Here is a 56870-nt window from a genome sequence, read left to right on the forward strand (position 1 = left end):
ACGACAACCATGTCGAGCAGGTCACCGAGCAGCTCACCCGTGCGCCCTTCCCTGCGCCGAAGCTGCGGATCGCGCGGAAGCCCGATTCGATCTTCGACTACGAGTACGACGACTTCGTCGTGGAGGGCTACCAGCACCACCCCGCCATCCGCGCGGCCGTCGCCGTATGAGCCGAGCGGATGCCGCGACGCCCGCGATCGGCCTGATCTGGGCCGAGGCCGAGGGCGGTGTGATCGGGCGCGCCGGCGCCATGCCGTGGCACGTCCCTGAAGACTTCGCCCATTTCAGGGCGGTCACCCTCGGCGCGCCGGTCGTCATGGGCCGCAAGACCTGGGATTCGCTGTCGCCTCGGTTCCGCCCCCTGCCGGGCCGGCGCAACATCGTCGTCACGCGCCAGCGCGACTGGTCGGCCGACGGCGCCGAGGTCGCGAGCTCGGTCGACGGCGCGCTCGCCCTCGCCGCTGGTCGAGCCTCAGAGCGGGTCTGGGTCATCGGGGGCGCCCAGCTCTACGCGGAGACGATCGGGCGTGCCGATCGCCTCGAGGTCACCGAGCTCGATCTCGCGGTCGACGGCGACACCTTCGCGCCGACGCCGGGCGGTGAATGGCACATGACGGCTGTCGACCCGGGGTCGGGCTGGCACACCTCGAGCAGCGGCATCCGCTACCGCTTCCTCACCTATTCCCGAGCCTGACTCTGATCGGTGACCAGCACGGACGGTGCGGCCGCGGACACCTGAGTGCGGGCGTGGGGGCGCAACGTTCGGGCCGTGTGACTCCTGAGAACGAGGACACGTCCCGCGTGTCGAATGCCCGTCCTCGTTATCTGGAGGCATGGACAACCGAGCCACCCCAGGTCGTCCCTGTTTTCAGGAGTCGTTCGGGTTGTCTTCAGGAGTCGTCCTTGTTTTCAGGAAGCTGGGGGACAACACGTATTCACGCGGCGGGAGAACCACACCAGCCCCAGATCGTCCTTGCCATCAGGAGTCCGGCGAGATTTCAGAGACCCGGGAATGCGCCGTCGACCCCGTCGCGGGCTCTCCTCCACAGGGGGCGCGCGACACCGGATCCGGCCGCGACCGTTCGCACGCGGAGCCTGCGGGCGACGCCTCGGTCAAGCTCGGCTGATGAGATACGAACGGGAGACGGCCGCCCTCGGAGGGATCGCGAGAAGATCCGATCTGCGCCGAATGGGGCTCGACGACCAAACCGTTCGCATCTTCGTCGCCCACGGTGGGCTGCTTCGAGTGCGTCAGGCCTGGTATGCGCTGCCCGACACGCACGTGGACGCCGTGCGGGCGTGCGAGATCGGAGGGCGCCTCACCTGTGCGAGCGCTCTTCGCTTCCACGGCGAACTGGTCGCGGACGACGGCGTTCTGCACATCGAGATGCCCGCGAACGCGGTGTCGCGTGAGCCCGAGTGCGGGTGGGGGAGCGTAAGGCTTCATTGGCCGCGGCACCCGTCCACGGGGAATCGGGCCGTCGTCGACGCGGAGGCCGCGTGGCGTCAGTGGGAGCGGTGCGTGCTTGCGGGGCACCGCGGCATCCGCTCGACCCGATAGCCTTGAGCACGTGGCTCAGGACAACCCCTTCGGACAGGTGCTCGTCGCGCTCGTCACGCCGATGACGGCGGACGGCGAGGTCGATTGGCCGGGGGTCGAGAAGCACATCGACGACGTGATCTCCGCGGGTGCCGACGGCATCGTCGTTACGGGCACCACCGGCGAGACGTCGACGCTGACCGACTCCGAGAAGATCCGCCTCGTCGAGGTCGGCAGGGATGTCGCCGCGGGCCGCGCGAAGATCATCACGGGCGGTGGCTCGAACGAGACCGCGCACGCCATCGAGCTCTACAAGCACTCCGAGCAGGCCGGCGCCGACGGCATCATGATCGTCACGCCGTACTACAACAAGCCCACGCAGGCGGGCATCCTCACGCACTTCCGCATGGTGGCCGACGCCACCGACCTGCCGGTGATCCTCTACGACATCCCCGGCCGCACGGGCGTGCCCATCAAGTACGAGACGATCATCCGGCTCGCGAAGCACCCCAACATCCTCGCCATCAAGGACGCCAAGGGCGACTTCTCCGAGGTGAGCCGGGTGCTCAACCAGACCGACCTCATGTACTTCTCGGGCGACGACGCGAACGTGCTGCCGCACCTCTCGATCGGCGCGACGGGGCTCATCGGCGTGACCTCGAACATCGCTCCGGCGCCGTACCGCACGATCGTCGACGCCGTGAACCGCGGCGACCTCGCCACGGCCACCGCCGCCCACCGGCAGCTCGAGCCGCTCGTGCGCGCCGTCGGCACGCACGTGCCAGGCACCGTCGCAGTGAAGTACATCCTGCACGGCCTCGGGCGCATCTCGAGCCCGCGCGTGCGTCTGCCGCTCGTCGGCCCCGAGGAGTGGGAGGCCGCCCTCATCGAGGACGAGATCGACCTCGTCCAGGGCATCCCCGGCGTCGACTTCCACAACTTCCGCCCCGATCGCAACGCCGCCGCCGGCGGCGCCCTGCCGAAGATCGCCGGCACCACCCGCTGAACGCCGGCCGAGGCATCCGCCGGAACGGCCGCATGAACTGAACACCGCAACGTAAGGAGGGCCCATGCCCGACGTCGTCATCGATCCCGCACCGCTCGAACCCGGGACGCTGCGCGTCATCCCCATCGGCGGCCTCGGCGAGGTCGGCCGCAACATGACGAGCTACGAGATCGACGGCAAGATCCTCATCGTCGACTGCGGCGTCCTCTTCCCCGAGGAGCACCAGCCGGGCGTCGACCTGATCCTGCCCGACTTCGGGTTCCTCCGGGAGCGACTCGACGACATCGTGGGCGTCGTGCTCACCCACGGCCACGAGGACCACATCGGCTCGGTGCCGTACCTCCTGCGCCTGCGGGCCGACATCCCGCTCATCGGCTCCACGCTCACGCTCGCCCTCGTCGAGGCGAAGCTCAAGGAGCACCGCATCCAGCCCTACAGCCTTACCGTCAATGAGGGCCAGCGCGAGAAGATCGGCCCCTTCGACCTCGAGTTCATCGCGGTGAACCACTCGATCCCCGACGCGCTCGCCGTCGCGATCAAGACACGCGCCGGCACGGTGCTCGCGACCGGCGACTTCAAGATGGACCAGCTGCCGCTCGACGGCCGCCTCACCGACCTGCGCGAGTTCGCACGCCTGGGCGAGGAGGGAGTCGACCTGTTCATGGTCGACTCGACCAACGCGGATGTCCCGGGCTTCACGCCACTCGAACGGTCCATCGGCCCCGTGCTCGACGAGGTCATCGCGCGCTCGCCGCGTCGCGTGATCGTCGCGAGCTTCTCGAGCCACGTGCACCGCGTGCAGCAGGTGCTCGATGCGGCCGCCTTCAACGGTCGTCGTGTGGCGCTCCTCGGCCGCAGCATGGTGCGCAACATGACCATCGCCGCCGACCTCGGCTACCTGAAGGTGCCCGAGGGCGTGCTCGTCGACTACAAGAAGGCCGGCGACATCCCAGACGACGAGATCGTCTACATGTCGACCGGCTCGCAGGGCGAGCCGATGGCCGTGCTCTCGCGCATGGCCAACCGCGACCACCAGATCGAGATCGGCGAGGGCGACACCGTCATCCTCGCGTCGAGCCTCATCCCCGGCAATGAGAACGCCGTCTACCGCGTCATCGACGGCCTCACGAAGCTCGGCGCCAACGTCGTGCACAAGGGCAACGCGAAGGTGCACGTCTCGGGCCACGCGGCGGCGGGCGAGCTGCTCTACTGCTACAACATCCTGAAGCCGAAGAACGTGCTGCCGATCCACGGCGAGTACCGCCACCTCTTCGCCAACGCCCAGCTCGCGCGCGACACCGGCATCCCCGAGCAGAACACCTTCATCGGCGAGAACGGCACCGTCTACGACCTGCGCGACGGCCAGGTGCGAGTGGCGGGCCAGCTCGACCTCGGGTTCGTGTACGTCGACGGCGCGACGGTCGGCGAGATCACCGACGCCGACCTGAAGGACCGCCGCATCCTCGGTGAAGAGGGGTTCATCTCGGTGATCATCGTCGTCGACGCCTCGACCGGCCGCATCATCGTGGGTCCCGAGATCCACGCCCGCGGGTTCGCCGAGGACGACGCGGTCTTCGAGGAGGTCAAGCCGAAGATCTCGGCGGCCCTCCTCGAGGCGGCGCAGAACGGCGTCCGCGACCAGCATGCGCTGCAGCAGGCGGTGCGTCGCACGGTCGGCACGTGGGTGAACCGCCGCCTCCGCCGCCGCCCGATGCTCGTGCCGCTCGTCATCGAGGCGTGACGCGCTCAAACCGAAACACCGCGGTAACACGCCGGGCGTAGCATCCGCGAATGGTGGACTACACGATCCGCCCGGCCATCCCGAGCGACGGCGCCTTCCTCGCGGACATGGTGGTCGAGGCGGCGAACTGGCGGGCGGGAGTCAACCGGCCGCGGCCCACCGTGCTCGCCGACCCGGTCTACCGTGGTTACATCGCCGGGTGGCAGCGCCCCGCCGACGCGGGCGTCGTGGCCATCGACGGCGACGCGAAGCCCATCGGCGCGGCCTGGTACCGGCTCTTCGCCGCCGACGCGCCGGCGCGCGGGTTCGTCGCGACCGGGGTTCCCGAGCTCATCATCGGCGTGCGCCCGCTCTGGCGCGCACAGGGCGTCGGGCGTGCGCTCATGCGGGCCCTCACGGATGCCGCGCGCACGGCGGGATTCGCCCGCATCACGCTGAGCGTCGAGCACGACAACTTCGCGCACGCGCTCTACCGCTCCGAGGGGTTCTCGGTCGTGGAGACGGGCCGAGACCGCGACACCATGGTGCGCCTGCTCGGCTGAACCGGGCGCAGGCGGCGGCCGGCGGCATCCGTCGAGCACTTCGGCCGTCTCACGCAGGGATCCGCCGATCGCGGACACTCGCCGCGTCCTGTCGGCGAGGGCCGCCGGGGGGCCGTAACGTGGGGGGCATGGCTACGAGCACCAGGTCGAACGGGCGCGCCCCGCGCACGCCCGCGCGTGGTGCGAGTGCCAAGACGGCCCCCACGAAGAAGCTCCCCGCGGCCGCTGCCCGCGGCTCGCGCGCCACCAAGGCCAAGAACGCCGGGCCCGACCGCCCCGGCCCGCTCGTGCGCGCCTGGATGGGGCTCGCCCACGTCACGGGCGGCGCGGCGCGGGCGCTCGGCCCCGAGACGCTCGCGAAGGAGGAGCGCCGTGACGGCCTGCCCTTCTTCATCATCGTGCTCGCGGTCGTCGGGGCCGTCGTGGAGTGGTTCCTCATCAACGATCCCGTCGCCCAGACGCTCGACTCGTGGACGTTCGGCGGACTGACCGGCCGGGTCGCGTTCGCGCTGCCCGTGGTGATGCTCCTCTTCGCCGTGTGGCTCTTCCGCCATCCGAGCTCGGTGCACGACAACACGCGTATCGGCATCGGTGTGGGCCTCCTGCTCCTGACGGTCTCCGGCCTCTGCCACCTGTTCGGCGGCCAACCCGAGCCGCGCGAGGGCATGGCGGTGCTGGCGCGCGCCGGCGGCATCCTCGGATGGATGCTCGCACAGCCGCTGATCCTGCTCATCACCGACGTCGGCGCGGCAGTCGTCATCATCGTGCTGCTCGTGCTGTCGCTGCTCATCATCACGAAGACGCCGCCGACTCGCATCCCGGCGCGCTTCCGCGAACTCTACGCTTGGCTGTTCGGCGCGCCCGAGCCCGAGGAGCGGCCCGAGGGTGAGAAGAAGTCGCGGCGCAGGGGTGAGAGGACTGCACAGGCCGAGCTCGACGGCATCGACGCGCTCGACGACGAACCAGAGCGCACCGGACTCGTGCCGTGGTGGCGACGCAACGCGTCGAACCGCGAGGAGGACCCGGCGTTCGAGGCGAGCGGCGTCGACGGCATCACCGAGGTCTTCGGGCCGGGCTCGGCTGCGGGCAGCTTCGATTCGCCGATCGAGGGGGTCGGCGGCGCCGGCGCCTTCGGCACCGGGGTGATCGGCGACCTCGAGCGCGCCGAGTCCGCCCTGCAGGGGTTCACGGGCGACGTGCCGCGCGGCGGCACCGGCCTGCGCGGCGACGACGCCGGGGCGACGAACGTGCTCGCCGTGTTCGACGAACCCGCCGACGGCGAGCCAGGTGCCGCCGCATCCGGTGACGCCGGCCTCGGCGCCGGGCCTGCGGCATCCGTACCGGAGCGTCCCTACCACCTGCCCGCGGCGTCGACGCTCGCGGCCGGGGCGCCCGCGAAGGCGCGCTCGTCCGCCAATGACGACGTCGTGCGCCAGATCACCGGCGTGCTCGACCAGTTCCAGGTCGATGCGAAGGTCACGGGCTTCTCGCGCGGACCGACCGTCACGCAGTACGAGATCGAGCTCGGACCGGGCGTGAAGGTCGAGCGGGTCACCGCCCTGTCGAAGAACCTCTCCTACGCGGTCGCCTCGAACGAGGTGCGCATCCTCTCGCCGATCCCGGGCAAGAGCGCGATCGGCGTCGAGATCCCGAACGCCGACCGCGAGATCGTGACCCTCGGTGACGTGCTGCGCTCGGGCGCGGCGGCGAACGCGAAGCATCCGATGACTATCGGCGTCGGCAAGGACGTGGGCGGCGGCTACGTCGTGGCGAATCTGGCGAAGATGCCGCACCTGCTCGTCGCCGGGTCCACCGGCTCGGGAAAGTCGAGCTTCGTGAACTCGATGATCACGTCGCTGCTCATGCGCGCGAAGCCGGCGGACGTGCGCATGGTGCTCATCGACCCCAAGCGCGTCGAGCTCGCGCCGTACGCGGGCGTGCCGCACCTCATCACGCCGATCATCACGAACCCCAAGAAGGCCGCCGAGGCGCTCTCGTGGGTCGTGAAGGAGATGGACATGCGGTACGACGACCTCGCGTCGTTCGGGTTCCGCCACATCGACGACTTCAACAAGGCCGTGGTGAACGACGAGATCGTGCTCCCGGCGGGCAGCGAGCGCCGGCTCAAGCCGTACCCCTATCTCCTCGTTGTGGTCGACGAGCTCGCCGACCTCATGATGGTCGCCCCGCGCGACGTCGAGGACTCGATCGTGCGCATCACCCAGCTCGCGCGCGCTTCGGGCATCCACCTCGTGCTCGCGACCCAGCGGCCGTCGGTCGACGTGGTCACCGGCCTCATCAAGGCCAACGTCCCGAGCCGGCTCTCGTTCGCGGTCACGAGCGTGACCGACTCGCGCGTCATCCTCGACCAGCCAGGCGCCGACAAGCTCATCGGCCAGGGCGACGGCCTGTTCCTGCCCATGGGTGCGTCGAAGCCCATCCGCGTGCAGGGCGCGTGGGTGAGTGAGGCCGAGATCGAGAAGGTCGTCACGCACGTGACCCGGCAGGCGCGCCCCGAGTACCGGCAGGATGTCGCGGCCGCCGTCGAGCGGAAGGAGATCGACTCCGACATCGGCGACGACCTCGAGCTGCTGCTCGCGGCGGCCGAGCTCGTGGTGTCGACCCAGTTCGGCTCGACGTCGATGCTGCAGCGCAAGCTGCGCGTCGGATTCGCCAAGGCGGGTCGACTCATGGATCTCCTGGAGTCGCGAGAGATCGTCGGCCCGTCGGAGGGCTCGAAGGCCCGCGACGTGCTCGTCACGGCCGAGCAGCTGCCCGACGTGCTCGCCCGGCTCCGCGGCGAGGAGCCGGCAGGCGCGCCCGCGCCGCAGCCGCGGTCCGCGCAGGCGGACACCCACGCGGCCGAGGCGTACGGTGCGCCCGACGACCGGTATGACGACGATCCCGTCGCGCGCGCCACGGCGGCGCTTCCCGAAGTCGAGGGCGGCGACGACGAGGACGCGTGGGGCCTCACCGGCCGCGACTGAATCAGGGACCCGCGGCCATCGGTGAGTACCACGGTGCTGTCGGGCATCGCGCGCGGGCGGGCGGACGTTAGGCTGTCGAAATGACCTCCTCCGCCGGAAGGCGTGAGCGATCGGCGAACTGGAACCTGCCGAACGCCATCACCGTCGTCCGCATCCTCATGGCGCCGCTGGTCTTCTGGCTGCTCCTCGCCGACGCGGGAGCCGACGGCCCGATGCGGTGGTGGGCGGCGGTGATCTTCATCGTCGCGATCTCGACCGACTGGGTCGACGGGTGGCTCGCCCGCTCCCGCGGTCTGGTCACCGACCTCGGCAAGCTCCTCGACCCGATCGCCGACAAGCTCCTGACGAGCGGTGCGCTCGTCTGCCTGTCGATCCTCGACGAGCTGTGGTGGTGGGTCACGATCGTGATCGTGGTGCGCGAGGTGGGCATCACCGTGTGGCGGCTCGTCGAGCTGCGGCGCGGCAACGTGGTGCCCGCGTCATCCGGCGGCAAGCTCAAGACCCTCGCGCAGTCGATCGCGATCTCCCTCGCGCTCCTCCCGCTCTGGACGATCGTCGGCGACTGGATCTTCTGGCTCAACTGGGCGACGATGGCGGTCGCCCTCGTGCTCACGGTGTGGTCGGGGCTCCTGTACGTGCGCGAGGCCCGCCAGCTCGCGCGGGAGCGCCACAGCGGGGGCGACGCGACGGCATGAGCACGGGTGCCGGTGCCGAGGAGCGGATGCCGCAGCGGGGGGCCGGCTCGTCCGACCCGGCCGCGCGCCTGATCGCCGAGCTCACCCGGCGCGGCCTGCGCATCGCGGTCGCCGAGTCGCTGACGGGAGGACTCGTGGTGGCCGAGCTCACGCGGATCCCCGGTGCCTCGCTCGTGGTCAGTGGCGGTGTGGTCGCCTACGACACCGCCGTGAAGCAGTCCCTGCTCGGCGTCTCACCGGAGCTGGTCGCCCGTGAGGGAGTCGTGCATCCCGAGGTTGCGCGCCAGATGGCGGCGGGCGTTCGCCGTGTCCTCGCCGTCGACGGTCGACGGGCCGACATCGGCGTATCGACGACGGGCGTCGCCGGGCCGACCGAACAGGACGGCAAGGCGCCGGGCACCGTCTTCGTCGGCGTCGCGATCGGAGACGACATCGAGGCGGTTGCGCTCGAGTTGCACGGCGACCGCGGCGAGATCCGCGAGCAGACCGTGCGTCAGGCGCTCGATGCGGTGCTGCGGCGGCTCGGCGCGAACTGACGCCGCCCGGCATCGCCGTTCCGCGCGAGGGGTCATCGCCGCGGCGACGGCATCCGGTATCGATGCTCCGGGCGCCCGGCCGATCCGTACCGCGGCGCGACCTCGGCAGCGCCGGTCGCGACGAGGTGCTCGAGGTACCGGCGCGCGCTCACCCGGGACATGCCGAGCGACTCGGCAAGCTCGGCGGCCGAGACATCCACGTCGCACGCAGCGAGCCCGTCCGCGACGCGGGCGAGGCTCACGGTCGACAGGCCCTTGGGGAGCGTCGCCCGGCGCGTCGTGGCCGAGCCGAGCACCTGGTCGACGGCCCGCTGGTCGAGCGTCGCCGTCGGCGTCGCCCGGTCGGCGGCGATGCCGCGGCGCACCTCCCCGAGCCGCTCGCCCAGGCTCGCGCCCGAGAACGGCTTCACGAGGTAGTGGCGAACGCCGAGGAGTCGGGCGCGTCGCACCGTGTCGAGATCGCGCGCGGCGGTGACGGCGATGACCTCCACGTCGTCGCCTGCCGCGCGCAGGCGGCGCAGCACGTCGAGGCCGCCGAGGTCGGGCAGGTACACGTCGAGCAGGACGAGTTGCGGTCGGTGCAGCTCGATCGCCGTGAGCGCATCGGTGCCCGTGTGCGCCTCGGCGACGACGACGAAGCCGGGCTGTGCGTCGACGAACGCACGGTTCACGTGGGCGACCGCGAAGTCGTCGTCGACGATCACGACGCGGATGTCGCTCACCGCCGCGCCCCCGTCGCCTGGGCGTTCGCCGCAACGGCGGCGCCCTCGGCTCCGCCGCGGTGCCCTGACGCCACCCACGGCAGGCGCACGGTGAAGCGCGCGCCGCCGGCGGGGGAGTCGCCGACGGTCACGGAGCCGCCGAGGCGTGCGGCGACGCGCTGCACGATCGTGAGCCCGATGCCGCGCCTGGCCTTGCCCGGGGTGGCCGCCTTGCCGCTCACGTCTGGCGCGAAGATCGCCTCGCGGCGCCCCGCGGGCACGCCGGGGCCGTCGTCGTCCACGAGCACGACGACGACAGCGGGTTCCTCGTCATCGCGCACCGAGAGCGTGATCCGCCCGCCGAGGACGCAGGCCTCGATCGCGTTGTCGAGCAGGTTGCCGATCACCGTGAGCAGTTCGGTGCGTGGGACGTCGGCCGCCGCGGCATCGAGGTGCGAGCCGGAATCGAGCTCGAGGGAGATGCCGAGCTCCTGCGCGCGGCTCCGCTTCGCCAGCACGAGCGCGGCGGTCTCCACATCGGCGATCCCGTCGTGCTCGTCGAGCGCCGAGAGTGCGCCGCCGCTGCCGACCCGCTCGATGAACGCGATGGCCGCGTCGACGTGGCCCAGTTCGAGCAGGCCGCTCACCACGTGCAGCTTGTTCGAGAACTCGTGCGACTGCGCGCGGAGTCCCTCGGCGAGGCCCTGGGCGCCCTCGAGCTCGCGCAGCATCGCCTCGAGCTCGGTCCGGTCGCGCAGGATGGCGATGGACCCGACGTCGCGGCCGTCGACCCGCACCCGGTCGCCGTGCACGAGCAGCACCCGCTCGCCGGAGAGCACCGGGGTCTCGCGATCCTCGCCCGACGTGATGAATCGCGCGAGCTCGTCGTCGACCACGGAGTCCACCGGCGAGCCGAGCACCGTGCCGGCCTCGGGGATGTCGAGGAGGCGAGCGGCGGCGTCGTTCATCAGCACGATGCGTCCGCGGTCGTCGACCGCGATCAGGCCTTCGCGGATGCCGTGCAGCATCGCCTCCCGGGTCTCCAGCATCGCCCGGATCTCGTCGGGCTCCAGCCCGTAGATGCGGCGACGGATGACCCGGCCGATCCATGCCGACCCGACCACGCCGATCACGGCGGCGACGACGAGCGCGGCCAGCAGGCCGCTGAGGCCGCCCACGAAGTCGGCGCGGAGCTCGGACTCGAGGATGCCGACGGACACCTGCCCCATCACCTCGCCGTCGCCATCGAAGATCGGCACCTTCACCCGCCATGACTCGCCGAGCGTGCCCGTCTGGGTGCCGACGTAGATCTCGCCGGAGAGCGGGATGGCGGGGTCGGTCGACACCTTCTCCCCGATGCGATCGGGGTTGGGATGCGAGTACCGGATGCCGTGCTCGTTCGCGACGACGACGTACGTGACGTCCGACGCCCGTCGGATGACCTCCGCGACGGGCTGGATCGTCGCAGCGGGGTCGGCGTCGTCGAACGCCTCGGTGATCGCGGGGAGGCCGGCCACCGACTGGGCGACGGCGATCATGCGGTCCTGGTAGGCGTCGCGGAGCTGTTGCTCCTGCAGCCACATGGCGGTGACGCCGGTGCCGACGACGGTCGTGAGCACGATGGCGACCTGCAGCAGCAACAGCTGCATGCCTAGCGTCATCGACCGGCCCACCCGTCAAGTGTGCCTCACGGGCGGCCGGCGACCGCACTCCGGTGGCGTGACCAATACGACCGAATCGACCGAAACGACCAGTACGACCCTTACGACCGCAGCATTCCGCCCCGGCCGTCGCGCACCTAGCGTCGTCCGCACATCGATCGTCAGGCCCGCGGATGAACCCGGGCACTCAAGGAGGAGCATTGCGATCTCACAGCGCGCCGACCATGTCGGCCACCCCCACCCACCTTCGCCGCACGGTCGTGCGCGGCGCGATCGCGTCCGTCGGCGTCGTCGCGATGCTCGGCCTCGCGGCGTGCACCTCACCGGCCGGCGGTTCGGCCGGTGAGGAGACGGATGCCGCGGCATCCCTCGAATCCGTGAACCTGATCGCCCCCGCCGACCCCGGCGGCGGCTGGGACCAGACGGCCCGGGCGATGTCCCAGGTGCTCACCGACGAGGACCTCGTCGGCTCGGCGCCGGTCGAGAACATCGGCGGCGCCGGCGGCACGGTCGGGCTCGCGTCGCTCGCGAACGAGAAGGACCCGGCGACCCTCATGGTCACCGGGCTCGTCATGGTCGGTGCGGTCGAGACGAACGCCTCCGACGTGCGCATCGAGGACATGACCCCCATCGCGAAGCTCACGGAGGAGGCCCTCGTGCTCGTCGTGCCGGCGTCCTCGCCGTACGAGACGACGGAGGACCTCGTCGACGCGATCGTCGAGGAGGGTGCGGCGATCTCCGTCACCGGCGGGTCGGCGGGCGGCGCCGATCACATCCTCGCGGGCATGCTCCTCACCGAAGCGGGCGTCGACCCGGCCGACATCCCCTCGACGCTCAACTACATCCCGAACTCCGGCGGCGGTGAGGCCGTCACCATGCTGCTCGGCAACACCGTGCAGGCGGGCATCTCGGGGGTCGGCGAGTTCGTCGAGCAGATCGAGGCCGGCGAGCTCCGAGCGCTCGCGGTGTCCTCGCCCGAGCCGGTCGAGCTGCTTCCCGACACGCCGACCCTCATCGATGAGGGGTACGACGTGACGCTCACCAACTGGCGCGGCCTGCTCGCCCCGGCCGGCGTCTCGGACGCCGACATCGAGGCGCTGACCACGCTCGTCACCGAGATGCACGACTCCGAGGGCTGGACGGCGACGCTCGAGGAGAAGGGCTGGGCCGACGCCTTCCTCACGGGCGAGGACTTCCAGTCGTTCCTCGACGGCAGCATCGCCGAGGTGACGCAGACGCTCCAGACGATCGGCCTGGTCGCGTCATGACCGCCGCGGTCCCGGCTCCCCTCGACGCTGCGGCGTCGGGGGGAGCCCCCGCGCCGAGGTCCGCCCGGGCGCCGATCGGCGAGTACGTGTTCGCCGCGGCGTCCGCCGCTCTCGGCGCGTACACCGTCATCGGCGCCGGATTCATCCGCGTGCCGCCGGGCTCGGCGAGCGTGCTCGGCCCCCGCGTCTTCCCGTACGCGGTCGGAGTGCTGCTCCTCGTGGCATCCCTCGCCGTCATCGTGCAGATCGCCCGCGGGCATCGCGGCGTGCCCGACGAGGGCGAGGATGTCGACCCCGACGCCCCGACCGACTGGCTCGCCGTGGCGAAGCTCGTCGCCTTCTTCCTCTCCCAGCTCGTGCTGATCGACCTCGCGGGATGGCCGATCGCCGTCACCGTGCTCTTCGCCGGAGCAGCCTGGTCGCTTGGCGCGAAGCGCTGGTGGATCGCCGTGCTCGTCGGGCTCGGCCTGGGACTCGTGACGCAGCTCGTCTTCGGTGCCTGGCTCGGGCTCTCCCTGCCCGCCGGCCCCCTCCTGAATTGGATCCCGATCTTCAATGGATAGCCTCAACGCGCTGCTCGAGGGCTTCGCCACCGCGCTGCAGCCCCAGTACCTCCTCTACGCGCTGTTCGGCGTGTTCATCGGCACCGCGGTCGGCGTGCTGCCCGGCATCGGGCCGGCCATGACGGTCGCGCTGCTCCTGCCGCTCACCTACACGCTCGACCCGACGGGCGCGCTCATCGTGTTCGCCGGCATCTACTACGGCGGGATGTACGGGGGCTCCACCACGTCGATCCTCCTGAACACGCCGGGGGAGTCCTCCTCGATCGCCACGGCGCTGGAGGGCAACCGCATGGCGAAGGCCGGGCGCGGCGCCGCCGCGCTCGCGACGGCCGCGATCGGCTCCTTCGTCGCGGGTACCATCGCGACCGTCGCGCTCACGTTCCTCGCGCCGGGGATCGCGAAGCTGGCAGTGCAGCTCGGCCCCGCCGACTACTTCGCACTCATCGTCGTGGCCTTCCTCACGGTGGGAGCACTGCTGGGTTCAAGCGTGCCGCGCGGACTCGTCTCGCTCGGGCTGGGCCTCGTCCTCGGCCTCGTCGGCACCGAGGTGCTCTCGGGACAGCAGCGCTACACGTTCGGGATCCCGAGCCTCGCCGACGGCATCGACGTCGTCCTCATCGCCGTCGGCCTCTTCGCCATGGGCGAGGCCCTCTACGTCGCCTCCCGCCTCCGGCACGGGGTCGTGCGGGTCATCCCGGTGACCCGAGGACGGCACAACTGGCTGACCCGACGCGACTGGGCCCGGTCGTGGCGTCCATGGCTGCGGGGCACGGTCATCGGGTTCCCGATCGGCACGATCCCCGCGGGCGGGGCTGATGTCGCGACGTTCCTCTCGTATGCGACAGAGCGGAACCTCGCCAGGGGCGAAGCGAAGGCGGAGTTCGGCCGCGGCGCGATCGAGGGCGTCGCAGGACCCGAGGCGGCGAACAACGCGGCCGCCGCAGGCGTGCTCGTGCCGCTGCTCACCCTCGGACTGCCGACGACCGCGACCGCGGCGATCATCATCTCCGCGTTCCAGACCTACGGCATCAGGCCGGGCCCGCAGCTCTTCGAGACGCAGTCGGGGCTCGTCTGGGCCCTCATCGCGAGCCTGTACATCGGCAACGTCATGCTGCTCGTGCTGAACCTGCCGCTCGTGGGAATGTGGGTGAAGGTGCTCCGGATTCCGCGGCCGTACCTCTACGCGGGCATCCTCGCGTTCGCCGGGCTCGGCGCCTACGCACTGCACTTCAACGTGTTCGACACGCTCACCCTCCTCGTGATCGGCGTCGTGGGATTCCTGATGCGCCGATACGGGTATCCGGTCGCGCCCATGGTGGTGGGCGGCATCCTCGGTCCGATGGCGGAGGAGCAGCTCCGAAAGGCAATGGCGATCAGCCAGGGCAACCTCCTGTACCTCGTGCACAGTCCGTTCGCGATCATCGCGTACTCGACGCTCGCCCTGATCATCGGGCTCGGCATCTGGCTGAAGCGCCGCAAGGCGCGTCTCGAGGCGACGCCGACGCTCGTGCCGACCGGCGCGATCGCCGCCGTCGACCAGCGCGAGCACGAGGCATCCTGAGCCAGATCCGAATCGGTCGCGGCACGAGGAATAAGCTTCGTGAACACCCTGTTACAAGTGTCGAGTTCACACGGAAGCCACAGTGTGCGACGCTAGATTAGAGGCACGGGGAGTCGGTGTAGACTGACGCTCCCGTTTCCGACTCCGGCGGAGTCGCAGGCAGAGAGAAGGAGGTTCCGATGGTTCTGGTTCGACAAGAAATCGGCGATGTGCTGAGGGACTTCCGTCTGCAGAAGGGGCGCACGCTCCGGCAGGTCGCGTCGAAGGCGAGCGTCGCGCTCGGCTACCTGAGTGAGGTGGAGCGAGGCCAGAAGGAGGCCTCGTCCGAGATCCTCGCGTCGGTAGCCGACGCGCTCGACACGCCCATCTCCGTCATCATGCACGAGGTCGGCGACCGCATCGCGGTCCTCGAGGGCCTGGCCGTCGTTCCCGACAGCCTCCCCGACGAGCTCGTCGCGGAGTTCGATGCGGACATGATGGTCCGCTGATCACGCACGTTGCAACGCGTCGGCCGGTCTTCGGACCGGCCGATCGCATGTCCGGAGGCGATCGATGAGGAGATCCGGAGGCGATCGATGAAATTGAGCGAGTTCCAGATCGCGGTCGACGACGAGTTCGGCCCCGGGTACGCGAACGTCGTCATGAACGACCTGGCGCTTCCCGGATTGGGCAGCCGCACGGCGCGCGAGGCGCTCGCCGCCGGCGTGCCCCCGCGTGAGGTGTGGCTCGCGCTGTGCGAGGCGACGGATGTCCCGCCCGAGCGGCGCCACGGCGTGGGGCGTCGCGAGCCCGGCGGGCGCGGCTCCGGCCGCTGACCCGTCGTGGGCGCCTCGACAGTGCCCGAAGACGTGTTCGACACGCGGGCGTGTCTTCGAACATCCGTTCGGATGCTCGGCTAGGCTCGTCCTCGACAGCAGGAGGAACGACGCGTCCCTCCACATCCCGCCTCACGGGGCTACGGATGTCGGTGGGCGGCCATACGGTCGAAGCGTCGGAACACACCGCAAACGCCTTGTCGCGAGACGCCGCGGGTCACGGCCCGCAACGTGGAACGACAGCCTAGAGGCAGCCGCATCGAGCACGAGGGAGCCAGCACATGCCATCACCTGTAGACCGCGAGAAAGCACTCGAGACCGCACTCGCCCAGATCGACCGCCAGTTCGGCAAGGGTTCGGTCATGCGCCTCGGCAGCGAGGAGCGCGCTCCCGTCGAGGTCATCCCCACGGGATCCATCGCGCTCGATGTCGCCCTCGGCGTGGGCGGCCTTCCCCGCGGCCGCATCATCGAGATCTACGGTCCGGAGTCGTCCGGAAAGACCACGCTCACGCTGCACGCGATCGCAAACGCGCAGCGAGCCGGCGGCATCGCCGCGTTCGTCGACGCGGAGCACGCGCTCGATCCCGACTATGCCAAGAAGCTCGGCGTCGACATCGACTCCCTCCTCGTCTCCCAGCCCGACACCGGCGAGCAGGCGCTCGAGATCGCCGACATGCTCGTGCGCTCCGGCTCGATCGACCTCATCGTCATCGACTCGGTCGCGGCGCTCGTGCCGCGCGCCGAGATCGAGGGCGAGATGGGCGACTCGCACGTCGGCCTCCAGGCGCGTCTCATGTCGCAGGCGCTCCGCAAGCTCACGGGTGGCCTCAACCAGACGAACACCACGATGATCTTCATCAACCAGCTGCGCGAGAAGATCGGCGTGTTCTTCGGAAGCCCTGAAACCACCGCCGGCGGCAAGGCGCTGAAGTTCTACGCGTCGGTGCGGCTCGACATCCGGCGCATCGAGACCCTGAAGGACGGTGCCGAGGCGGTGGGCAACCGCACGAGGGTCAAGGTCGTGAAGAACAAGATGGCACCGCCCTTCAAGCAGGCCGAGTTCGACATCCTCTACGGCATCGGCATCTCACGTGAGGGCAGCCTGATCGATTACGGCGTCGACCAGGCCATCGTCAAGAAGTCGGGGGCCTGGTACACCTACGACGGCGACCAGCTCGGGCAGGGCAAGGAGAACGCCCGCAACTTCCTCCTGCAGAACCCCGACATCGCCGCCGACATCGAGAAGAAGATCCTCACGAAGCTCGGCATCGGCCAGGCGGCACCCGTGGCGCCTGCGGCGCCGTCGAACGTCGCGGCGATCGAGACGAAACTCGGGCGCAAGGGCGCCTGAATCAACCGCACGAGACCGGGGAGGGGAGTGAGATGAGCGACGCTTCGGAGCACCTCGCCCCGGTCTCGTACCTGCCGTGGGTGACGCCGGCGGAGTCGACCGCCGATCCGTCCGCTCCGGTCGGCCTGTCGAGTGCGCGTGCCGAGGCCGATGAGGCTGAGATCGAGGCCGAGGCTGAGATCGAGGCCGATGACGCCGAGGCCGAGGTCGACGCTCCTCGCGAAGATCGCATGCGTCGCGGCCGCTTCGGCGAGCGGAGCGGCGGCGGCGGTGGTCCGCGTCGTCGTGCCCGGTTCGCCGTCGCTGGCGACGATCCCCACGAGACGGGTTCCGAGCGCGACGACCGCATCGACCGACTGGTGGTGTCTCGGCTCCGGCGATCGGCGCTCTCGGTCGCCGAGGTTCGGTCGGTGCTCGCCGAGCACGGCCTCGACGAGGTCGAGATCGAGGAGTGGATCGAGCGCTACGAGCGGCTCGGCTACCTCGACGACACCCGTCTCGCTGAGCAGCTCGTGCACGTCAACGGTGCCCGCCGCGGGCGGGGGAGCGGTGCGATCCTGCATGAGCTCGCGCGCCGCGGCGTCGACGCCTCCGCCGCACACGCGGCGGTCGACGAGCTCGACCCCGAGGTCGAGCGCCGGAACGCCGTCGCCGTCGCCGAACGGCGGGCGCGTCAGCTCACCGGGCTGGACCGGCAGACGGCCGAGCGCCGCCTCTCGGCGTTCCTCCAACGACGCGGGTATCCGGGCGACGTGGTGCGCGAGGCGGTGACGGCGGCACTTGCCGCCGATGGCTCGTAAACTGGTGCGATCATGAGCACCCTTCGCGAGGCCTCGACTGCCGAGGCCATGGACTCGGCGCCGGCGCCCCGCACCTACGAAGTGCGCACGTTCGGCTGCCAGATGAACGTGCACGACTCCGAGCGGCTGAGCGGCTCGCTCGAGGCGGCGGGCTACGTGCCCGCCGACGGCGCGGAGCCCGACATCGTCGTCATCAACACCTGCGCCGTGCGCGAGAACGCCGACAACAAGCTCTACGGCAACCTCGGGCATCTCGCCAGCGTGAAGCGCCGCCACAAGGGCATGCAGATCGCGGTCGGCGGCTGCCTGGCCCAGAAGGACAAGAACGTCATCCTGGAGAAGGCGCCCTGGGTCGACGTCGTCTTCGGCACCCACAACATGGGCTCGCTGCCGAGCCTGCTCGAACGCGCACGGCACAACGACGAGGCCCAACTCGAGATCCTCGACGCACTCGAGGTCTTCCCCTCGACGCTGCCGACGAAGCGCGACTCCACGTACAGCGGCTGGGTCTCGATCTCCGTCGGCTGCAACAACACCTGCACGTTCTGCATCGTGCCCGCGCTCCGCGGCAAGGAGAAGGACCGCCGGCCCGGCGAGATCCTCGCCGAGATCCAGGCGCTCGTCGACGACGGCGCCGTCGAGGTCACCCTGCTCGGCCAGAACGTGAACTCCTACGGCGTCGAGTTCGGCGATCGGCAGGCGTTCGGCAAGCTGCTGCGCGCCGCCGGCCAGATCGACGGGCTCGAGCGCATCCGCTTCACGAGCCCGCACCCCGCCGCGTTCACTGACGACGTGATCGACGCCATGGCCGAGACGCCCGCGGTGATGCCGCAACTGCACATGCCGCTCCAGTCCGGCTCCGACCGCATCCTGAAGGCCATGCGCCGGTCGTACCGGTCCGAGAAGTTCCTCGGCATCCTCGACCGGGTGCGCGCCCGCATTCCGAACGCGGCGATCTCGACCGACATCATCGTCGGCTTCCCCGACGAGACCGAGGAGGACTTCCAGGAGACGCTCCGGGTCGTCGAGGCCGCGCGCTTCGCCTCCGCGTTCACCTTCCAGTACTCCATCCGCCCGGGCACGCCCGCGGCGACGATGGAGGCGCAGGTGCCGAAGGGCGTCGTGCAGGAACGCTACGAACGCCTGGCCGCCCTCCAGGAGCGCATCTCCTGGGAGGAGAACCAGCAGCTCGTCGGCCGCGCCGTCGAGGTGCTCGTCTCCACGGGCGAGGGCAAGAAGGACGCCGAGACCCACCGGATGAGCGGCCGCGCCGAAGACAGCCGCCTCGTGCACTTCGAGGTGCCCGCCGGCTCCGATCTTCCCCGCCCGGGTGACGTGGTCTCGGTGACCATCAGCCAAGCCGCACCGTTCCACCTGCTCGCCGATTCCGTCGACGACGCGCCGCTGCGCATCCGCCGCACGCGCGCGGGCGACGCCTGGGACCGGGCCGAGGTCGAGAGCTGCGCCGTCCCGGCCGACCCCGGGGCATCCGGCACCGGCAGGGTCTCGCTCGGCCTGCCGACACTGCGCGCCCGCGGCGCGGAACCGCTCGTCGCGCCCGGCGTCGGCACGATGCCGATCTACGACCCCACCGACGCCCAGCGTTGACGTGACCTTCATCGCGATCGTCGGCGCGACCGGCACGGGCAAGTCCGACTTCGCGCTCGACCTCGCCGAGGCGTTCGGCCGCACGGGGCGTGGCGCTGACGTCGTGAACGCCGACGCGATGCAGCTGTACCGAGGCATGGACATCGGTACGGCCAAGTTGCCGCAAGGTGCGCGACGCGGCGTTCCGCATCACCTCCTCGACGTGCTCGACGTCACCGAGGAGGCATCGGCCGCGGTGTACCAGCCAGCCGCCCGCGCCGCGATCGACGACATCATCGCGCGAGACGCCGTCGCGCTGCTCGTCGGCGGGTCGGGCCTGTACGTATCGTCGGTCATCCACGACTTCCGGTTCCCCGGCACGGATGCAGCGATCCGTGCACGGCTCGAGGCCGAACTCGCCGAACTGGGTCCAGGTCTCCTGCACGCGCGCCTGCGCTCCATCGATCCCGAGACGGCGGCGCGCGTGGACGCCCAGAACGGACGCCGCATCGTGCGGGCGCTCGAGGTGATCGAGGTGACCGGCACGCCGGCGGCAGCACGTCTGCCCGAAGTGCCGGTGCCGTGGCGCCCGCACCGGATCGTGCACCTGCGCAGCGATCGGGCGCGACTCGTCGACCGGCTCGATGCGCGCGTCGAGGGTATGTGGCGTACCGGGCTCGTCGACGAGGTGCGCGCACTCGTGCCGCGTGGCATCGAGCGCGGCGTGACGGCGCGCAGGGCGATCGGCTACGCCCAGGCGCTCGCCGAGTTGCACGGCCGGATGCCGCAGGCCGATGCGATCGCGGAGACCCAGCAGCTGACGCGCACGTACGCGCGCCGCCAGGTGAGCTGGTTCGCACGCTACCGCGAGGCCACGACGATCGACGCCGATGACGTCGCCGAGCGCGGCGCGGAGCTCGCCCGCCAGGCGGCCCTAGACTGAGCGAATGTCCTTCGATCTGCGATTCACCAAGGGGCAGGGCACCGGCAACGACTTCGTGCTCTTCAGCGACCCCGAAGGCGACACCGAGCTCACGCCCACGCAGATCGCGGCCGTCTGCGACCGCCGGTTCGGGGTCGGCGCCGACGGCGTCATCCGGGCCGTGCGCGCCCGCAACCTCGACGACGGTGCCGCCGCCCTCGCCGAGGATCCCGCCGCGGTGTGGTTCATGGACTACTGGAACGCCGACGGCACGGTCTCCGAGATGTGCGGCAACGGCATCCGCGTCTTCACGAGCTACCTCCTCGACCAGGGGCTCGCCGAGCTCCCGGCCGGCGGATCGATCGCCATCGGCACGCGCGCGGGCGTCCGAACGGTGAGCCGCACCGCCGGCGGCTTCCAGGCCGACCTCGGCACCTGGCGTCTCGCAGGCGGCGAGCCGCTCGTGCGCGCGAAGGACCTTCCCGTGGCGCGGCCCGGCCTCGGCATCGACGTCGGCAATCCGCACGTCGTGGTCGCGCTCGCCGACGATGCGGAGCTCGACGGCCTCGACCTCGCCTACCAGCCCATGCTCGACCCCGTGCCCGAGGCGGGCGCGAACATCGAGTTCGTCGTTCCGGCGGAGCCCCTCGTCGAGGACGGCGTCGGCCGCATCCGCATGCGCGTGCACGAGCGCGGCTCGGGCGAGACGCTCTCGTGTGGCACCGGCGCCGTCGCGTCGGCGCTCGCGGTGCGGTATTGGGCCGGCGAGGGTGCGCCGAACGACTGGCGGGTGCAGGTGCCGGGTGGCGTGCTCGGCGTGCGCATGTTCCAGGCCGACGACGGCGAACACGTCGCGCTCTCGGGGCCGGCCGAACTCGTGTTCGACGGGGTGCTGAGCCTCGCCTGAGGAGTCGGCCTCAATCCGCGTAGGACGTCGCCCGGCGTGCCGCGAGCACCCGGAATCCCTTCGAGTTCGCGGCCCGCTCGACGTCGAGGCCGAGGTCCGATGTCATCCATCGTTGCAACGATTCCGCGCCGAGGTGCTTCGCGACCACGAGCCATGCGACGGCGTCGTCGTCGAGGCGGGGCAGCCACCGCTCGAGCATCGCATGCAGCTCCTGCTTGCCGACGCGGATCGGCGGGTTCGACCAGATCGTGGCGAATCGCACGCGTTCGGGAACATCGTCGGGCAGCACGGCGTTCACATTGGTGACGCCGAGGCGAGCGCTGTTGCGTCGCACGAGGTCGAGGGCGCGCTCGTTGACGTCGACGGCCCAGACCGTGGCATCCGGCGACCGCAGCGCGAGGCTCAACGCGATGGGGCCCCATCCGGCGCCGAGGTCGAGCAGGTCGCCTGTCGCGGGTGGCTCGGGCACGACATCCAGCAGCACTCGGCTGCCCTGGTCGAGGTGTTCGGGGCTGAACACGCCCGCCGCCGTGATGAGATCGAGCTCGCGCCCGGCGAGGCGCACGCGGATGGTGCGGGTGCTGGAATCGCTCCGAGGTGAACGGGAGAAGTAGTGGTCGGAGCCCATGCAGGCAAGCTATCGCACGGGAACGGAAGTAAGGTTGACACGATGAACGAAGCCGAACAGCGCACCGCGGACGACGCCGTCGAGCGCGTGCTGCGCAGCGCGGAGAGCCGGGCGGGCGTGGCTCGCTTCGGCGCAGGCGACGCCTCGGCGATCCAGAGGGAATGGTCGGATGCCGCAGGCGGCGACTCGACCGACGGCGAGCAATACGACCGCGAGGAGCGTGCGGCGCTCCGACGCGTGAGCGGACTCTCCACCGAGCTCGAGGACGTCACCGAGGTCGAGTACCGGCAGCTGCGTCTCGAGAACGTGGTGCTCATCGGCGTGTATTCGCAGGGCGCGCAGGACGACGCCGAGAACTCGTTGCGCGAACTCGCGGCGCTCGCCGAGACCGCGGGAGCGCGCGTGCTCGACGGGCTCCTCCAGCGCCGGCCGAACCCCGACCCCAGCACCTACCTCGGCAGCGGCAAGGCCGAGGAGCTGCGGCACATCGTGGCCGCCCTCGGCGCCGACACCGTGATCGCCGACACCGAGCTCGCGCCGAGCCAGCGGCGTGCGCTCGAGGACGTCGTGAAGGTGAAGGTCATCGACCGCACGGCCGTGATCCTCGACATCTTCAGCCAGCACGCCAAGAGCCGCGAGGGCAAGGCGCAGGTCGAGCTCGCCCAGCTCGAATACCTGCTGCCGCGCCTGCGCGGTTGGGGCGAGTCGATGTCCCGCCAGGCCGGTGGCCAGGTGGGCGGGACTGGCGCTGGAATGGGCTCGCGCGGACCAGGTGAGACGAAGATCGAGCTCGACCGACGCCGCATCCACTCGCGCATGGCCAGGCTCCGCAAGCAGATCGCCGGCATGAAGCCCGCCCGCGAGGCGAAGCGGGCCAACCGTCGCCGTCACGCGGTGCCATCCGTCGCGATCGCCGGGTACACGAACGCGGGCAAGTCGAGCCTCCTGAATCGCATCACCGGTGCCGGCGTACTCGTGGAGAATGCCCTGTTCGCGACCCTCGACGCCACGGTGCGCCGCAACACCACGGCCGACGGCCGCGTGTACACGATCGCCGACACGGTCGGGTTCGTGCGCAACCTGCCGCACCAACTCGTCGAGGCATTCCGCTCGACGCTCGAAGAGGTCGGCGGCGCCGACCTGATCGTGCACGTCGTCGACGCCGCACACCCCGATCCCGCCGGCCAGATCGCCACCGTGCGCGACGTCATCGGCGAGGTGGGCGCCCGCGACATCCCCGAGCTCGTGGTGTTCAACAAGTCCGACCTGGTGTCACCCGAGGAGCGGCTCGTGCTTCGCGGCCTCGAGCCCAATGCCGTGTTCGCGTCGGCGCGCACGGGGGAGGGCGTGCCCGAGGTGCTCGCGGCGATCGGCCGGATGCTGCCCGACCCCGCCGTCGAGGTCGACCTGCTCGTGCCGTACGACCGTGGCGATGTCGTTTCGACGCTGCACGAGACCGGCCGGGTGCTCTCAGTCCGGTACGTCGAGGAAGGCACGCGCATCCGGGCGCTCGCCTCGCCCGAGCAGGCAGCGCAGCTCGCAGAGTTCGCCGCGGCATCCGTTCCCGCGTGACGAGTGCCGCGGCATCCGTTGCCGTCTGACGGTGCCGCGGCATCGGCGCGCTCGTGGCCGGTGCAGGGGGCGTGCCGAACGTCCCATCCAGGTCGTCACGCCGCGTCATAGTGACCACATCGGCGGGGTGAGGGCGTATCGTCGCTGGTGATCGTCGGTGCACGGCCGGATGCCGGGCACCTGGAGCGACCGCCGAGCCCGGCACCCGCCCGCGACACCCACCCGCCGATCCGGCCGGGGGAACGCGGCCTGCCGTGCTTCCACAGACCGGCATCGATCGCCACGCAGGAGCACCATGGCAGAGACCGGACAGGACGCCGGGGGCGCCGACTGTCGGCCCCGCCCGCCGGTGTCGTTCGAGTTGTTCCCGCCCAGGACGGATGCCGCGGCGCTCGCCCTCGGGCGAACGATCGACCGCCTGGCCGAGGCTCGTCCGGCCTTCATCTCGGTGACCTTCGGCGCCGGCGGCTCCTCGCGCGATCGGTCGCTCACGGTGCTCCGCTACATGCTCGAGCACACCGACGTCGAGCCGATGGCGCACCTCACGTGCGTGGGCTCGTCGCACGCCGAGGCGAACCGGCTCGTGCGGGAGTTCCTCGACGCGGGCATCACCAGCTTCCTCGCCCTCCGCGGCGACCCGCCTGCGGGCGCCGACCCCGACGCGGGCATCGGCGACCTCGACAGTGCGGCCGAGCTGGTGCAGCTCATCCACCGGGTGCAGGAGGAGCGGGAGCCGTTCGCGCAGGTGGGCATCCCCGGCCTGCCCGGGGTCACCCAGATCCGCGATCGGCCGCGCCCCGAGCGGGTCGCCGTGGCGGCGTTCCCCACGGGACACCCGCGCTCCAGGGGTCCAGCGCAGGACGTGGACACCCTCCTCGCCAAGGAGATCGCCGGCGCGAACCTCGCGATCACGCAGCTGTTCTGGCACGCCGACGACTACTTCGGCTTCGTGGAGCGCGCCCGCGCGGGCGGCGTGACCATCCCGATCCTGCCCGGCATCATGCCCGTGACGACGCCGGCGCGGCTCGCACGTGTCACCGAGCTCACCGGGGTCGAGCCGCCGGCCGAGCTCGCCATCGACCTCGAGATCGAGCCCGACCCCGAGGCGCAGACCGAGCTCGGCATCGTCTACGCCGCCCGCCTCGCCGCCGACGTGCTCGACGGCGGAGCACCCGGCCTCCACCTGTACACCTTCAACCGCCATGAAACCGTGCTCGACGTGCTCGACCGGCTCGGGATCGGCGCCAACGACCGACTCGTCAACGAGAGGAACACCACAGAACGATGACCGCACACGCCTTCCCCACCGGGACGATCCTCGGGTATCCGCGCATCGGACGCCGCCGCGAGCTGAAGCGCGCCGTCGAGGCCTTCTGGGCCGGCACGATCGACGCCGACGAGCTCGAGGCGCGCGCCGCCGAGCTCCGCGCAGCGACGCGCGAACGACTCGCGTCGCTCGGCCTCGGCCGCGACGACTCGTCCATCCCCGAGTCGTTCTCCTACTACGACCAGGTGCTCGACGCCGCGATCGCGATCGGCGCCGTGCCCGAGCGGTTCCGCCGTCTGCAGGACGAAGCGGGTCGCGTCGACCTCCGCGGGTACTTCACCATCGCCCGCGGCGAGGGCGATGACGCGCCGCTCGAGATGACGAAGTGGTTCGACTCGAACTACCACTACCTCGTGCCCGAGATCGGCCCCGACACCGACTTCTCGCTGCACGCCGAGCGCATCCTCGCCGAGCTCGACGAGGCGAAGGCGGCCGGGTTCCTCACGCGTCCCGTGATCGTGGGTCCGGTGACGTTCCTGCTCCTGGCGAAGGCCGCCGATGGCGCGCCCGAGGGCTTCCGCCCAATCGATCGCCTCGACGATCTCGTGCCGGTGTACGCCGAGCTCCTGTCCGAGCTCCAGGCGGCGGGCGCGGCCTGGGTCCAGCTCGACGAGCCGGCGCTCGTGAGCGAGAGCATCGACGAGCCGCGCGATCGCGTCATCGACGCGATCGGCGTCGCCTACGACGCGCTCGGCTCCGCCGAGCGGCGTCCGGCGATCTTCGTCGCCGCACCGTACGGTGCACTGGGCGACGCGCTCCCGGCGCTCGCCGCCGCCCCCGTGGAGGCGATCGGCCTCGACCTCGTGCGCGGCACGGTGCCCGAGCAGCTCGACCCGGCGACCGAGGAGTCGCTCGCGTCGAAGACGCTCGTGGCGGGCGTGATCGACGGCCACAACATCTGGCGCGGCGACCTCGTCCACGCCTTCGAGCGCGCGGACGCCCTCCGCTCGCTGTCCGGCGACGTGGCCGTGGCGACGTCGACCTCGCTCCTGCACGTCCCGCACGACGTCGACGACGAGACCGAGCTCGACGCCCGCCTGGTGAGCTGGCTCGCGTTCGCCGACCAGAAGGTCGGGCAGGTCGCGACCCTCGCCCGCGGCCTCGCCGAGGGACGCGACGCGATCCAGGGCGAGCTCGACGCGGCATCCGCTGCGCTCGCCGACCGTGCCGGAGCGCCCGGCGTTCGCGTGCCGGCGGTCCGCGACCGGCTCTCCGCCCTTGCGGATCGCGACTTCTCGCGCGCGGACTACGAGTCCCGTGTCGCGGCGCAGGAGTCGCTCGACCTGCCCGAGCTCCCGACCACCACGATCGGCTCCTTCCCCCAGACGGCGGACATCCGCCGCGCGCGCGCCCGGCTCGTGAAGGGGGAGCTCACGGATGCCGAGTACCGCGCGCTGATGCGCGAGGAGATCGCACGCGTCATCCGCCTGCAAGAGGAGCTCGGGCTCGATGTGCTGGTGCACGGCGAGCCCGAGCGCAACGACATGGTGCAGTACTTCGCCGAGCTGCTCGACGGGTTCGCGGTGACGCAGCACGGCTGGGTGCAGTCGTACGGCTCGCGATGCACGCGGCCGTCGATCCTGTGGGGCGACGTCTCGCGCCCCGCGCCCATGACGGTGGAGTGGTCGACGTACGCGCAGTCGCTGACCGAGAAGCCGGTGAAGGGCATGCTCACGGGTCCGGTCACGATCCTCGCGTGGTCGTTCGTGCGCGACGACCAGCCCCTCGGCGACACGGCTCGCCAGGTGGCGCTCGCCCTGCGCGACGAGATCGGCGACCTCGAGTCGAGCGGCATCCGGGTCATCCAGGTCGACGAGCCGGCACTGCGTGAGCTGCTGCCGCTGAAGCTCGCCGACCAGCCTGCCTACCTCGACTGGTCGGTCGGCTCGTTCCGCCTCGCGACGGGCGGAGCGGCCGCGGCGACCCAGGTGCACACGCACCTCTGCTATTCGGAGTTCGGCGTGGTGATCGACGCGATCCGCAACCTCGATGCGGATGTCACGTCGATCGAGGCCGCCCGCAGCCGTATGGAGGTGGTGGACGACATCTCCACGAGCGGCTTCGACCATGGCATCGGCCCGGGCGTCTACGACATCCACTCGCCGCGCGTGCCGAGTGCTGCCGAAGTTCAGGCGCTCCTGGAGCGTGCGGTCGCGGAGATCCCCGCCACGAAGCTGTGGGTGAACCCCGACTGCGGCCTGAAGACCCGAGGGTACGAGGAGACGGTCGCGTCCCTGGAGCACATCATCGAGGCGACCCGCGCGGTGCGCGCCGAGCTCGCCGAGCCGGTGCTCGCCGAGTAGTCCGAGTTCGAACGATCCGGCCGGATGTCGCGTGCCCCGCGGCATCCGGCCGTCATCGTGTCCTCCGTCGCACTCGGCGGACGCCCACGGCACATGGGGCGGCCGCACAGGTGGGTCGCGTACGGTCGGGGGATGCGACTCGCGGTTCAGGAATCCGGCACTGGCACGAAGACCGCCGTCCTCATCCACGGCATCATGTCGGATTCACGCGCCTGGCACCGCGTCACGGCGGAACTCGAGCAGCACGACTTCCGGGTGCTGGCGGTCGACCTCGCCGGGCACGGGCGAAGCCCCCGCGCGCGCAGCTACTCGCCGACGGCCTGGGCGAACGACGTGGTGGAGACCCTCGAGCCGCTGCTCGACGGTCCGCCCGACGTCGTGATGGGCCATTCGCTCGGGGGACTGGTGGCGAGCCTCATCGCGGACCGGATGGCGCCGCGTGCCGCCATCTACATCGACCCGGCCTTCTCCTTCCCGGCCGGGATCAAGGGCTGGGCCTTCAAGGCGTTCTTCGCGATCGCGCCGCGACCCAGGCGGTCGGCGCTCGTTCGGATGAACCCGAAGTGGAGCGCCCTCGACGTGGACATCGAGCTCGCGACGCTCCGCGACTGGGACAAGCGCACCATCCTCGGCTTCCTCGACACGAAGCCGCTGGTGCCGCCGATGCGGCTCGTCGCGCCGAGCCTCGTGGTGCTCGCCGAGAAGAGCCTCCTGATCACCGAGCGCGTGGCCGCGCAGATGCGCGGCCGGGGCATGACGGTGGAGACCGTCCAGGGCACCGGCCACACGGTCTTCCGCGACGACCACACCGGATTCATGGACACCGTCGTCGGGTGGCTCCGCGGCCTCGCCGCCACGCCCGCCGACCCGTCGAGTGCGCTCGCCGCCGCCTGAGCGGACCAGCCGGGCTCAGACGGCCCGCAGCACCGCCACGACCTTGCCGAGCACCTCGGCCTGGTCGCCGAGGATCGGCTCGAACGCGCTGTTGCGGGGGAGCAGCCACGTATGGCCGTCGCGCTGGCGGAAGACCTTCACGGTGGCCTCGCCGTCGAGCATGGCCGCGACGATCTCGCCGTTCTCGGCGGTGGGCTGGGAGCGCACCACGACCCAGTCGCCGTCGCAGATGGCCGCGTCGATCATCGAATCGCCGACGACCTTGAGGATGAAGAGTTCGCCCTTGCCGACGAGCTGGCGCGGGAGCGGGAACACCTCGTCGATCTGCTGCTCGGCGGTGATCGGGATGCCTGCGGCGATGCGGCCGACGAGCGGCACCATGGCCGCGTCGCCCACGGGGATCGGGTCGCCGGCCGAGGACGCCCGGTCGCCGGTGTCGGGGAGCTCGATGAGCACCTCGAGGGCGCGCGGCCGGTTCGGGTCGCGACGCAGGTAGCCCGCGAGCTCGAGCTGGTTCAGCTGATGGGTCACGCTCGACAGCGACGACAGCCCGACCGCGTCGCCGATCTCGCGCATGCTCGGCGGGTAGCCGCGGCTCGACACGGAGCGCTGGATGACCTCGAGGATGGCAACCTGTTTCGCGCTCAGGCTCCTGCGGCGGCGCCTCCTGCCGGACTCGCGCACGTCGTCGATGTCGGTGCTCAACGTCTCCGCCCCTCGTTGCGGCCTCGCGACCGGATGTCGGTGGTATCTGATCGACTGTCGTCGGACATTCGAAACTGTATCCGGCTGGCGTCGGTGCGGCAAACATTCGTTCGAGTGTGTCGTGGAATTCATGGCGAGATTCACGAGAACGCACGCTTGCAGGTTCGAACATTCGAAGATATATTCGGAACAGAGCTTCGCATCCGGCCCTCCCGGCCGAGGGCCGGATGCGACTCATCCAGGAGGTGTGAGATGAGCGCAGCGTTCCTATCGACCCGACTCGGCACTTCCGAGCGCGTGCGCGCACGCGAGACGCAGGTGCCGGCCACCCGGCTGCGACTGACCCGACGCGGGCGTGTCGTGCTCACTGCGCTCGCCTCGCTCCCGCTCGTCGTGTGGGCGCTCGTCGCGGTCCTCGGCTCGGGCGGCGCGGCCGCCGATGCCGGCTCGGTGGCGCCGGCGAGGTCCTTCGAGTACGTCACGATCTGGCGGGGCGATTCGCTGTGGGCGATCGCCGAGTCGCTGGCTCCCGAGGGCGACCCGCGCGTGCTCGTCGACGAGATCATCCGGCTCAACGGCCTCGACGACGCCGTCGTGGAGCCCGGTCAGCGGCTCGCGCTTCCGGTCGTTCCGTGACATCCGGCCGACCGGGTCGGCGCCTGCCCGTGGCTAGCATGGACAGGTGACGAGCCTCGACGACCTGCCCATCCGCGACGACCTCCGTGGTCGCACGCCGTACGGCGCCCCGCAGAGGTCCGTTCCGGTCGCCCTGAACGTCAATGAGAACACGCATCCCATCCCCGAAGACGTCGCGCACGACATCGTCGCCCGCGTGGCCGCGGCGATCCTCAGCCTGAACCGCTACCCCGACCGCGAGTTCACCGCACTCCGGCGCGCGCTGGCCGGCTACCTCGGGCACGGCCTCGACATCGACCGCATCTGGGCCGCGAACGGCTCGAACGAGGTGCTCCAGCACATCCTCCAGGCGTTCGGCGGCCCGGGCCGTACGGCACTCGGCTTCTCGCCCACCTACTCCATGTACGCGCTGCTCGCCTCGGGCACCGGCACCGCGTGGGTCACCGCGGGCCGTGGCGACGAGTTCGAGCTCACTCCCGAGATCGCGGTCGCCGCCGTGCGCGAGCACGACCCCGACGTCGTGCTGCTGTGCGCGCCGAACAACCCCACGGGCACGCCGGTCTCGCTCGAGACGATCACGGCGGTGGCGGATGCCGCACGAGGCATCGTCGTCGTCGACGAGGCGTACATCGAGTTCGCCGACCCCGGAACCCCGAGCGCCGTGACGCTGCTCGACGGGCGGCCGCGCCTCCTCGTGTCGCGCACGATGAGCAAGGCGTTCGCGTTCGCGGGCGCACGGGTCGGCTACCTCGCGGCGGATCCCGCGGTCATCGATGCCCTGCGCCTGGTGCGCCTCCCGTACCACCTCTCGGCGCTCACGCAGGCGGCGGCGCTCGGCGCCCTCGCCCACGCCGGGGAGATGCTCGCGATGGTCGACGAGATCCGAGCGCAGCGCGAGCGCATCTCGTCGGAGCTCGCCCGACTCGGCTTCCACCCCTATCGGAGCGGTGCGAACTTCGTGCTCTTCGGTGGCGTCGACGACCCGCACGGGGTGTTCGAGGCGCTGCTCGACCGCGGCATCCTGATCCGTGAGATCGGCCTGCCCGGATGCCTCAGGGTGACCGCAGGCACCGAGGCCGAGACGAGCGCGTTCCTGGAGGCCATGGCGGTGTTCGCGCCGGCCGCCGCCGAGACGCCCGCGACCCCCGAATAGGATGACGACATGACCACCTCCGGCGCCCTGCGCACCGCTCGCGTGCAGCGTGAGACGAGCGAGTCGAGCATCGACCTGTCGCTGAACCTCGACGGTTCTGGCGTCAGCGACATCGAGACCACGGTGCCGTTCTACGACCACCTGCTGACCGCGTTCGCGAAGCACTCGCTCACCGACCTCACGGTGCGGGCGCGCGGCGACATCGAGATCGACGTGCACCACACCGTGGAGGACGTCGGCATCGTGCTCGGCCAGGCGATCCGCGAGGCGCTCGGCGACAAGCGCGGCATCTCGCGCTACGGCGACGCGCTCGTGCCGCTCGACGAGGCGCTCGCGCAGGCCGTGGTCGACATCTCCGGGCGGCCGTTCCTCGTGCACACCGGGGAGCCTGCCGGGTTCGAGTACCACCTCATCGGCGGTCACTTCACCGGCTCCATGGTGCGCCACGTCTTCGAGGCGATCGCGTTCAACGCGGGCCTCACGGTGCACGTCACGGTCCTCGCGGGGCGCGACCCGCACCACATCGCCGAGGCGGAGTTCAAGGCGTTCGCGCGCGCGTTCCGGCAGGCGAAGGCGCCCGACCCCCTCGTCACCGGCATCCCGTCGACGAAGGGCGCCCTGTGACGGGAACGAAGCGCGTCGTGCTGCTCGACTACGGCTCGGGCAACGTGCACTCCGCCGCGAAGGCGCTGGAGCGCGCCGGCGCGGAGGTGCAGATCACGGCCGACCGCGCGGCCGCGATGGAGGCCGACGGCCTCGTCGTGCCAGGCGTCGGCGCGTTCAAGGCCGTGATGGACCAGCTCCGCGCGGTGCACGGCGACGAGCTCATCGATCGGCGGCTCGCGGGAGGTCGCCCGGTGCTCGGCATCTGCGTCGGCATGCAGGTGCTCTTCGAGCGTGGCGTCGAGCGCGGCGTCGACACCGAGGGACTCGGCGAGTGGCCCGGCGTCGTCACCGAGCTGCAGGCCGCAGTGCTGCCGCACATGGGCTGGAACACGGTGCGACCCGACGTGGGCTCCGTGCTGTTCGACGGCATCGAGGACGAGCGGTTCTACTTCGTGCACTCGTTCGCCGCCCAGGAGTGGCTGCTCGACGTCATGCCGCCGTTCCCGCAGCCGATGCTCACGTGGGCGGAGCACGGCGGGTCCTTCCTCGCCGCGGTCGAGAACGGCCCGCTGTCGGCGACGCAGTTCCATCCCGAGAAGTCGTCGGATGCCGGCATCCGCCTGCTGTCGAACTGGCTCCGTTCGCTGGGCTGAACGCTCGGCGTCATCGGCCCGCCGTCGCCGCCTGCCCGGACTAGGATGCTGTGACTGTGCCGCTGTGGCGTTTCACAGCCACCGATACGAGGACAGTGATGAGTGAGTTCAACAAGACGCCCCGTCTCGTGCTGCTTCCGGCAGTCGATGTCGCGGGCGGCAGGGCCGTCCGCCTGACGAAGGGCGAGGCGGGCACCGAGACGAACTACGGCGACCCCGTCGACGCCGCGGCCGACTGGGCAGGCCAGGGCGCCGAATGGATCCATCTCGTGGACCTCGACGCCGCGTTCGGCCGAGGCTCCAACGCGGGCGTGCTGAGGAAGGTCATCCGTCAGGTGCGCGGAGTCAACGTCGAGCTCTCCGGCGGCATCCGCGACGACGCGTCGCTCGAGCACGCGCTCGAGATCGGGGCGAAGCGCATCAATCTCGGCACCGCCGCCCTCGAGAACCCGGAGTGGGCGGCATCCGTCATCGCGCAGTACGGCGAGGCCATCGCCGTCGGCCTCGATGTGCGCGGCACCACCCTCGCGGCCCGCGGCTGGACGAAGGACGGCGGCGATCTCTGGCAGGTCATGGACCGCCTCGAAGAGGCCGGCGCGGCGCGCTACGTCGTGACGGACGTCACGAAGGACGGCACGCTGCAGGGCCCGAACCTGGACCTCCTGCGCCAGATCATGGATCGGACGCACCGCCCCGTCGTCGCCTCCGGCGGTATCTCGAGCCTGGACGACATCGCGGCGCTCCGCGAGCTCGTGCCGCTCGGACTCGAGGGCGCGATCGTCGGCAAGGCGCTCTACGCCGGCGCGTTCACGCTGGCCGAGGCCCTGGATGTCGCCGGACACTGACCCGGCCGAGGGGCGAGCGGATGCCGCATCCGCTCGGTCAGCCGACTCTGCAGGCGTGCCGTGGGCGGGTCGATCGTTCGAGCCGAACCCGCACGCCGCCGACGACGGGCGCGCGCCCGAGCGGCTGGCCGACGCCATCCGCCGGTTCCGCGCGGGCGAGGCAGGCCAGGGCGACGTGGTCGCCGAGTTCGCCCGGTCGCGCCTGCTGATCCCGTTGCTCGCCGAGCTCGGCGACGGCGGCGCGGAGGTCGGGGCGCACGGTCTTGCGGTGGACAAGAGCCAGGAGCTCTCGATCGTCACCGTGGAGGGGCCTGACGGCCGTCGAGTGTTGCCGGTCTTCGCGTCGGTCGAGGCGATGTCGCACTGGAACCCGGCGGCGCGTCCGGTGCCCGCCGACGGCGTTCGCGTGGCGCTCGCCGCCGCCGACGACGGCACCGACCTCGTCGTGCTCGATCCCGGCTCGGAAGGCGAGTTCGTCGTACGCCGGCCGGCGTTGTGGGCGGCCGCGCAGTCGCAGCCGTGGTATCCGCCGTTCGACCGGCCCGAAGTGCGTGAGGCCTTCGAGCGCTCGATCGGTACGGAGCTCGCGGTGCTCGGCGTCGAGCTCGCAGCGGGCGACCCCGATGCGCGGCTCGCCGGCCCCGAGCTCATGGTGCGGCTCACGCTCGTCGACGGCCTGACGCGAGCAGAGCTCGACGCGGTGCTGCAGCGGCTCGCGACGCGGTGGGCGGCGGACGATGCGATCGCGACGCTGGTCGACTCGCTCGTGGTGCGGCTGACAGCCGGCTGAGGCATCCAGACGCCCGGATCAGGCGGCGCATTGATTGCCGCATGCCCGACGGTTGGAGCAAGATGGGTGTTGTTGTGCGAGGGGAGCACGCCGTGCCCGATGACGAGTACTCCGCGGTCTTGCACGTCGCCGAACGGCGCGCGCGCGACTGGTTGGCGTCCGTACCCGAGCGCCCCATCGAGCCTAGGGCCGGGGTGGAGCAGGTCAAGGACGCGCTCGGCCGGGAGTTCGAAGACACCGGACAGGATGCCGCCACCGTCGTCGGCCAGCTGGCCACGGCCATCGAGCCCGGCCTCATCGCGATGGCGTCGCCGCGGTTCTACGGGTTCGTGATCGGCGGCACCTATCCGGCCGCGCTGGGCGCGGACTGGCTCGTCTCCGCGTGGGACCAGAACACCGGGTCCCGCACGCCGACCCCGGGGGCCGCAGCGGTCGAAGAGCTCGCGGCCGAGTGGCTGTTGGATCTGCTCGGACTTCCCGAACGTGCCGGCGTCGGATTCGTCACCGGAGCGACGATGGCCAACCTCTCGTGCCTTCTTTCGGCGCGTGGCAGCGTCTTGCGGGCGGTCGGCTGGGATGTCGAACGAGACGGGCTGCAGGGAGCGCCGCGCGTTCGGTTCCTCGCCGGCAGCGCCGTCCACAGCTCGATGGTCGTCGCAGGCCGGATGGCAGGTCTGGGCCTGCCGCGCACGGTCGGCGCCGACGCCCAGGGCAGCATCGACGTCGACGGGCTGGCCGCCGCGTTGGATGAGGGCTACGGCCCGGCCATCGTCGCCCTGCAGGCCGGTGATGTCCACTCCGGCGCGTTCGACGACTTCGCCGCGGCGATCGCGGTCGCGCACGCGGTGGGCGCATGGGTGCATGTCGACGGCGCGTTCGGGCTGTGGGCGGGAGCGAGCCCGTCGCTGCAGCACCTCGTCGCCGGCTACGAGGAGGCCGACTCGTGGGCGACAGATGCGCACAAGACCCTCAACGTCCCGTACGACAGTGGCGTCGCGATCGTCGCCGATGAGCCGGCGATGGCCGCCGCGCTCGCCATCCACGCGGCGTACCTGCCCGAAGTGGGTGCCGTGGCTGAACCGTACGACCACACGCCCGAGCTCTCCCGTCGGGCACGCGGCATTCCGGTGTGGGCGACGCTGCGAACACTCGGACGGCACGGCGTCGCCGAACTCGTGGACGGGCTCGTGGCGTCGGCGCGGGGACTCGCCGATGGCTTCGCGGCGACGCCGGGGCTCGAGGTGCTGAACGACGTTGTGTTCACCCAGGTCTGTGTCGCCGCTGAGGACGACGCCCAGACCCTCGCCCTTGCTGACCGCCTCCGCACCGACGGAGTCGTGTGGGCCTCACCGTCGCGGTGGCATGATCGTGCCATCGTCCGTTTCTCGGTGAGCAACCGGGGCACGGATGCCGCCGCCGTCGACCGCACGCTCGCCGCGGTCCGGAGCGCACTCGCCGCGGTCGGCGGGGCGGCCGTTCCGGTCGCCGTGGACTGACAGGGCCCGGGAATCCAGGTGTGTCATGGCTGACGAAGACCAGCAGCAGGCGGCACTGTCCTCGTACGACGAGGTGCTCGACGTCGCCGACCGGCATGCGCGGGCGTGGCTGTCCGGCATCCGCGAGCGACCGATCCCGCCGAGGCTCGGACCCGAGGAGATCAAGGACCGGCTCGGCCGGACCCTCCCCGAGGCGGGGGAGCCGCCTGCCGACGTGATCGAACGACTCGCCGTGGGGGCCGAGCCCGGGCTCATCGCCATCGGATCCCCGCGGTTCTTCGGATGGGTCATCGGCGGCACCCAGCCGGTCGCGCTCGCCGCCGACTGGCTGGTGTCCGCCTGGGACCAGAACACGGGCCTGCGCACGATCACACCGGCTGCGGTCGCCGCCGAGGAAGTGGCCGGGGAGTGGCTCGTCGACCTGCTCGGCCTTCCAGCCGCCAGCGAGGTGGGGTTCACGACGGGCGCGACGATGGCGCAGTTCACCTGCATGGCGGCCGCCCGCGACGAGGTGCTGCGCCGCGCGGGCTGGGACGTCGAGACCGCCGGGATGGCCGGCGGACCGGCGATCCGGTTCATCGTCGGCGAGGAACGCCACGGCACCGTCGACCTCGCGGGCCGCTACCTCGGCCTCGGCACGCCGATCTCCGTGCCATCCGACACCGAGGGGCGCATCCGCGTCGACGCGCTCCGTGCGACACTCGCGGCCGGGAGCGGGCCGGCGATCGTGCTGCTGCAGGCGGGCAACATCCACTCGGGCGCGTTCGACGACTTCGGCCCCGCCATCGCCGCTGCGCACGAGGCGGGCGCGTGGGTGCACGTCGACGGCGCCTTCGGCCTCTGGGCCGCCGCGTCGCCTCGGCTCCGTCACCTCGTCGCGGGCATGGATGCCGCCGACTCCTGGTCGACCGATGCGCACAAGACCCTGAGCGTGCCGTACGACTGCGGACTCGCGATCGTCCGCGACGGGCGCGCGATGCACAGCGCCCTCAGCATGCACGCGAGCTACCTGCAGGCCACCGAGGTGGGCGCCGACCCGCACGAGAAGGTCCCCGAGCTCTCCCGTCGCGCGCGCGGCGTGCCGACCTGGGCGGTGCTCCGCTCGCTCGGCCGCGCCGGTGTCGCGGCGCTCGTCGAGCGACTGGCGGATGCCGCGCGCGGCATCGCCGAAGGGGTGGCCGAGCTGCCCGGCGTCGAGGTGCTGAACGACGTGGTGTTCACCCAGGTGTGCATCGCCCTCGAGGAGGACGAGGCGACAGAGGCACTCAGCGAACGCCTGTGGGACGAGGGCGACGTGCTCGCCATGACGTCGCGCTGGCACGACCGGGCGGTGGTGCGGTTCTCGGTGAGCAACTGGCAGACGGATGCCGCGCAGGTCCGCCGCACGGTCGCTGCCGTCGCGCGGGCGCTCGCCGACGTGCGCGCGGGGGCGGTCTGACCGTCCCATGGCGCTCGCGTCGGTGGCATCCGCTTGAATGGAGGCATGGCGGAGGCGTTGGACGCGTTCTCGCCCGCGACCCGGGCGTGGTTCACCGAGTCGTTCACCGAGCCCACGACCGTGCAGCGCGAGGCGTGGCAGGCGATCGCGCGGCGAGAGCATTCGCTCGTGGTCGCGCCCACCGGGTCGGGCAAGACCCTGGCGGCGTTCCTCTGGGCGATCGACCGGCTGCACGCATCAGGGGCGGATGCCGCCACCTCCGGCACGAAGGTCGTCTACATCTCGCCGCTGAAGGCCCTCGGCGTCGACGTCGAGCGCAACCTGCGGGCGCCGCTCGTGGGCATCGCGCGCACCGCCGCGGCACACGGGCTCGCCGTGCCCGAAGTGAGCGTCGGCGTGCGGTCGGGTGACACCCTGCCGGCCGAACGCAGGTCGCTCGTGACGCATCCGCCCGAGATCCTCATCACGACCCCCGAGTCGCTGTTCCTCATGCTCACGTCTGCGGCTCGCGAGACGCTCCGCGGCGTCGAGACGGTGATCGTCGACGAGATCCACGCGCTGGCCGGGACGAAGCGCGGCGCCCATCTCGCACTCTCGCTCGAGCGTCTCGACGAGCTCGCCGCGTCTCCGGTGCAGCGCATCGGACTCTCCGCCACGGTGCGTCCACGCGAGGAGGTCGCGCGATTCCTCGCGGGCACCCGGCCGGTGAGCATCGTCGCGCCGCCGAGCGGCAAGCGCTTCGACATCCGCGTCACGGTGCCCGTCGACGACCTCTCCGACCTCGCGACCGAGTCGGGGTCGGGCTCGGTGTGGCCGCACGTGGAGTCGGCCATCCTCGACGAGGTGCTCGCGCACCGCTCCACGATCGTGTTCGCGAACTCGCGGCGCCTCGCCGAACGCCTCACGGCACGGCTCAACGAGCTCTGGGCGGAGCGCGAGGCCGAGCCGGTGCCCGTCGCGGCGGGCGACGGCTTCCTTCCCGCATCCGATCAGGCCGACGGCCCGCTGCCGACGCGACGGTCGCCGGCCGAGCTGCCCGGTGCATCGGGCCTCACGGGTGGAGCGGAGCCGGTGCTGGCGCGCTCGCACCACGGCTCGGTCAGCAAGGAGGAGCGAGCGCTCGTCGAGGCAGACCTCAAGGCCGGCCGCCTGCGCTGCGTCGTGGCGACGTCGAGCCTCGAGCTCGGCATCGACATGGGTGCGGTCGACCTCGTGATGCAGGTCGAGTCGCCGCCATCGGTCGCGAGCGGGCTGCAGCGCATCGGTCGCGCCGGCCATCAGGTGGGCGAGATCTCGAAGGGCGTCGTGTTCCCGAAGCACCGCGCCGACCTGCTGCACTCCACAGTCGTCGCCGAGCGCATGGTCGCCGGCGCGATCGAGGCCATGCGCGTGCCGACGAACCCGCTCGACGTGCTCGCCCAGCAGACCATCGCGGCCGCCGCCGTCGACGAGTGGGACGTCGAGGCGTGGTTCGAGCTCGTGCGTCGCACCGCTTCATTCGCCACGCTCCCGCGATCGGTGTTCGACGCGACCCTCGACCTCCTCGCGGGACGCTACCCGTCCGACCGGTTCGGCGACCTCCGCCCCCGCATCGTCTGGGATCGCGACGCCGGCACGATCGTCGGGCGCCGGGGTGCGCAGCGCCTCGCGGTGACCAGCGGTGGCACCATCCCCGACCGCGGCCTCTTCGGCGTGTTCATGATCGGCGAGGCCGGCCCCGGCCGGCGCGTGGGGGAGCTCGACGAGGAGATGGTCTACGAGTCGCGCGTCGGCGACGTGTTCGCGCTCGGCGCCACCAGCTGGCGCATCCAGGAGATCACGCACGACCGGGTGCTCGTGGCGCCGGCCTTCGGCGTACCCGGGCGGCTCCCGTTCTGGAAGGGCGACGGCATCGGGCGTCCGGCGGAGCTGGGCGAGGCGATCGGCGGCTTCATCACCGAGATCGCGAACGCGTCGCCCGAGGCCGGCCGCGCCCGCGCGCGCACGGCCGGGCTCGACGAGCGTGCGGCATCCAACCTCGTGGCCTTCGTCGACGACCAGCGGGCGGCGACGCGCGTCGTGCCCGACGCGACGAACCTCGTGGTCGAGCGGTTCCGCGACGAGCTCGGCGACTGGCGCATCGTGCTGCACTCTCCGTACGGCATGCGCGTGCACGCCCCGTGGGCGCTCGCCGCGGGGGCGCGGGTGCAGGAGCGGTTCGGCGTCGACGCGAACGCTGTGGCGAGCGACGACGGCATCGTGCTGCGCATGCCCGACACGTCCGATGAGCCGCCGGGAGCGGAGCTCTTCGCGTTCGAGCCTGCCGAGCTCGCCGAGCTCGTCACCCTGCGCGTCGGCGACTCTGCCCTGTTCGCGTCACGCTTCCGGGAGTGCGCTGCGCGGGCGCTGCTCCTTCCGAGGCTGCACCCCGGCCGCAGGTCGCCGCTCTGGCAGCAGCGTCAGCGCGCCTCGCAACTGCTCGAGGTCGCACGCGACTTCCCCGAGTTCCCGATCGTGCTCGAGGCGGTGCGCGAGTGCCTTCAAGACGTATACGACCTGCCGGCGCTCACCCGGCTCACCGAGCGCATCGGCGCCCGCAAGGTGCGTTTCGTCGAGGTCACCACCGAGACCGCGAGCCCGTTCGCCTCGAGCCTCCTGTTCGGCTACGTCGGCGCGTTCATGTACGAGGGCGACGCTCCGCTCGCCGAGCGCCGCGCGGCCGCGCTCTCGCTCGACCCTGCGCTGCTCGCCGAGCTCCTCGGCACGGTCGAGCTGCGTGAGCTCCTCGATCCCGAGGTGGTCGAGGAGACCGAGCGGATGCTGCAGCGGCTCGTGCCCGACCGCGCCGCCCGTGGCGAGGAGGGCGTCGCCGACCTCATCCGCGAGCTCGGCCCGCTCACGGCGGCCGAGGTCGCCGAGCGCGTCGACGAGGAGACGGATGCCACGGCCGCCCTCGCCGCGCTCTCCGCCGCCCGCCGCGTGGCAGAGGTGCGTTTCGCGGGCACCGCCTGGTTCGTTGTCGTCGAAGACCTGAGCCGCCTGCGCGACGCGCTGGGCGTGCCGATCCCGCCGGGCCTGCCCGAGGTGTTCGGGGAGCCCGTGCGCGATCCGCTCGGCGACCTCGTGAGCCGGTACGCCCGCACGCACGGCCCGTTCACCGCTCAAGCGGTGGCGGCGCGATTCGGCATCGGCCACGTCATCGCGATGTCCGCACTCGGGCGGCTCGCGGGCGAGCGTCGCGTCGTCGAGGGCGAGTTCCTGCCGCACGGTGCCGGCGCGGAGTGGTGCGACAGCGAGGTGCTCCGGCGCATCCGTCGTCGCTCGCTCGCAGCCCTCCGCAACGAGGTCGAGCCCGTGGCGCCCCGCGAGTACGCGCGCTTCCTGCCCGACTGGCAGCACGTGGGCAGTCGGCTGCGCGGCGTCGACGGGGTCGCAGCGGTCGTCGAGCAACTGGAGGGTGCACGCATCCCGGCGTCGGCGTGGGAGTCCTTCGTGCTGCCCGCCCGGGTCGCCGACTACCGTCCCGCCATGCTCGACGAGCTCACGGCGTCGGGCGAGGTGCTCTGGGCGGGGCAGGGCTCACTCGCCGGCGACGACGGTTGGGTGAGCCTGCACTTGGCCGACACGGCGGAGCTCACGCTGCCCGCTGCGGCCGCCGCACCGCTCGATCCGCTGGAGACGGAGCTCCTCGCGACCCTGGGTGGCGGGGGCGGGTACTTCTTCCGGCAGCTCGTCGAGGCGATCGGCGCGACCGACGAGCAGCCGGTCATCGACGCGCTCTGGCGGCTCGCGTGGGCGGGGCTCGTGACGAATGACACGTTCGCGCCGGTGCGCGGGCTCGTTGCGGGGCGGGGCGCGCACAGGACCGCGCCGGCCACGCCGCGCGCGAGGCTGCGCGGCGGCTCGCTCTCGCGCCGTGCGCTCGCGGCGAGCGTGCAGTCCGGTCGGGCCGCGGCGGCACGCGCCAACCTGCCGCGCGTGGCGGGCCGGTGGGCGGTGCTCCCGCTCGCGAGCTCGGCGGCAACGCCCCGGGCGCACGCGCTCGGCGAGACGCTCCTCGAACGCTACGGCGTGGTGACGCGCGGCTCGGTCGTCGCCGAGGGCGTGCTCGGGGGGTTCGCGCTCGCGTACCGCGCCCTTTCGGGGTTCGAGGAGACCGGAAGGGTGCGGCGGGGCTACTTCATCGACGGGCAGGGCGGCGCCCAGTTCGCCTCGACCGCTGCGGTCGACCGTCTGCGGGGCGCGCCGCGCGGCAGCGCCGTCGCGCTCGCCGCCACCGACCCTGCGAACCCGTTCGGCGCCGCCCTCGATTGGCCCGACATCACCGATGGCGGGCACCGGCCGGCGCGCAAGGCCGGCGCGTTCGTCGCCATCGTCGACGGCGAGGCCGTGTTCTACCTCGAGCGCGGGGGCCGCACGATGCTCGTGTTCACCGACGACGATGAGACGTTGACGGCGGCGGCATCCGCGCTCGCCGACGCCCTCGCCCGGGCGGGAGCGCCGAAGCTGCGCATCGAGACCGTCAACGGCCAAGGCGTGTACGGGTCCGTGCTCGAGCCCGCGCTGCGGGCGGCGGGGTTCCGCGAGACGCCGAGGGGACTCCGGTTCGATGCCAGAAGGTGACTCCGTCTTCCAGGTGGCCCGCCGGCTCGACGAGGCGCTCGCCGGGCAGGTCGTGACCCGCACCGACCTCCGCGTTCCCGCGTATGCGACGGTCGACCTCGCCGGCGAGACCGTGCACTCGGTCGGGAGCCGCGGCAAGCACCTCCTCATGCGCATCGGCGACGCCGTGCTGCACAGCCACCTGAAGATGGAGGGCGAGTGGCATGTGCACCGGCCGGGGGAGCGCTGGCGGCGGCCCGGGTGGCAGGCACGCGCGATCGTCGAGACGCCCGGGGCCGTCGCCGTCGGCTTCGATCTCGGTACCGTCGAGGTGTTCCCCGCCGCCGAGGAGTCGGAGCGGCTCGCGTACCTGGGCCCCGACCTGCTCGGACCCGACTGGGACGCCGCGGAGGCGGTGCGGCGCATCACCTCGGCGCCCGACGTGCCCATCGCGGTCGCGCTCGGCGATCAGCGCAACCTCGCGGGCCTCGGGAACGTGTACGTGAACGAGCTGTGCTTCCTGCGCGGCATCCTCCCCACGAGGCCCGCCGGCACCGTGGACGTTCCGCCGCTGGTCGACCTGGCGAGCCGGGTCATCCGCGCGAATCGCGACCGCATCGCCCGCACGACGACCGGCAACGACCGCCGCGGGGAACGGCTCTGGGTCTCCTCGAGGGGCGGCGAGCCGTGCCGGCGCTGCGGGACGACGATCGAGCACGGCCGACTCGGACGGAACGACGTCGAGCTCCGCGAGACGTGGTGGTGCCCGAACTGTCAGCGCTGACCGACGAGCCCCAGATCGGTCAGATCCGGAGGTGGGCGCCCGATAGGCCGTATCCTTGCGCCGATGTCCTTCAAGATCTCGGTCGTCGTGCCCTCCTACAACGACGCCGTCATGCTCAAGCGGTGCCTCGACGCGCTCGCGAAGCAGACGCGGCCCGCCGACGAGATCGTCGTCGTCGACAACGGTTCGACCGACGCCACCGTTGAAGTCGCGCGGACGGGGGGCGCGCGCGTCGTGACCGAGCCGCGTCGGGGCATTCCGCAGGCCACCTCCGCCGGCTTCGACGCCGCGGTCGGCGACGTGCTCGGTCGTCTGGACGCCGACACGATCCCGCCAGCCGATTGGGTCGCACGCATCGAGCGCGCCTTCACCGACGACCCCGATCTCGATGCGCTCTCGGGTCCCGGCAGGTTCTACGGCGGCAAGTCCGTCATCCGCTGGTACGCCGAACGCGTGCACATGCCGATGTACTACCGCTTCGTCGCATGGGTGCTCGGGCACGACGTGCTCTACGGCTCGAACCTCGCGATCCGGGCGTCCGCCTGGCGCGTACTTCGTGAGCACGTGCATCGCGACCTCGCCAACGTGACCGACGACCTCGACCTCACGATCAACCTCCAGCCCGGTATGGGCGTGCGCTTCGACCCGACGCTCGCAGTGGATGTCTCGGCCCGGCCGTTCGAAAGCTGGGCGAGGAACAACGCGGCCGTGCGGATGGCGCGCGACACCGCCCTCATCAACCGCCGCGAGATGTCGTTCTTCGAGCGCCGGCGGGCCTGGGTCGCGAGCCGTCGCGCAGACACGACCTCCCCGCCTTGACGACGGCACGATCCGAGCACGGTGTCGTGTTCGGAGGGTGCCGAGCTTCGCCTACGAGACCGGGCCGGTCCACTTCTCGCCGGGGCCCTGGCCGATCGGGTCGGGGATGACGGATGCCTCGCGGAACGCCAGCTGCAACGACCGCAGGCCGTCGCGCAGCGACCGGGCGTGCATGTCGCTGATCTCGGGTGCGCCGGCGGTGATGAGCCCGGCGAGGGCGTTGATGAGCTTGCGGGCCTCGTCGAGGTCGAGCTGCGCTTCGGGGTCGTCGGCGAGCCCGACCTTCACTGCGGCGGCGCTCATCAGGTGCACGGCGGCGGTCGTGATGATCTCGACCGCGGGGACCTCGGCGATGTCGCGGGTGGCGCCCTCGACGGTGGCCTCGTCTGAAGTGTTGCTCACAGACATCCTCTGTTAGACTACTGCGGGCCCGGGGCCAGTCCCCGGTACGAAAGTGGAGATTCTCCCACCCGCGCATACCGCATCACCAAGGTTACCGGGTCGATTGCACTCCGCTTCCACGCCACTGAGCAACCAGCAGTGCGGGGGAGTAGACAGGGTGCCGCAGTGCTGAACGGTGTGATTCCGTGTGAGCCTGCGTGGATCTTCCGCTCTCGTCGACGGGCGGCAACCGCCTCCCGTCGAGCGAAACAGCTTGAGTAGAGGAGAACACGCATCAGCGATCCCCGTACAAACGACCGTATCCGCGTTCCCGAGGTCCGCCTCGTGGGGCCTGGCGGAGAGCAGGTCGGCGTCGTGAAGATCGAGGTGGCCCTGCGGCTCGCGCAGGAGGCCGATCTCGATCTCGTCGAGGTCGCACCGAACTCCAAGCCGCCGGTCGCCAAGATCATGGACTACGGCAAGTACAAGTACGAGGCTGCGCAGAAGGCGAAAGAGGCCAGGCGCAACCAGGCGAACACGGTCCTCAAGGAGGTTCGGTTCCGCCTCAAGATCGACAAGCACGACTACGAGACCAAGATGAAGCGCGCCGTCGGCTTCCTGAAGTCCGGCGACAAGGTCAAGGCCATGATCCTCTTCCGTGGACGCGAGCAGTCGCGCCCCGAGATGGGCGTGCGCCTCCTCCAGCGCTTCGCGGAAGACGTGGCGGAGTTCGGCACGGTCGAGCACAACCCCACGATCGACGGCCGCAACATGGTCATGGTCATCGCGCCCCTGAAGAACAAGGCCGAGGCCAAGGCCGAGGCGAATGCACAGCGTGCTGCGGCGAAGGCCCGGCCTGCGGCGGATGCCGCGGGCGAGTCCTCCACGCAGACGGCCCAGGCCACCGAGGCCTAGGCCAGGCACCCCCGTCCGCCATCCGTGGCGGCAGAACCAAGGAGAAACACGAGATGCCGAAGCAGAAGACCCACTCCGGGTCCAAGAAGCGCTTCAAGATCACCGGCAGCGGCAAGATCAAGAAGCAGCAGGCCGGTATGCGCCACAACCTCGAGGGCAAGTCCTCGGTGCGCACCCGCCGCCTGAACCAGGACAAGGTGCTGTCGGCCCCCGACACCAAGGTCGTCAAGAAGCTTCTCGGCCGCTGAGCCGCGAGACCCGTTAAGGAAGAAACAGAGTCATGGCAAGAGTGAAGAGGGCGGTCAACGCCCACAAGAAGCGCCGGGTCATCCTGGAGCGCGCCGAGGGCTACCGCGGCCAGCGTTCGCGCCTCTACCGCAAGGCGAAGGAGCAGGTCACCCACTCGCTCGTCTACTCCTACAACGACCGCCGCAAGAAGAAGGGCGACTTCCGTCGCCTCTGGATCCAGCGCATCAACGCGGCATCCCGCCAGAACGGCCTCACGTACAACCGCCTGATCCAGGGCCTCGGCCTCGCGGGCATCGAGGTCGATCGTCGCATCCTCGCCGAGCTCGCCGTGAACGAGCCCGCGACGTTCGCGGCGCTCGTGGAGAGCGCCAAGCAGGCGCTTCCGGCCGACACGTCGGCTCCGAAGACCGCCGCTTAAGCACGCTTTGCAGCTCGGAACGGCCCGGCACCCATGTGGTGCCGGGCCGTTCCGTATCTCCTGCCCCGCACGTGCCTGGGCCGCGCCGAGAGCAGGAAGACACGCCCGTTCGGCATCAGGAACAGGAGCCACACGCACGCCCAGCAGGTCGCATCCTGCTTTCGTGGCGTTGGGCGGGTGTCCCGGTCGGGGCATGCTCGCTCCCTAGACTGGTGCCATGCTCGAGAACCCGAGGTCTCCGCGCGTCCGCGCGGTCGCCAAGCTCGCGAAGAAGCCGGGACGCGCGGAGAGCGGGCTCTTCCTCCTCGAGGGACCGCAGGCGGTCGCCGAGGCGCTCACGTTCCGGCCGCAGCTCGTCGTGGAGCTGTACGCCACGCCCACGGCGCTCGAGCGCTACACCGACATCGCGGAGACCGCGGTCGATGCGGGCGTCGACGTCGAGTTCGTGACCGAGGAGGTCCTCAACGCGATGGCCGACACGGTCACGCCGCAGGGGTTCGTCGCGGTGTGCCACCAGTTCCCGACCGCCGTGAAGGACATCTTCGCCGCGTCGCCGCGACTTGTCGCGATCCTCGAGGAGGTGCGCGACCCGGGCAACGCCGGCACGATCATCAGGGCAGCGGATGCCGCGGGCGCCGACGCCGTGATCTTCACCGGCCGCACCGTCGACCTGTACAACCCGAAGGTCGTGCGGAGCTCGACCGGCTCGATCTTCCACCTGCCGGTCGCCGTCGGCGCGGAGCTGGAGCACGTGCTCGAACGCGCTCGCGCGGCGGGCGTCACCGTGCTCGCCGCCGACGTCAAGGGCGAGGACCTGCTGACCGCGCGCAACGACGGCGTGCTCGAAAGCCCGACGGCGTGGCTGTTCGGCAACGAGGCCCGGGGACTGCCCGACGAGCAGCTCGCCCTCGCGGACCGGGTCGTCACGGTGCCCGTCTACGGGCACGCCGAGTCGATGAACCTGGCCACCGCGGCATCCGTGTGCCTCTACGAGAGCGCGTTCGCACAGCGCAGCGCTGGTCACGAATAGGTAACCACCGCGCCAACCGCCGCGTCGTTCCTTGTCGCCTGGCCGCTCCGCGCCTTAGTTTGGGGGGTATGGAGCCAACCCAGCCGGCGCCGGCGACGTCGAACATCTCAGTGCGTCGCGGTGAGCCGCTCGTGGTCATCGAGAACGTGGACAAGCACTTCGGTGACCTTCATGTGCTGAACGACATCAACACTGTCGTCAACCGGGGTGAGGTGGTCGTGGTCATCGGGCCGAGCGGCTCTGGCAAGTCCACGCTCTGCCGGGCGATCAACCGCCTCGAGACCATTGACTCCGGGTCGATCTCGATCGACGGGCAGCGCCTGCCCGCTGAAGGCGCCGCGCTCGCGAAGCTCCGCGCCGACGTCGGCATGGTCTTCCAGTCCTTCAACCTGTTCGCGCACAAGACCGTGCTCGAGAACGTCACGCTCGCCCCGATCCGGGTGAAGAAGGTGGGGCGCAAGGCTGCCGACGCCAAGGCGATGGAGCTCCTCGAGCGTGTCGGCGTGGCGAACCAGGCGAACAAGATGCCGGCGCAACTGTCTGGCGGCCAGCAGCAGCGTGTCGCGATCGCTCGATCCCTCGCCATGAATCCGAAGCTCATCCTCCTCGACGAGCCGACGAGCGCGCTCGACCCAGAGATGATCAACGAGGTGCTCGACGTGATGGTCGGCCTTGCGAAAGACGGCATGACGATGATCGTGGTCACGCACGAGATGGGGTTCGCCCGAAAGGCCGCCGACCGTGTGTTGTTCATGGCCGACGGCAAGATCGTCGAAGAGGCGACCCCCGCCGAGTTCTTCGACAACCCACAGTCCGATCGTGCGAAGGACTTCCTCTCGAAGATCCTCGAGCACTAGACCTCCGCTGCCACGAGCGGCGAGGGAACACCCACACGAGAAGAGGCAGACACATGAAACGGATGAGAATCGCACTCGTCGCGGCTGCGGCGGCATCGGCGCTCGCCCTCGCGGGCTGCGCCGGCGGCGGCGGCGCGACCGAGGAGCCCACAGAGGAAGCGGCCCCCACGTTCGAGGCGGGCACGACCATGGCCGAGCTCGCCGAGGCGGGCACGATGACCGTCGGCACCAAGTTCGACCAGCCCCTGTTCGGCCTCGTCGGCCCGTCGGGCGTCCCCGAGGGCTTCGACGTCGAGATCGCGAAGATCATCGCGAGCGAGCTCGGCATCTCAGAGGACAACATCGAATGGACCGAGACCGTGTCGGCCAACCGCGAGCCGTTCATCGAGAACGGCCAGGTCGACATCGTCGTGGCGACGTACACCATCAACGACAAGCGCAAGGAGGTCGTCTCCTTCGCGGGGCCGTACTACCTGGCCGGACAGTCGATCCTGGTGCTCGCCGACAACGACGACATCGAGAGCGAAGAGGACCTCGTCGGACAGCCGGTGTGCTCGGTCACGGGTTCGACGCCCGCGGCGAAGCTCGCCGAGATCGGCGCGGTGCCGGTGCTCACCGACACCTACTCGAACTGCCTCGAGCCGCTCCGCAGCGGTCAGGTGGTCGCGGTGTCGACCGACAACGTCATCCTCGCGGGCCTCGCGGCCCAGAATGAGGGCGAGTTCAAAGTGGTCGGCGAGCCCTTCACGGAGGAGCCCTACGGCATCGGCCTCGCACTGGAGGACACCGAGTTCCGCATGTGGATCAACGACGTGCTCGAGGCCGCCTACGAGGACGGCCGCTACGAGGAGGCGTGGAACTCCACGGCCGGAGCCGTGCTGCCGTACGTCGAGCCGCCGGCCGTCGACCGCTACTGATCGGAGTGTGGCCCGGGCCTGATCGGCCCGGGCCGCGCCCCCGATCACCCCCTTGAGACGAATGGAGGCGTGTGGACGCCGTCATCGAAAACCTGCCGACGTACTGGCGCGGCTTCAGCATGACGCTGTTCCTGCTCGGCGTGAGCGGGGCGTCGGCGCTCGTGCTCGGCACGATCATCGCGGCGATGCGCATCTCGCCGGTGGCGTCGCTCCGCGCATTCGCCACGGTCTACACCGAGATGGTGCGCAACACGCCGTTGACTCTCGTGCTGTTCTTCTGCGCAGTCGTGCTGCCGACCATCGGCTCCCGGCTCGACTTCGTCACCGCTGCGCTGATCGGCCTTTCGGTGTACACCTCGCCGTTCGTCGCCGAGGCCCTGCGGTCGGGCATCAACGGCGTGCCGGTCGGGCAGGCCGAGGCGGCCCGCAGCGTCGGGCTCGGTTTCGGGCAGACCGTCGGACTGATCGTGATGCCACAGGCGTTCCGTATGACGATCCCGCCGCTCATCAACGTCTTCATCGCCCTCACGAAGAACACCTCGGTGGCAGGCGGCTTCTTCGTCTTCGAACTCTTCGCCGCATCGCGCGAGCTCGCGAACGCGAACGGTGACGCTGTCATCGCGATCCTCCTCGCTGCCGCGACCCTCTACCTCGTGGTCACCATCCCGCTCGGTGCGATCGCGGCCCAACTCGAGCGCAAGTGGGTGGTGCAGCGATGAGCGCCCCGATTGTGCTGTTCGACGTGCCTGGTCCCAGGGCGCGTCGAGTCTCGCTCGTCTCCTCGATCATCGCGGGCGTCCTCATCCTCGCCGGGCTCGCTTGGATCGCGCTCACGCTCGCCGCACCGCGAGAGAGCGGCGGCATCACCTTGCCCGGCTACTTCGACCCGAGCCGTTGGGATGTCTTCGCCGACCCCTTGGTGTGGGAGCGTCTCATCTTCGTCGGCGTCGTCGGAACGCTCGCTGCGGCACTGACGGCATCCGTCTTCGCGATCATTCTCGGAATCATCCTGTCGCTCCTGCGCAGTTCCGAGATCGCGTGGATCAGGCGACCGACGGCCGTCGTACTCGAGTTCATCCGCGGTATGCCGGTGCTGCTCATGATGCTCTTCATCCTCCTCGTGCTCAACACGGGCGCGTTCTGGGCGGTCGTCGCGGCTCTCACGCTCTACAACGGCGCGATCATCGGGGAGGCGCTCCGCGCCGGTCTCGCATCGCTGCCCAGAGGGCAACGCGAGGCCGGTCTCAGCCTCGGCATGCGGCCGTTGCAGTCGAAGATGCTCGTGGAGTTCCCGCAGGCGTTCAGGCAGATGCTCCCGATCATCGTCGCCCAGCTCGTGGTTCTGTTGAAGGACACGTCGCTCGGCTTCATCGTCGGATATTCCGAGTTGCTGCGGATCGGCATGAACCAGCTCGCGAGCTTCTACGGCAATCGCTACCTGCTCTCGTTCTTCGTCATCACCCTCGTGCTGTACCTCGCGATGAACCTGTCGCTGTCGTGGTTCGCCCGCTGGCTCTCGAAGCGCACGGCTTCGAAGTCGTCGGGAAAGGTCCTGCCGCCGGACGACCCCGGACGGGCAGTGCTCATGGCGGAGGCATCGGCCGCGTCCAAGCAGACTCCCAAGTTCTAGCGCGGCGGCCCCGCATGATGACTGCGGCCAAAACGGCCGCACGAGCCTGTTCGCGCCGCCCGGTAGACTCGTTGTTCGTGTCCAAGCCCCTCGAAATCACCGAGCAGGCCGTCGAGGCGGCCGTCGACGCCGCCCTCGCGGCGATCGCCGCGGCCGTCGACTCCGCCACGCTGAAGGCCGTCCGCGCCGAGCACACGGGGGAGAAGTCGACCCTCGCGCAGCTCAACGCCGAGCTCCGCAACGTGCCGAACGACCGGAAGGCCGCCCTCGGCAAGCTCGTCGGCGGCGCCCGCGGCCGGGTGAACCAGGCGTTCGCGGCGCGTGAGGCCGAGATCGTCGAGGCGGAGGCGGCCGCGCAGCTCGAGGCGGAGACGGTGGACGTCACGGCGCTGCCCTCGCGGTACACGCCCGGTGCGCGGCATCCGCTCGCCCTCCTGCAGGACAGGGTGTGCGACGTGTTCACCGGCATGGGCTGGGAGATCGCGGAGGGACCCGAGGTCGAGAGCGAGTGGTTCAACTTCGACGCGCTCAACTTCGACGCCGACCACCCCGCGCGTGCGATGCAGGACACGTTCTTCGTCGACCCGCCCGAGGCGCACCTCGTGCTGCGCACGCACACGAGTCCCGTGCAGGTGCGCTCGATGCTCGAGCGCGAGGTGCCGATCTACGTGCTCGCGCCCGGCCGCGTGTACCGCACCGACGAGTTCGACGCCACGCACCTGCCCGTCTTCATGCAGTTCGAGGGCCTCGCCGTCGACAAGGGCCTCACGATGGCGCACCTGAAGGGCACCCTCGACCACTTCGTGAAGGCGATCTTCGGCGAGGAGGCCAAGGTGCGCCTACGCCCCAGCTTCTTCCCGTTCACCGAGCCGAGCGCCGAGCTCGACTTCTGGCACCCGACCTTCAAGGAGGGGCCCCGCTGGATCGAGTGGGGCGGCTGCGGCATGGTGCACCCCAACGTGCTGAAAGCCGCAGGCATCGATCCCGAGGTCTACACGGGCTTCGCCTTCGGCATGGGGATCGAGCGCGGGCTCATGCTCCGCAACGGCGTGCAGGACATGCGCGAGATGGTCGAGGGAGACGTCCGGTTCTCCCAGCAGTTCGGAATGGTGGTCTGACCCATGCGAGTGCCGCTCAGCTGGCTCGCCGAATACGTCGAACTCGTGCCGGGCACGACTCCCGAAGACGTGCACGCCGCCCTCGTGCGGGTCGGCCTCGAGGAGGAGGACGTGCACACGTTCGAGCTCGAGGGCCCCATCGTCGTGGGCGAGGTGCTCGAGTTCGTCGAGGAGCCGCAGTCCAACGGCAAGACCATCCGCTGGTGCCAGGTGCGGGTCGCGCCCGAGGGTGCGGCAGCGGCCGACGGGGGCGACGCCGTGCACGGCATCGTGTGCGGTGCCCGCAACTTCTTCGTCGGCGACAAGGTCGTGGTGACCCTGCCCGGCGCTGTGCTGCCCGGCCCGTTCCCGATCGCCGCCCGCACGACCTACGGGCACGTGTCCGACGGCATGATCGCGTCGGCGCGCGAGCTCGGCCTCGGCGACGACCATGAGGGCATCCTGCGACTGTCGACCCTCGGCATCGACGCGCCGGTCGGCACCGACGCGATCGCGCTGCTCGGGCTCGATGACGCCGCGATCGAGATCAACGTCACGCCCGACCGCGGGTACGCGTTCTCGATCCGCGGGGTCGCCCGCGAGTACGCCCACGCGACGGGTGCGCGCTTCCGCGACCCGGTGGAGCAGACGAGCACCGCGACCGCGTCCGTCGGAGCCGGCTCGGGCGACGTGTTCCCCGTCGAGATCCGCGACGAGGCGCCGATCCGCGGCCGCGTGGGCTCCGCCGTGTTCGCCACGCGCATCGTGCGTGGCGTCGACCCGGCGCGTCCCACCCCGGCGTGGATGGTCGCGCGGCTGAAGCTCGCCGGCATCCGCTCGCTCTCGGTGCTCGTCGACATCACGAACTACGTCATGCTCGAGCTCGGGCAGCCGATCCACGGGTACGACCTCGATCGCCTGCAGGGCGGCATCGTGGTGCGTCGAGCGACGCCGGGCGAGAAGCTCACCACGCTCGACGGCAAGGAGCGCGCGCTCCACCCCGAGGACCTGCTGATCACCGACGACCGGGGCGCCATCGGCATCGCCGGGGTCATGGGCGGCGCCGACACCGAGATGTCGGATGCCACGCGCAACGTCCTCATCGAGGCCGCGAACTTCGATCCGGTGTCCATTGCGCGCTCGGCGCGACGCCACAAGCTGCCGAGCGAGGCCTCCAAGCGCTTCGAGCGGGGCGTCGACCCGCAGATCGCCGCCGCCTCCGCCACGCGCGTCGCGCAGCTCATGGTCGACCTCGCGGGCGGCACGCCCGACGCGGGCGGCTCGCTCATCCACGAGGCGCCCGAGCGCGAACCGATCGCGCTGCCGATCGGCTTCGTCTCCGAGCTCATCGGCGTCGAGTACACCGACGAGGAGGTGCACGACGCGCTCGCCGAGATCGGCGGTGCGATCACGCGCAGCGACGTGGGCTTCGAGGTCGTGCCGCCGTCGTGGCGCCCCGACCTCACAGGCAAGGCCGAGCTCGCCGAGGAGGTCGCCCGGCTCGCGGGCTACCACCGCATCCCGTCGGTGCTGCCGGTCGCGCCCCCCGGACGCGGGCTCACGCGCTCGCAGCGAATCCGCCGTCGGGTCGCCGACACGCTCGCCGCCGCCGGATCGACCGAGGTGCTGTCGTTCCCGTTCGCCACCGAGACCGAGAACGCACGGTTCGGCAGCGCCGACGGTGGGCCCGTGGCATCCGTGCGCCTTGCGAACGCGCTCGACGCCGGTACGGCGCTCATGCGGCGGTCGCTGTTGCCGGGGCTCATCGCGGCCGCCAAGCGGAACCGCTCGCGCGGGCTCGTGGACGTGTCGCTCTTCGAGCTCGGCACCGTGTTCCTCCCCGAGACCGGCCGCGCGTACGGCACGTCCGAGCTGCCCGTCGGAGATGCCCGCCCGAGCGACGCCGACCTCGCCACCCTGCAGGCGGGCATCCCGCCGCAGCCGAGACACGTGGGCGTGCTCATCGTGGGCGACGTCGTGACGAAGGAACCGCAGCAGCCGCCGGTGGCGGCCGGCATCGTCGACGCGATCGACGCCGTGCGCCAGGTCGGACTCGCGGCAGGCGCCGACATCGAGATCGTGCAGGGCTCGCACCAGGCGCTGCACCCGGGCCGCACCGCCGAGCTGCGGGTCGCCGGTCGCACAGTGGGCTACGCGGGCGAACTCCTGCCGACGCTCGCGGAGGAGGCCGACCTGCCCCGCGTGGTCGCCGTCGCCGAGCTCGATCTCGACGCGGTCATCGATCTCGCCGAGCCCGGCGTGGAGGCCGGCGCGATCGGCGCGTACCCCGCCGCCACACAGGACCTGTCGCTCGTGGTCGCCGCCGACGTGCCCGCCGCGACCGTGGCGGCCGCTGTGCGCGACGGCGCGGGGGAACTGCTCGAGCACCTCCACCTCGTCGACGACTACCGCGGGCCCGGGGTTCCCGATGGGTCCAAGAGCCTCACGTTCGCGCTGCGGTTCCGGGCCGACGACCGCACGCTGACCGCGGCCGAGGCGAGCGGGGCGAAGCTCGCCGGCGCCGGGGTGGCCGCCGAACGCACGGGCGCGGCGATCCGCGAGTAGCGGAGCGGCCGGGTCCGGATGCCGCGGCGACACGTTGAGTGCCGCCCGCGGGCGGCTCGGCCAGGTGACGTGAGTCGCTCAGGCGCCGTAGCGCTCCACGAGGCGGTCGAACGCGGCATCCAGCTGCGCGTCGACCTCGCGCCGTGACGCGTCGGCATCGTGCCATTCGACGATCTCGTGCGCCCCGCGCCAGAACGGAATGACCGCGGTGTACTCGGGCACGAGCGACTTCACCTTGCGGTTGTCGAAGATCACCGAGTGCGCCTTGTCGCCGAGGAGGCCGGGACCGACTTCGGGCAGCTCGCGGGCGATCGCCTCGCTCGCGACGTGCACCGGGCGGAACTCCGCGCCCGCCGCCCTCGCGAGCGCCGCGCCGATCTGGTTCCAGGTGAGCACCTCGTCGGACGTGATGTGGAACGCCTCCCCGATCGCCCGGTCGTTGCCGAGGAGGCCGGTGAAGGCGACCGCGAAGTCCCGCGTGTGCGTGAGCGTCCAGAGGCTCGTGCCGTCGCCCTGCACGATCACAGGCTCGCCACGGCGCATCCGCTCGATCGCCGTCCATCCGCCGACGAGCGGCACGCTGGTGCCGTCGTACGTGTGGGACGGGCGGATGATCGTCGCGGGGAAGTCGCGCTCGCGGTAGGCGGCGACGAGCAGGTCCTCGCTCGCGATCTTGTCGCGCGAGTACTGCCAGAACGGGTTGCGCAGCGGCGTGGACTCGGTGATCGGCAGCCGGGCGACCGGCTTCTGGTACGCCGAGGCGGACGAGATGTAGACGTACTGTCCGCAGCGGCCGTCGAAGAGCTCGAGGTCGCGCTCCACCTGCGCGGGCGAGAACGACCGGAAGTTGACGACGACGTCGAACGTCTCGGCGCCGATCGCCGCCGCCACGGATGCCGCGTCGTCTGCGTCGCCCGTGAGGTGCCGTGCGCCCTCGATCGGCGGTCGCGTGCTGCTGCGCCCCCGGTTCAGCAGCGTGAGGTCGTCGCCGCGCGCGACGACGCGCGTGCTCGACGCGGAGCTGATGATGCCATTGCCGCCGATGAACAGGACGCGCAGGGCCATGGATCCTCCCGGGTTCGATTCGGACGACCGTCACGCCGAGCCTATGCCCGGCCGCGCCCCTGCATCGCACCCCGGCGCGGCGGCCCGAATTGCGCCCGGCCGAACCCGCTCGATAGGGTCGGTGCATGTCCGCCGTCCGGTTCGCCCGCTCCGCACGTCTCTCGCGTGCCGTCGAGCCCGGCACCCGACGTCGTGGTGCGCGCCGAATCCCGGCGACCCCTGCAGCGGCCTAGACGGTCTGCCTCGGGCGTCGCCGGAACTTCGCCCCGACCACACAGACCCTAAGGTGGATTCATGACGTACTCCGTCGCCGTTTCCGGCGCGTCCGGCTATGCCGGAGGGGAGATCCTGCGCCTCCTCGCCGACCATCCCGACTTCGAGGTGCGCACCGTCACGGCGCACTCGAATGCCGGCCAGCCGCTCGTCGGGGTACAGCCGCACCTGCGCACGTACACGCATCTCACGCTGCAGGAGACGAGTGCGCAGACGCTCGCCGGCCACGACGTGGTGTTCCTCGCGCTGCCGCACGGGGCATCCGGTGCGATCGCGGAGGAGCTCTCGCCCGACACGCTCGTCGTGGACTGCGGCGCCGACCACCGCCTCGAGCGGGCCGACGACTGGGCCGCGTTCTACGGCGGCGACCACCACGGGGCGTGGAGCTACGGCGTGCCCGAACTGCCGCGGCTGTCGGGCACGCAGCGCGACCGGCTCACCGATGCGCGTCGCATCGCCGCACCGGGCTGCAACGCGTCGACCGTTGCGCTCTCGCTCGCCCCCGGCATCCGGGCGGGCGTCATCGAGGACCGCGACCTCGTCTCGGTGCTCGCCGTGGGGCCCTCCGGCGCGGGCAGGAGCCTGAAGGCGCACCTGCTCGCGAGCGAGATCCTCGGCTCCGCCAACCCGTACTCGGTCGGCGGCGTGCACCGGCACATCCCCGAGATCACGCAGGCGCTCCGGTGGGCCGGCGCGGCTGCGCCGACCATCTCGTTCACGCCCGTCATCGTGCCGATGTCGCGCGGCATCCTGGCCACCTCGACCGCCCGCATCGTGCCGGGCACGGATGCCGCGGCCGTCCGCGCCGCATGGGAGGACGCCTACGCGGGTGAGCGGTTCGTGCAGGTGCTGCCCGCGGGCCAGTTCCCGCGCACCGCCGACGTGCTCGGCGCGAACACGGCCCTCATCGGCCTCGCCGTGGACGAGGTCGCCGGCCGCGTCGTCGTGGTGACCGCGGTCGACAACCTCGTGAAGGGCACGGCCGGCGCCGCCATCCAGTCCGCCAACATCGCGCTCGGGCTCGCCGAGTCGACCGGCCTGCCCGTGAACGGAGTCGCCCCGTGACCGTGACCGCCCCCGCCGGATTCGAGGCCGCCGGCATCGCGGCGGGCATCAAGCGCTCCGGCGCGCTCGACCTCGCCGTGATCGTCAACCGGGGTCCGACGAACGCGGCCGCCGCGGTGTTCACCTCGAATCGCGCGAAGGCGAACCCGATCCTCTGGTCGGAGCAGGTCATCGCCGACGGCCAGGTCGCAGCGATCGTGCTCAACTCGGGCGGCGCCAACTGCTTCACCGGCCCCGAGGGCTTCCAGGTCACCCACCACACCGCCGAGACGGCGGCCTCCGCACTCGGCGTATCCTCAGGCGACGTGCTCGTCTGCTCGACCGGGCTCATCGGCGAGCAGCTCGACCAGGAGGTGCTCGAAGAGGGCGTGCTCTCAGCCGTGAACCGACTGTCCGCTGACGGCGGCACCGACGCGGCACGGGCGATCATGACGACCGACACCCGCCCGAAGACCGTGGTGGTCGAGGGCGACGGATGGCGCGTCGGCGGCATCGCGAAGGGCGCCGGCATGCTCGCGCCGGGCCTGGCCACCATGCTCGTCGTGCTCACCACCGACGCCGAGGTGGCCTCCGAGGCGCTCGACGAGGCGCTGCGCGCCGCGACCCGGGTCACCTTCGACCGTCTCGATTCCGACGGCTGCATGTCGACGAACGACCAGGTCACCCTCATGGCGTCAGGGGCGTCGGGCGTCGCACCCGAGCCCGGAGCGTTCGTGTCCGCGGTGTCCGAGGCCTGCCACTCCCTCGCGGTGCAGCTGCAGGAGGACGCGGAGGGCGCGAGCCACGACATCGCCATCGAGGTGCGCGGAGCGGTCACCGAGGACGACGCGGTCGAGGTCGGCCGCTCGGTCGCGCGCAACAACCTGTTCAAGGCCGCCATCTTCGGCAACGACCCGAACTGGGGACGCGTGCTCGCCGCGATCGGCACCACGCAGGCGCCGTTCGACCCCTACCTCGTCGACGTGACGATGAACGGCGTGCGCGTCTGCCACGCCGGCCGTCCCGACGCGCCGCGCGAGCAGGTCGACCTCACGCCCCGAGCGACGCACGTGCTCATCGAACTGCACGCCGGCGAGGCATCCGCCACCATCCTCACCAACGACCTCACGCACGACTACGTGCACGAGAACAGCGCGTACGCGAGCTGAGCATGACGGACCAGATCGAGAACGAGACGGATGCCGGTGCGGCCGACGCCGCCACCGCCGCCGACAAGGCACAGGTGCTCATCGACTCCCTGCCCTGGCTGAAGCGCTTCCACGGCGAGACCATCGTGGTGAAGTTCGGCGGCAACGCGATGGTCAGCCCCGAACTGCAGCGCGCGTTCGCCGAGGACATGGTGTACCTCAGGTACGCGGGCATCAAGCCGGTCGTCGTGCACGGAGGCGGCCCGCAGATCTCGGCGATGCTCGCGCGTCTCGGCATCGAGAGCGAGTTCCGAGGCGGCTACCGCGTCACGACGCCCGAGACGATGGACGTCGTGCGCATGGTGCTTTCCGGGCAGGTGAACCGCGAGCTCGTGTCGCTCATCAACGAGCACGGGCCGCTCGCGTCGGGACTCTCGGGGGAGGACGCAGGGCTGTTCACCGGGCGTCGGCGCGGTGCGATCGTCGACGGTCACGAGATCGACCTCGGGCTCGTCGGCGACGTCGCCTCGGTGGACCCGGCCGCCGTGCACGCCCAGCTCGATGCCGGCCGCATCCCGGTGGTCTCGTCGATCGCACCCGACGGCACCGTCCCCGGCCAATCGCTCAATGTGAACGCCGACTCGGCCGCAGCATCCCTCGCCGTGGCGCTCGGAGCGGCGAAGCTCGTGATCCTGACGGATGTCGCCGGGCTCTACCGCGACTGGCCGAACCGCGATTCGCTCGTCTCGGTGATCGACGTGCCCGAGCTCATCGCACTCCTTCCTCACCTGGAGTCGGGCATGATCCCGAAGATGACCGCGTGCCTGGAAGCGGTCGAGGGCGGCGTGGCGAAGGCGGCCATCATCG

Annotated in this window: 53 protein-coding genes (2 of these 53 cut by a window edge); 47 read left to right on the plus strand and 6 right to left on the minus strand. The window is 71.1% G+C overall.

Going from position 1 to position 56870, the window contains the following annotated elements:
* From ASG80_RS11765 to ASG80_RS11805, 9 genes are all read left to right on the plus strand, one after another.
* Nucleotides 1-170 carry the end of a thymidylate synthase gene (locus tag ASG80_RS11765; RefSeq protein WP_056730747.1) on the plus strand. Its footprint begins 640 nt before the window's first position, so the window shows 170 of its 810 coding nt (coding positions 641-810); its start codon lies off the left edge, out of view; the stop codon is at nt 168-170.
* Nucleotides 167-694, plus strand: a complete 528-nt coding sequence (locus ASG80_RS11770; RefSeq protein ID WP_056730750.1) for a dihydrofolate reductase — start codon at nt 167-169, stop codon at nt 692-694. The genes ASG80_RS11765 and ASG80_RS11770 overlap by 4 nt, the downstream gene beginning before the upstream one ends.
* Nucleotides 695-1126: 432 nt before the next feature.
* Entirely contained in the window at nt 1127-1561 is a 435-nt protein-coding gene (locus ASG80_RS11775; RefSeq protein ID WP_156401799.1) for a hypothetical protein, read from the plus strand.
* A 10-nt stretch (nt 1562-1571) separates the two neighbouring features.
* The gene (gene dapA, locus ASG80_RS11780; protein WP_082590169.1) at nt 1572-2546 is read left to right on the plus strand and encodes a 4-hydroxy-tetrahydrodipicolinate synthase; all 975 of its coding nucleotides are present in this window, start codon (nt 1572-1574) and stop codon (nt 2544-2546) included.
* Between the two features lie 64 nt (nt 2547-2610).
* Nucleotides 2611-4287 carry a ribonuclease J gene (locus ASG80_RS11785; RefSeq protein WP_056730754.1) on the plus strand — a complete coding sequence of 559 codons (1677 nt, stop codon included), beginning with the start codon at nt 2611-2613 and terminating at the stop codon, nt 4285-4287.
* A gap of 50 nt (nt 4288-4337) precedes the next feature.
* Nucleotides 4338-4829 (plus strand): GNAT family N-acetyltransferase, encoded by a 492-nt coding sequence (locus ASG80_RS11790; protein WP_056730756.1) that lies wholly within the window; start codon nt 4338-4340, stop codon nt 4827-4829.
* 128 nt (nt 4830-4957) lie between these two features.
* Complete coding sequence (locus ASG80_RS11795; RefSeq protein ID WP_056730757.1) at nt 4958-7816, plus strand: DNA translocase FtsK; 2859 nt, start codon at nt 4958-4960, stop codon at nt 7814-7816.
* A gap of 80 nt (nt 7817-7896) precedes the next feature.
* A complete protein-coding gene (gene pgsA, locus ASG80_RS11800) occupies nt 7897-8511 on the plus strand; it encodes a CDP-diacylglycerol--glycerol-3-phosphate 3-phosphatidyltransferase (RefSeq protein WP_056730760.1) in 615 nt (204 codons plus the stop codon).
* On the plus strand, nt 8508-9047 hold the full coding sequence (locus ASG80_RS11805; RefSeq protein WP_235508287.1) for a CinA family protein: 540 nt from the start codon (nt 8508-8510) through the stop codon (nt 9045-9047). Before pgsA ends, ASG80_RS11805 begins: the two co-directional genes overlap by 4 nt.
* A 32-nt stretch (nt 9048-9079) precedes the next feature.
* Here ASG80_RS11805 and ASG80_RS11810 read toward each other — a convergent pair whose 3' ends face one another.
* Together ASG80_RS11810 and ASG80_RS11815 are read right to left on the minus strand one after the other, a co-directional pair.
* Entirely contained in the window at nt 9080-9769 is a 690-nt protein-coding gene (locus ASG80_RS11810) for a response regulator (protein ID WP_056730761.1), read from the minus strand.
* Nucleotides 9766-11397, minus strand: a complete 1632-nt coding sequence (locus ASG80_RS11815) for a sensor histidine kinase (RefSeq protein ID WP_235508288.1) — start codon at nt 11395-11397, stop codon at nt 9766-9768. The genes ASG80_RS11810 and ASG80_RS11815 overlap by 4 nt, the downstream gene beginning before the upstream one ends.
* A 236-nt stretch (nt 11398-11633) precedes the next feature.
* On the opposite strand from ASG80_RS11815, the gene ASG80_RS11820 reads away from it, so the two are divergent.
* From ASG80_RS11820 to dapF, 10 genes are all read left to right on the plus strand, one after another.
* On the plus strand, nt 11634-12677 hold the full coding sequence (locus ASG80_RS11820; protein WP_056730765.1) for a tripartite tricarboxylate transporter substrate binding protein: 1044 nt from the start codon (nt 11634-11636) through the stop codon (nt 12675-12677).
* Nucleotides 12674-13240 carry a tripartite tricarboxylate transporter TctB family protein gene (locus ASG80_RS11825; protein ID WP_056730767.1) on the plus strand — a complete coding sequence of 189 codons (567 nt, stop codon included), beginning with the start codon at nt 12674-12676 and terminating at the stop codon, nt 13238-13240. Before ASG80_RS11820 ends, ASG80_RS11825 begins: the two co-directional genes overlap by 4 nt.
* Nucleotides 13233-14801, plus strand: a complete 1569-nt coding sequence (locus ASG80_RS11830) for a tripartite tricarboxylate transporter permease (RefSeq protein ID WP_056730769.1) — start codon at nt 13233-13235, stop codon at nt 14799-14801. Before ASG80_RS11825 ends, ASG80_RS11830 begins: the two co-directional genes overlap by 8 nt.
* Before the next feature lie 179 nt (nt 14802-14980).
* Nucleotides 14981-15289 carry a helix-turn-helix domain-containing protein gene (locus tag ASG80_RS11835; RefSeq protein ID WP_056730771.1) on the plus strand — a complete coding sequence of 103 codons (309 nt, stop codon included), beginning with the start codon at nt 14981-14983 and terminating at the stop codon, nt 15287-15289.
* A gap of 87 nt (nt 15290-15376) precedes the next feature.
* Nucleotides 15377-15616 (plus strand): DUF3046 domain-containing protein, encoded by a 240-nt coding sequence (locus tag ASG80_RS11840; protein WP_056730773.1) that lies wholly within the window; start codon nt 15377-15379, stop codon nt 15614-15616.
* A 281-nt stretch (nt 15617-15897) separates the two neighbouring features.
* The gene (gene recA / locus ASG80_RS11845) at nt 15898-16968 is read left to right on the plus strand and encodes a recombinase RecA (protein WP_056730775.1); all 1071 of its coding nucleotides are present in this window, start codon (nt 15898-15900) and stop codon (nt 16966-16968) included.
* Nucleotides 16969-17000: 32 nt separating this feature from the next.
* On the plus strand, nt 17001-17768 hold the full coding sequence (locus ASG80_RS11850) for a regulatory protein RecX (protein ID WP_056730777.1): 768 nt from the start codon (nt 17001-17003) through the stop codon (nt 17766-17768).
* Between the two features lie 12 nt (nt 17769-17780).
* Complete coding sequence (miaB, locus tag ASG80_RS11855; RefSeq protein ID WP_056730779.1) at nt 17781-19376, plus strand: tRNA (N6-isopentenyl adenosine(37)-C2)-methylthiotransferase MiaB; 1596 nt, start codon at nt 17781-17783, stop codon at nt 19374-19376.
* Nucleotide 19377: 1 nt separating this feature from the next.
* A complete protein-coding gene (gene miaA, locus ASG80_RS11860; RefSeq protein ID WP_056730781.1) occupies nt 19378-20298 on the plus strand; it encodes a tRNA (adenosine(37)-N6)-dimethylallyltransferase MiaA in 921 nt (306 codons plus the stop codon).
* Nucleotides 20299-20302: 4 nt separating this feature from the next.
* Entirely contained in the window at nt 20303-21184 is an 882-nt protein-coding gene (dapF, locus tag ASG80_RS11865) for a diaminopimelate epimerase (protein WP_056730784.1), read from the plus strand.
* A gap of 10 nt (nt 21185-21194) precedes the next feature.
* Here dapF and ASG80_RS11870 read toward each other — a convergent pair whose 3' ends face one another.
* Nucleotides 21195-21812: a class I SAM-dependent methyltransferase gene (locus tag ASG80_RS11870; protein WP_056730787.1), complete on the minus strand. Its 618-nt coding sequence runs from the start codon at nt 21810-21812 to the stop codon at nt 21195-21197.
* Between the two features lie 42 nt (nt 21813-21854).
* Between ASG80_RS11870 and hflX the strand changes: the two genes are divergently transcribed.
* From hflX to ASG80_RS11890, 4 genes are all read left to right on the plus strand, one after another.
* Nucleotides 21855-23384 carry a GTPase HflX gene (hflX, locus tag ASG80_RS11875; RefSeq protein ID WP_056730789.1) on the plus strand — a complete coding sequence of 510 codons (1530 nt, stop codon included), beginning with the start codon at nt 21855-21857 and terminating at the stop codon, nt 23382-23384.
* Nucleotides 23385-23679: 295 nt separating this feature from the next.
* Nucleotides 23680-24672 carry a methylenetetrahydrofolate reductase gene (locus ASG80_RS11880; RefSeq protein WP_056730790.1) on the plus strand — a complete coding sequence of 331 codons (993 nt, stop codon included), beginning with the start codon at nt 23680-23682 and terminating at the stop codon, nt 24670-24672.
* The gene (metE, locus tag ASG80_RS11885; protein WP_056730793.1) at nt 24669-27014 is read left to right on the plus strand and encodes a 5-methyltetrahydropteroyltriglutamate--homocysteine S-methyltransferase; all 2346 of its coding nucleotides are present in this window, start codon (nt 24669-24671) and stop codon (nt 27012-27014) included. The genes ASG80_RS11880 and metE overlap by 4 nt, the downstream gene beginning before the upstream one ends.
* A gap of 132 nt (nt 27015-27146) precedes the next feature.
* Entirely contained in the window at nt 27147-27908 is a 762-nt protein-coding gene (locus ASG80_RS11890; protein WP_162256624.1) for an alpha/beta fold hydrolase, read from the plus strand.
* A 15-nt stretch (nt 27909-27923) separates the two neighbouring features.
* On the opposite strand, the gene lexA is transcribed toward ASG80_RS11890, so the two are convergent.
* On the minus strand, nt 27924-28601 hold the full coding sequence (lexA, locus tag ASG80_RS11895; protein WP_056731005.1) for a transcriptional repressor LexA: 678 nt from the start codon (nt 28599-28601) through the stop codon (nt 27924-27926).
* Between the two features lie 264 nt (nt 28602-28865).
* Between lexA and ASG80_RS11900 the strand changes: the two genes are divergently transcribed.
* The 11 genes from ASG80_RS11900 (at nt 28866) to ASG80_RS11950 (ending at nt 42414) form a co-directional block, all read left to right on the plus strand.
* Complete coding sequence (locus ASG80_RS11900; protein WP_082590171.1) at nt 28866-29249, plus strand: LysM peptidoglycan-binding domain-containing protein; 384 nt, start codon at nt 28866-28868, stop codon at nt 29247-29249.
* 46 nt (nt 29250-29295) lie between these two features.
* Nucleotides 29296-30402 carry a histidinol-phosphate transaminase gene (locus ASG80_RS11905; protein WP_056730796.1) on the plus strand — a complete coding sequence of 369 codons (1107 nt, stop codon included), beginning with the start codon at nt 29296-29298 and terminating at the stop codon, nt 30400-30402.
* A gap of 9 nt (nt 30403-30411) precedes the next feature.
* Entirely contained in the window at nt 30412-31026 is a 615-nt protein-coding gene (gene hisB, locus ASG80_RS11910) for an imidazoleglycerol-phosphate dehydratase HisB (RefSeq protein WP_056730799.1), read from the plus strand.
* On the plus strand, nt 31023-31661 hold the full coding sequence (gene hisH, locus ASG80_RS11915) for an imidazole glycerol phosphate synthase subunit HisH (protein WP_056730801.1): 639 nt from the start codon (nt 31023-31025) through the stop codon (nt 31659-31661). The genes hisB and hisH overlap by 4 nt, the downstream gene beginning before the upstream one ends.
* 98 nt (nt 31662-31759) lie before the next feature.
* Complete coding sequence (gene priA, locus ASG80_RS11920) at nt 31760-32506, plus strand: bifunctional 1-(5-phosphoribosyl)-5-((5-phosphoribosylamino)methylideneamino)imidazole-4-carboxamide isomerase/phosphoribosylanthranilate isomerase PriA (protein WP_056730803.1); 747 nt, start codon at nt 31760-31762, stop codon at nt 32504-32506.
* Nucleotides 32490-33296 (plus strand): SseB family protein, encoded by an 807-nt coding sequence (locus ASG80_RS11925; protein ID WP_056730810.1) that lies wholly within the window; start codon nt 32490-32492, stop codon nt 33294-33296. The genes priA and ASG80_RS11925 overlap by 17 nt, the downstream gene beginning before the upstream one ends.
* Before the next feature lie 92 nt (nt 33297-33388).
* Nucleotides 33389-34792 (plus strand): pyridoxal-dependent decarboxylase, encoded by a 1404-nt coding sequence (locus ASG80_RS11930; RefSeq protein ID WP_235508289.1) that lies wholly within the window; start codon nt 33389-33391, stop codon nt 34790-34792.
* Between the two features lie 25 nt (nt 34793-34817).
* Nucleotides 34818-36230: a pyridoxal-dependent decarboxylase gene (locus ASG80_RS11935; RefSeq protein ID WP_056730812.1), complete on the plus strand. Its 1413-nt coding sequence runs from the start codon at nt 34818-34820 to the stop codon at nt 36228-36230.
* Nucleotides 36231-36275: 45 nt separating this feature from the next.
* Nucleotides 36276-40832, plus strand: a complete 4557-nt coding sequence (locus ASG80_RS11940; RefSeq protein WP_056730814.1) for an ATP-dependent helicase — start codon at nt 36276-36278, stop codon at nt 40830-40832.
* Entirely contained in the window at nt 40819-41595 is a 777-nt protein-coding gene (locus ASG80_RS11945; protein ID WP_056730816.1) for a DNA-formamidopyrimidine glycosylase family protein, read from the plus strand. Before ASG80_RS11940 ends, ASG80_RS11945 begins: the two co-directional genes overlap by 14 nt.
* Nucleotides 41596-41658: 63 nt before the next feature.
* Nucleotides 41659-42414: a glycosyltransferase family 2 protein gene (locus ASG80_RS11950; RefSeq protein ID WP_056730818.1), complete on the plus strand. Its 756-nt coding sequence runs from the start codon at nt 41659-41661 to the stop codon at nt 42412-42414.
* A gap of 51 nt (nt 42415-42465) precedes the next feature.
* Here the strand turns inward: ASG80_RS11950 and ASG80_RS11955 are convergent, their stop codons facing one another.
* Nucleotides 42466-42816 carry a DUF1844 domain-containing protein gene (locus ASG80_RS11955; RefSeq protein WP_235508290.1) on the minus strand — a complete coding sequence of 117 codons (351 nt, stop codon included), beginning with the start codon at nt 42814-42816 and terminating at the stop codon, nt 42466-42468.
* Nucleotides 42817-43089: 273 nt separating this feature from the next.
* On the opposite strand from ASG80_RS11955, the gene infC reads away from it, so the two are divergent.
* From infC to pheT, 10 genes are all read left to right on the plus strand, one after another.
* The gene (infC, locus tag ASG80_RS11960) at nt 43090-43710 is read left to right on the plus strand and encodes a translation initiation factor IF-3 (RefSeq protein WP_082590173.1); all 621 of its coding nucleotides are present in this window, start codon (nt 43090-43092) and stop codon (nt 43708-43710) included.
* 53 nt (nt 43711-43763) lie between these two features.
* Nucleotides 43764-43958: a 50S ribosomal protein L35 gene (gene rpmI / locus ASG80_RS11965; RefSeq protein WP_056730821.1), complete on the plus strand. Its 195-nt coding sequence runs from the start codon at nt 43764-43766 to the stop codon at nt 43956-43958.
* 32 nt (nt 43959-43990) lie between these two features.
* Nucleotides 43991-44377 (plus strand): 50S ribosomal protein L20, encoded by a 387-nt coding sequence (rplT, locus tag ASG80_RS11970; RefSeq protein WP_056730823.1) that lies wholly within the window; start codon nt 43991-43993, stop codon nt 44375-44377.
* A gap of 217 nt (nt 44378-44594) precedes the next feature.
* Nucleotides 44595-45407: an RNA methyltransferase gene (locus ASG80_RS11975; RefSeq protein WP_056730825.1), complete on the plus strand. Its 813-nt coding sequence runs from the start codon at nt 44595-44597 to the stop codon at nt 45405-45407.
* Between the two features lie 68 nt (nt 45408-45475).
* A complete protein-coding gene (locus tag ASG80_RS11980) occupies nt 45476-46264 on the plus strand; it encodes an amino acid ABC transporter ATP-binding protein (protein WP_056730827.1) in 789 nt (262 codons plus the stop codon).
* A gap of 53 nt (nt 46265-46317) precedes the next feature.
* A complete protein-coding gene (locus ASG80_RS11985) occupies nt 46318-47181 on the plus strand; it encodes a glutamate ABC transporter substrate-binding protein (RefSeq protein ID WP_056730829.1) in 864 nt (287 codons plus the stop codon).
* Between the two features lie 71 nt (nt 47182-47252).
* Nucleotides 47253-47900: an amino acid ABC transporter permease gene (locus tag ASG80_RS11990; RefSeq protein WP_056730831.1), complete on the plus strand. Its 648-nt coding sequence runs from the start codon at nt 47253-47255 to the stop codon at nt 47898-47900.
* The gene (locus ASG80_RS11995) at nt 47897-48811 is read left to right on the plus strand and encodes an amino acid ABC transporter permease (protein WP_056730833.1); all 915 of its coding nucleotides are present in this window, start codon (nt 47897-47899) and stop codon (nt 48809-48811) included. The genes ASG80_RS11990 and ASG80_RS11995 overlap by 4 nt, the downstream gene beginning before the upstream one ends.
* Before the next feature lie 77 nt (nt 48812-48888).
* Nucleotides 48889-49929, plus strand: coding sequence for a phenylalanine--tRNA ligase subunit alpha (pheS, locus tag ASG80_RS12000; RefSeq protein WP_056731013.1), 1041 nt, complete (start codon nt 48889-48891; stop codon nt 49927-49929).
* 3 nt (nt 49930-49932) lie between these two features.
* Nucleotides 49933-52473: a phenylalanine--tRNA ligase subunit beta gene (gene pheT, locus ASG80_RS12005; RefSeq protein ID WP_056730835.1), complete on the plus strand. Its 2541-nt coding sequence runs from the start codon at nt 49933-49935 to the stop codon at nt 52471-52473.
* A 78-nt stretch (nt 52474-52551) separates the two neighbouring features.
* Here pheT and ASG80_RS12010 read toward each other — a convergent pair whose 3' ends face one another.
* Nucleotides 52552-53538, minus strand: a complete 987-nt coding sequence (locus ASG80_RS12010; RefSeq protein ID WP_056730837.1) for an NAD-dependent epimerase/dehydratase family protein — start codon at nt 53536-53538, stop codon at nt 52552-52554.
* A gap of 294 nt (nt 53539-53832) precedes the next feature.
* Here ASG80_RS12010 and argC point away from each other — a divergent pair, with 294 nt between their 5' ends.
* The 3 genes in view from argC to argB are tightly spaced (at most 2 nt apart) and all read left to right on the plus strand, a layout consistent with a single transcriptional unit that may run on beyond the window.
* On the plus strand, nt 53833-54876 hold the full coding sequence (gene argC, locus ASG80_RS12015) for an N-acetyl-gamma-glutamyl-phosphate reductase (RefSeq protein WP_056730841.1): 1044 nt from the start codon (nt 53833-53835) through the stop codon (nt 54874-54876).
* On the plus strand, nt 54873-56024 hold the full coding sequence (gene argJ, locus ASG80_RS12020; RefSeq protein WP_056730843.1) for a bifunctional glutamate N-acetyltransferase/amino-acid acetyltransferase ArgJ: 1152 nt from the start codon (nt 54873-54875) through the stop codon (nt 56022-56024). The genes argC and argJ overlap by 4 nt, the downstream gene beginning before the upstream one ends.
* Before the next feature lie 2 nt (nt 56025-56026).
* On the plus strand, nt 56027-56870 hold the 5' portion of the coding sequence (gene argB, locus ASG80_RS12025) for an acetylglutamate kinase (protein WP_056730845.1). 77 nt of this gene lie beyond the right edge of the window; 844 of the gene's 921 nt are visible here — the first part of the coding sequence; it begins with the start codon at nt 56027-56029; its stop codon lies beyond the right edge, outside the window.

Origin of the sequence: Agromyces sp. Soil535 (genome assembly GCF_001428255.1) — a bacterium.
Taxonomy (GTDB): domain Bacteria; phylum Actinomycetota; class Actinomycetes; order Actinomycetales; family Microbacteriaceae; genus Agromyces.

Excerpts from the sequence above, each read along its gene's own strand:
- ASG80_RS11945 (WP_056730816.1), top strand. The coding sequence starts at position 40,819 with ATGCCAGAAGGTGACTCCGTCTTCCAGGTGGCCCGCCGGCTCGACGAG.
- ASG80_RS11770 (WP_056730750.1), top strand. The coding sequence starts at position 167 with ATGAGCCGAGCGGATGCCGCGACGCCCGCGATCGGCCTGATCTGGGCC.
- ASG80_RS11880 (WP_056730790.1), top strand. The coding sequence starts at position 23,680 with ATGGCAGAGACCGGACAGGACGCCGGGGGCGCCGACTGTCGGCCCCGC.
- ASG80_RS11775 (WP_156401799.1), top strand. The coding sequence starts at position 1,127 with ATGAGATACGAACGGGAGACGGCCGCCCTCGGAGGGATCGCGAGAAGA.
- ASG80_RS11900 (WP_082590171.1), top strand. The coding sequence starts at position 28,866 with ATGAGCGCAGCGTTCCTATCGACCCGACTCGGCACTTCCGAGCGCGTG.
- ASG80_RS11980 (WP_056730827.1), top strand. The coding sequence starts at position 45,476 with ATGGAGCCAACCCAGCCGGCGCCGGCGACGTCGAACATCTCAGTGCGT.
- ASG80_RS11850 (WP_056730777.1), top strand. The coding sequence starts at position 17,001 with ATGAGCGACGCTTCGGAGCACCTCGCCCCGGTCTCGTACCTGCCGTGG.
- ASG80_RS11795 (WP_056730757.1), top strand. The coding sequence starts at position 4,958 with ATGGCTACGAGCACCAGGTCGAACGGGCGCGCCCCGCGCACGCCCGCG.
- ASG80_RS11975 (WP_056730825.1), top strand. The coding sequence starts at position 44,595 with ATGCTCGAGAACCCGAGGTCTCCGCGCGTCCGCGCGGTCGCCAAGCTC.
- hflX (WP_056730789.1), top strand. The coding sequence starts at position 21,855 with ATGAACGAAGCCGAACAGCGCACCGCGGACGACGCCGTCGAGCGCGTG.
- dapF (WP_056730784.1), top strand. The coding sequence starts at position 20,303 with ATGTCCTTCGATCTGCGATTCACCAAGGGGCAGGGCACCGGCAACGAC.
- argC (WP_056730841.1), top strand. The coding sequence starts at position 53,833 with ATGACGTACTCCGTCGCCGTTTCCGGCGCGTCCGGCTATGCCGGAGGG.
- ASG80_RS11925 (WP_056730810.1), top strand. The coding sequence starts at position 32,490 with ATGTCGCCGGACACTGACCCGGCCGAGGGGCGAGCGGATGCCGCATCC.
- miaB (WP_056730779.1), top strand. The coding sequence starts at position 17,781 with ATGAGCACCCTTCGCGAGGCCTCGACTGCCGAGGCCATGGACTCGGCG.
- ASG80_RS11805 (WP_235508287.1), top strand. The coding sequence starts at position 8,508 with ATGAGCACGGGTGCCGGTGCCGAGGAGCGGATGCCGCAGCGGGGGGCC.
- ASG80_RS12010 (WP_056730837.1), bottom strand. The coding sequence starts at position 53,538 with ATGGCCCTGCGCGTCCTGTTCATCGGCGGCAATGGCATCATCAGCTCC.
- ASG80_RS11820 (WP_056730765.1), top strand. The coding sequence starts at position 11,634 with ATGTCGGCCACCCCCACCCACCTTCGCCGCACGGTCGTGCGCGGCGCG.
- ASG80_RS11830 (WP_056730769.1), top strand. The coding sequence starts at position 13,233 with ATGGATAGCCTCAACGCGCTGCTCGAGGGCTTCGCCACCGCGCTGCAG.
- rplT (WP_056730823.1), top strand. The coding sequence starts at position 43,991 with ATGGCAAGAGTGAAGAGGGCGGTCAACGCCCACAAGAAGCGCCGGGTC.
- metE (WP_056730793.1), top strand. The coding sequence starts at position 24,669 with ATGACCGCACACGCCTTCCCCACCGGGACGATCCTCGGGTATCCGCGC.
- ASG80_RS11790 (WP_056730756.1), top strand. The coding sequence starts at position 4,338 with ATGGTGGACTACACGATCCGCCCGGCCATCCCGAGCGACGGCGCCTTC.
- rpmI (WP_056730821.1), top strand. The coding sequence starts at position 43,764 with ATGCCGAAGCAGAAGACCCACTCCGGGTCCAAGAAGCGCTTCAAGATC.
- priA (WP_056730803.1), top strand. The coding sequence starts at position 31,760 with ATGAGTGAGTTCAACAAGACGCCCCGTCTCGTGCTGCTTCCGGCAGTC.
- ASG80_RS11785 (WP_056730754.1), top strand. The coding sequence starts at position 2,611 with ATGCCCGACGTCGTCATCGATCCCGCACCGCTCGAACCCGGGACGCTG.
- ASG80_RS11840 (WP_056730773.1), top strand. The coding sequence starts at position 15,377 with ATGAAATTGAGCGAGTTCCAGATCGCGGTCGACGACGAGTTCGGCCCC.
- hisB (WP_056730799.1), top strand. The coding sequence starts at position 30,412 with ATGACCACCTCCGGCGCCCTGCGCACCGCTCGCGTGCAGCGTGAGACG.
- ASG80_RS11870 (WP_056730787.1), bottom strand. The coding sequence starts at position 21,812 with ATGGGCTCCGACCACTACTTCTCCCGTTCACCTCGGAGCGATTCCAGC.
- ASG80_RS11950 (WP_056730818.1), top strand. The coding sequence starts at position 41,659 with ATGTCCTTCAAGATCTCGGTCGTCGTGCCCTCCTACAACGACGCCGTC.
- ASG80_RS11890 (WP_162256624.1), top strand. The coding sequence starts at position 27,147 with ATGCGACTCGCGGTTCAGGAATCCGGCACTGGCACGAAGACCGCCGTC.
- ASG80_RS11815 (WP_235508288.1), bottom strand. The coding sequence starts at position 11,397 with ATGCAGCTGTTGCTGCTGCAGGTCGCCATCGTGCTCACGACCGTCGTC.
- ASG80_RS11835 (WP_056730771.1), top strand. The coding sequence starts at position 14,981 with ATGGTTCTGGTTCGACAAGAAATCGGCGATGTGCTGAGGGACTTCCGT.
- ASG80_RS11825 (WP_056730767.1), top strand. The coding sequence starts at position 12,674 with ATGACCGCCGCGGTCCCGGCTCCCCTCGACGCTGCGGCGTCGGGGGGA.
- ASG80_RS11995 (WP_056730833.1), top strand. The coding sequence starts at position 47,897 with ATGAGCGCCCCGATTGTGCTGTTCGACGTGCCTGGTCCCAGGGCGCGT.
- recA (WP_056730775.1), top strand. The coding sequence starts at position 15,898 with ATGCCATCACCTGTAGACCGCGAGAAAGCACTCGAGACCGCACTCGCC.
- ASG80_RS11940 (WP_056730814.1), top strand. The coding sequence starts at position 36,276 with ATGGCGGAGGCGTTGGACGCGTTCTCGCCCGCGACCCGGGCGTGGTTC.
- pgsA (WP_056730760.1), top strand. The coding sequence starts at position 7,897 with ATGACCTCCTCCGCCGGAAGGCGTGAGCGATCGGCGAACTGGAACCTG.
- ASG80_RS11985 (WP_056730829.1), top strand. The coding sequence starts at position 46,318 with ATGAAACGGATGAGAATCGCACTCGTCGCGGCTGCGGCGGCATCGGCG.
- ASG80_RS11935 (WP_056730812.1), top strand. The coding sequence starts at position 34,818 with ATGGCTGACGAAGACCAGCAGCAGGCGGCACTGTCCTCGTACGACGAG.
- pheT (WP_056730835.1), top strand. The coding sequence starts at position 49,933 with ATGCGAGTGCCGCTCAGCTGGCTCGCCGAATACGTCGAACTCGTGCCG.